Source organism: Kitasatospora sp. NPDC028055, assembly GCF_040637885.1.
Taxonomy (GTDB): Bacteria; Actinomycetota; Actinomycetes; order Streptomycetales; family Streptomycetaceae; genus Kitasatospora.
In genome coordinates this window covers 1-54318 of sequence record NZ_JBEZXE010000032.1, presented here as the reverse complement: position 1 = coordinate 54318, position 54318 = coordinate 1, and the positions used below count along the sequence as shown (strand labels likewise).

56 protein-coding genes and 1 tRNA gene (1 of these 57 only partly in view) are annotated in these 54318 nt (G+C 71.8%); 38 read left to right on the top strand and 19 right to left on the bottom strand.

Annotation, left to right across the window (positions count from 1 at the left end):
- The 3 genes from AB0F71_RS27000 to mycP (AB0F71_RS26990) form a co-directional block, all read left to right on the top strand.
- Positions 1 to 1123: the 3' portion of a hypothetical protein gene (locus tag AB0F71_RS27000; RefSeq protein WP_360239007.1), read on the top strand. It extends 272 nt beyond the left edge of the window; 1123 of the gene's 1395 nt are visible here — the last part of the coding sequence; the start codon falls outside the window, past its left edge; its stop codon occupies positions 1121 to 1123.
- Between the two features lie 86 nt (positions 1124 to 1209).
- Positions 1210 to 2463 (top strand): type VII secretion-associated serine protease mycosin, encoded by a 1254-nt coding sequence (gene mycP, locus AB0F71_RS26995; protein ID WP_360239004.1) that lies wholly within the window; start codon positions 1210 to 1212, stop codon positions 2461 to 2463.
- Positions 2464 to 2582: 119 nt separating this feature from the next.
- Positions 2583 to 3755 (top strand): type VII secretion-associated serine protease mycosin, encoded by a 1173-nt coding sequence (gene mycP / locus AB0F71_RS26990; protein WP_360239001.1) that lies wholly within the window; start codon positions 2583 to 2585, stop codon positions 3753 to 3755.
- Here mycP (AB0F71_RS26990) and AB0F71_RS26985 read toward each other — a convergent pair.
- Together AB0F71_RS26985 and AB0F71_RS26980 are read right to left on the bottom strand one after the other, a co-directional pair.
- Positions 3749 to 4312 (bottom strand): GNAT family protein, encoded by a 564-nt coding sequence (locus AB0F71_RS26985; RefSeq protein ID WP_360238998.1) that lies wholly within the window; start codon positions 4310 to 4312, stop codon positions 3749 to 3751. The two genes, mycP (AB0F71_RS26990) and AB0F71_RS26985, sit on opposite strands and share 7 nt — an antisense overlap.
- Positions 4313 to 4366: 54 nt before the next feature.
- Positions 4367 to 5032 (bottom strand): NAD(P)H-binding protein, encoded by a 666-nt coding sequence (locus AB0F71_RS26980; RefSeq protein WP_360238995.1) that lies wholly within the window; start codon positions 5030 to 5032, stop codon positions 4367 to 4369.
- A gap of 147 nt (positions 5033 to 5179) precedes the next feature.
- On the opposite strand from AB0F71_RS26980, the gene AB0F71_RS26975 reads away from it, so the two are divergent.
- Positions 5180 to 5563 (top strand): helix-turn-helix domain-containing protein, encoded by a 384-nt coding sequence (locus AB0F71_RS26975; protein ID WP_360238992.1) that lies wholly within the window; start codon positions 5180 to 5182, stop codon positions 5561 to 5563.
- Between the two features lie 109 nt (positions 5564 to 5672).
- Positions 5673 to 6287 (top strand): DinB family protein, encoded by a 615-nt coding sequence (locus AB0F71_RS26970; protein WP_360238989.1) that lies wholly within the window; start codon positions 5673 to 5675, stop codon positions 6285 to 6287.
- A gap of 15 nt (positions 6288 to 6302) precedes the next feature.
- On the opposite strand, the gene AB0F71_RS26965 is transcribed toward AB0F71_RS26970, so the two are convergent.
- On the bottom strand, positions 6303 to 6743 hold the full coding sequence (locus AB0F71_RS26965) for a hypothetical protein (protein ID WP_360238986.1): 441 nt from the start codon (positions 6741 to 6743) through the stop codon (positions 6303 to 6305).
- A gap of 527 nt (positions 6744 to 7270) precedes the next feature.
- Positions 7271 to 8074, bottom strand: a complete 804-nt coding sequence (locus AB0F71_RS26960; protein ID WP_360238983.1) for a hypothetical protein — start codon at positions 8072 to 8074, stop codon at positions 7271 to 7273.
- 294 nt (positions 8075 to 8368) lie between these two features.
- Between AB0F71_RS26960 and AB0F71_RS26955 the strand changes: the two genes are divergently transcribed.
- Complete coding sequence (locus tag AB0F71_RS26955) at positions 8369 to 9382, top strand: hypothetical protein (protein WP_360238981.1); 1014 nt, start codon at positions 8369 to 8371, stop codon at positions 9380 to 9382.
- A gap of 159 nt (positions 9383 to 9541) precedes the next feature.
- Here the strand turns inward: AB0F71_RS26955 and AB0F71_RS26950 are convergent, their stop codons facing one another.
- Positions 9542 to 10135 (bottom strand): isochorismatase family protein, encoded by a 594-nt coding sequence (locus tag AB0F71_RS26950; protein ID WP_360238978.1) that lies wholly within the window; start codon positions 10133 to 10135, stop codon positions 9542 to 9544.
- Positions 10136 to 10367: 232 nt separating this feature from the next.
- Complete coding sequence (locus AB0F71_RS26945; protein WP_360238975.1) at positions 10368 to 11684, bottom strand: nicotinate phosphoribosyltransferase; 1317 nt, start codon at positions 11682 to 11684, stop codon at positions 10368 to 10370.
- A 140-nt stretch (positions 11685 to 11824) separates the two neighbouring features.
- Between AB0F71_RS26945 and clpS the strand changes: the two genes are divergently transcribed.
- From clpS to AB0F71_RS26910, 7 genes are all read left to right on the top strand, one after another.
- Positions 11825 to 12118, top strand: a complete 294-nt coding sequence (gene clpS, locus AB0F71_RS26940) for an ATP-dependent Clp protease adapter ClpS (RefSeq protein ID WP_030284071.1) — start codon at positions 11825 to 11827, stop codon at positions 12116 to 12118.
- Between the two features lie 96 nt (positions 12119 to 12214).
- On the top strand, positions 12215 to 12787 hold the full coding sequence (locus AB0F71_RS26935) for a DUF2017 domain-containing protein (RefSeq protein WP_360238972.1): 573 nt from the start codon (positions 12215 to 12217) through the stop codon (positions 12785 to 12787).
- A gap of 220 nt (positions 12788 to 13007) precedes the next feature.
- The gene (locus AB0F71_RS26930) at positions 13008 to 14450 is read left to right on the top strand and encodes an amino acid permease (RefSeq protein ID WP_360238969.1); all 1443 of its coding nucleotides are present in this window, start codon (positions 13008 to 13010) and stop codon (positions 14448 to 14450) included.
- 112 nt (positions 14451 to 14562) lie between these two features.
- Positions 14563 to 14994 (top strand): M67 family metallopeptidase, encoded by a 432-nt coding sequence (locus tag AB0F71_RS26925; RefSeq protein ID WP_360238966.1) that lies wholly within the window; start codon positions 14563 to 14565, stop codon positions 14992 to 14994.
- A gap of 150 nt (positions 14995 to 15144) precedes the next feature.
- Positions 15145 to 15264 (top strand): putative leader peptide, encoded by a 120-nt coding sequence (locus AB0F71_RS26920; protein WP_317621128.1) that lies wholly within the window; start codon positions 15145 to 15147, stop codon positions 15262 to 15264.
- 122 nt (positions 15265 to 15386) lie between these two features.
- Positions 15387 to 15665, top strand: a complete 279-nt coding sequence (locus AB0F71_RS26915; RefSeq protein WP_097237732.1) for a MoaD/ThiS family protein — start codon at positions 15387 to 15389, stop codon at positions 15663 to 15665.
- Positions 15666 to 15771: 106 nt separating this feature from the next.
- Positions 15772 to 16740, top strand: coding sequence for a cysteine synthase (locus AB0F71_RS26910; protein ID WP_360238963.1), 969 nt, complete (start codon positions 15772 to 15774; stop codon positions 16738 to 16740).
- 20 nt (positions 16741 to 16760) lie between these two features.
- On the opposite strand, the gene AB0F71_RS26905 is transcribed toward AB0F71_RS26910, so the two are convergent.
- Positions 16761 to 17216 carry a type II toxin-antitoxin system PemK/MazF family toxin gene (locus AB0F71_RS26905; RefSeq protein WP_360238960.1) on the bottom strand — a complete coding sequence of 152 codons (456 nt, stop codon included), beginning with the start codon at positions 17214 to 17216 and terminating at the stop codon, positions 16761 to 16763.
- A gap of 189 nt (positions 17217 to 17405) precedes the next feature.
- Between AB0F71_RS26905 and AB0F71_RS26900 the strand changes: the two genes are divergently transcribed.
- Together AB0F71_RS26900 and AB0F71_RS26895 are read left to right on the top strand one after the other, a co-directional pair.
- Positions 17406 to 17594: a MerR family transcriptional regulator gene (locus AB0F71_RS26900; protein ID WP_360238957.1), complete on the top strand. Its 189-nt coding sequence runs from the start codon at positions 17406 to 17408 to the stop codon at positions 17592 to 17594.
- 209 nt (positions 17595 to 17803) lie between these two features.
- The gene (locus tag AB0F71_RS26895) at positions 17804 to 18550 is read left to right on the top strand and encodes an MBL fold metallo-hydrolase (protein ID WP_360238954.1); all 747 of its coding nucleotides are present in this window, start codon (positions 17804 to 17806) and stop codon (positions 18548 to 18550) included.
- A gap of 26 nt (positions 18551 to 18576) precedes the next feature.
- Here the strand turns inward: AB0F71_RS26895 and AB0F71_RS26890 are convergent, their stop codons facing one another.
- The 4 genes from AB0F71_RS26890 to AB0F71_RS26875 all read right to left on the bottom strand — a co-directional run bounded on the left by AB0F71_RS26890 (position 18577) and on the right by AB0F71_RS26875 (position 24494).
- Positions 18577 to 19863: an LLM class flavin-dependent oxidoreductase gene (locus tag AB0F71_RS26890; protein WP_360238951.1), complete on the bottom strand. Its 1287-nt coding sequence runs from the start codon at positions 19861 to 19863 to the stop codon at positions 18577 to 18579.
- Positions 19860 to 20936, bottom strand: coding sequence for an LLM class flavin-dependent oxidoreductase (locus AB0F71_RS26885; protein WP_360238948.1), 1077 nt, complete (start codon positions 20934 to 20936; stop codon positions 19860 to 19862). Before AB0F71_RS26885 ends, AB0F71_RS26890 begins: the two co-directional genes overlap by 4 nt.
- A 436-nt stretch (positions 20937 to 21372) precedes the next feature.
- A complete protein-coding gene (locus tag AB0F71_RS26880; RefSeq protein ID WP_360238945.1) occupies positions 21373 to 22632 on the bottom strand; it encodes a PTS transporter subunit EIIC in 1260 nt (419 codons plus the stop codon).
- Positions 22633 to 23192: 560 nt separating this feature from the next.
- Positions 23193 to 24494, bottom strand: a complete 1302-nt coding sequence (locus AB0F71_RS26875) for a PTS transporter subunit EIIC (RefSeq protein ID WP_360238942.1) — start codon at positions 24492 to 24494, stop codon at positions 23193 to 23195.
- Positions 24495 to 24898: 404 nt separating this feature from the next.
- Between AB0F71_RS26875 and AB0F71_RS26870 the strand changes: the two genes are divergently transcribed.
- The 4 genes from AB0F71_RS26870 (at position 24899) to rdgB (ending at position 27183) form a co-directional block, all read left to right on the top strand.
- On the top strand, positions 24899 to 25132 hold the full coding sequence (locus tag AB0F71_RS26870; RefSeq protein ID WP_037619188.1) for a PTS glucose/sucrose transporter subunit IIB: 234 nt from the start codon (positions 24899 to 24901) through the stop codon (positions 25130 to 25132).
- A 135-nt stretch (positions 25133 to 25267) separates the two neighbouring features.
- Positions 25268 to 25993 (top strand): ribonuclease PH, encoded by a 726-nt coding sequence (gene rph, locus AB0F71_RS26865; protein WP_360238939.1) that lies wholly within the window; start codon positions 25268 to 25270, stop codon positions 25991 to 25993.
- A 160-nt stretch (positions 25994 to 26153) separates the two neighbouring features.
- On the top strand, positions 26154 to 26546 hold the full coding sequence (locus AB0F71_RS26860) for a hypothetical protein (protein ID WP_360238936.1): 393 nt from the start codon (positions 26154 to 26156) through the stop codon (positions 26544 to 26546).
- Positions 26547 to 26577: 31 nt separating this feature from the next.
- Entirely contained in the window at positions 26578 to 27183 is a 606-nt protein-coding gene (rdgB, locus tag AB0F71_RS26855; protein ID WP_360238933.1) for an RdgB/HAM1 family non-canonical purine NTP pyrophosphatase, read from the top strand.
- Positions 27184 to 27257: 74 nt separating this feature from the next.
- Here rdgB and AB0F71_RS26850 read toward each other — a convergent pair.
- Together AB0F71_RS26850 and AB0F71_RS26845 are read right to left on the bottom strand one after the other, a co-directional pair.
- Positions 27258 to 27345: transfer RNA gene (locus tag AB0F71_RS26850), tRNA-Leu, on the bottom strand.
- Between the two features lie 12 nt (positions 27346 to 27357).
- Positions 27358 to 28239, bottom strand: a complete 882-nt coding sequence (locus AB0F71_RS26845) for an HNH endonuclease (protein ID WP_360238930.1) — start codon at positions 28237 to 28239, stop codon at positions 27358 to 27360.
- A gap of 326 nt (positions 28240 to 28565) precedes the next feature.
- On the opposite strand from AB0F71_RS26845, the gene AB0F71_RS26840 reads away from it, so the two are divergent.
- The gene (locus AB0F71_RS26840; protein ID WP_360239116.1) at positions 28566 to 30929 is read left to right on the top strand and encodes a glycosyl hydrolase family 18 protein; all 2364 of its coding nucleotides are present in this window, start codon (positions 28566 to 28568) and stop codon (positions 30927 to 30929) included.
- A gap of 119 nt (positions 30930 to 31048) precedes the next feature.
- Here the strand turns inward: AB0F71_RS26840 and bcp are convergent, their stop codons facing one another.
- A complete protein-coding gene (bcp, locus tag AB0F71_RS26835; protein ID WP_360238927.1) occupies positions 31049 to 31522 on the bottom strand; it encodes a thioredoxin-dependent thiol peroxidase in 474 nt (157 codons plus the stop codon).
- A 156-nt stretch (positions 31523 to 31678) separates the two neighbouring features.
- Here bcp and AB0F71_RS26830 point away from each other — a divergent pair, with 156 nt between their 5' ends.
- Both AB0F71_RS26830 and AB0F71_RS26825 read left to right on the top strand, forming a co-directional pair.
- Positions 31679 to 32020: a DUF3618 domain-containing protein gene (locus AB0F71_RS26830; protein ID WP_360238924.1), complete on the top strand. Its 342-nt coding sequence runs from the start codon at positions 31679 to 31681 to the stop codon at positions 32018 to 32020.
- Between the two features lie 199 nt (positions 32021 to 32219).
- A complete protein-coding gene (locus tag AB0F71_RS26825) occupies positions 32220 to 32522 on the top strand; it encodes a co-chaperone GroES (protein ID WP_232543252.1) in 303 nt (100 codons plus the stop codon).
- Between the two features lie 60 nt (positions 32523 to 32582).
- Here the strand turns inward: AB0F71_RS26825 and AB0F71_RS26820 are convergent, their stop codons facing one another.
- Positions 32583 to 33302 carry an SDR family oxidoreductase gene (locus tag AB0F71_RS26820; RefSeq protein WP_360238921.1) on the bottom strand — a complete coding sequence of 240 codons (720 nt, stop codon included), beginning with the start codon at positions 33300 to 33302 and terminating at the stop codon, positions 32583 to 32585.
- 144 nt (positions 33303 to 33446) lie between these two features.
- Between AB0F71_RS26820 and AB0F71_RS26815 the strand changes: the two genes are divergently transcribed.
- Positions 33447 to 34382, top strand: a complete 936-nt coding sequence (locus AB0F71_RS26815) for a LysR substrate-binding domain-containing protein (RefSeq protein WP_360238919.1) — start codon at positions 33447 to 33449, stop codon at positions 34380 to 34382.
- A gap of 9 nt (positions 34383 to 34391) precedes the next feature.
- A complete protein-coding gene (locus AB0F71_RS26810; protein ID WP_360238917.1) occupies positions 34392 to 35561 on the top strand; it encodes a winged helix DNA-binding domain-containing protein in 1170 nt (389 codons plus the stop codon).
- Positions 35562 to 35623: 62 nt separating this feature from the next.
- Here the strand turns inward: AB0F71_RS26810 and AB0F71_RS26805 are convergent, their stop codons facing one another.
- Positions 35624 to 37951, bottom strand: a complete 2328-nt coding sequence (locus AB0F71_RS26805; RefSeq protein WP_360238915.1) for a transglycosylase domain-containing protein — start codon at positions 37949 to 37951, stop codon at positions 35624 to 35626.
- Positions 37952 to 38232: 281 nt separating this feature from the next.
- Here AB0F71_RS26805 and AB0F71_RS26800 point away from each other — a divergent pair, with 281 nt between their 5' ends.
- The 12 genes from AB0F71_RS26800 to AB0F71_RS26745 all read left to right on the top strand — a co-directional run bounded on the left by AB0F71_RS26800 (position 38233) and on the right by AB0F71_RS26745 (position 50488).
- A complete protein-coding gene (locus AB0F71_RS26800) occupies positions 38233 to 39117 on the top strand; it encodes an ABC-2 family transporter protein (protein ID WP_360238913.1) in 885 nt (294 codons plus the stop codon).
- Positions 39110 to 39937, top strand: a complete 828-nt coding sequence (locus AB0F71_RS26795; RefSeq protein WP_360238911.1) for an ABC-2 family transporter protein — start codon at positions 39110 to 39112, stop codon at positions 39935 to 39937. The genes AB0F71_RS26800 and AB0F71_RS26795 overlap by 8 nt, the downstream gene beginning before the upstream one ends.
- Before the next feature lie 26 nt (positions 39938 to 39963).
- Complete coding sequence (locus tag AB0F71_RS26790; RefSeq protein WP_360238909.1) at positions 39964 to 40923, top strand: ATP-binding cassette domain-containing protein; 960 nt, start codon at positions 39964 to 39966, stop codon at positions 40921 to 40923.
- A gap of 206 nt (positions 40924 to 41129) precedes the next feature.
- The gene (locus AB0F71_RS26785) at positions 41130 to 42356 is read left to right on the top strand and encodes a glycosyltransferase family 2 protein (protein WP_360238907.1); all 1227 of its coding nucleotides are present in this window, start codon (positions 41130 to 41132) and stop codon (positions 42354 to 42356) included.
- Positions 42357 to 42445: 89 nt separating this feature from the next.
- Positions 42446 to 43741 (top strand): nucleotide sugar dehydrogenase, encoded by a 1296-nt coding sequence (locus tag AB0F71_RS26780; RefSeq protein ID WP_360239113.1) that lies wholly within the window; start codon positions 42446 to 42448, stop codon positions 43739 to 43741.
- 115 nt (positions 43742 to 43856) lie between these two features.
- Complete coding sequence (locus AB0F71_RS26775; RefSeq protein ID WP_360238905.1) at positions 43857 to 45152, top strand: DUF445 domain-containing protein; 1296 nt, start codon at positions 43857 to 43859, stop codon at positions 45150 to 45152.
- 66 nt (positions 45153 to 45218) lie between these two features.
- A complete protein-coding gene (locus AB0F71_RS26770; RefSeq protein WP_360238903.1) occupies positions 45219 to 46289 on the top strand; it encodes an adenosine deaminase in 1071 nt (356 codons plus the stop codon).
- 152 nt (positions 46290 to 46441) lie between these two features.
- The gene (locus AB0F71_RS26765; protein ID WP_360238901.1) at positions 46442 to 47053 is read left to right on the top strand and encodes a toxin-antitoxin system HicB family antitoxin; all 612 of its coding nucleotides are present in this window, start codon (positions 46442 to 46444) and stop codon (positions 47051 to 47053) included.
- Between the two features lie 94 nt (positions 47054 to 47147).
- Positions 47148 to 47987 (top strand): DUF4097 family beta strand repeat-containing protein, encoded by an 840-nt coding sequence (locus AB0F71_RS26760; protein WP_360238899.1) that lies wholly within the window; start codon positions 47148 to 47150, stop codon positions 47985 to 47987.
- A complete protein-coding gene (locus AB0F71_RS26755) occupies positions 47987 to 48955 on the top strand; it encodes an ATP-binding cassette domain-containing protein (protein WP_360238897.1) in 969 nt (322 codons plus the stop codon). Before AB0F71_RS26760 ends, AB0F71_RS26755 begins: the two co-directional genes overlap by 1 nt.
- A complete protein-coding gene (locus AB0F71_RS26750) occupies positions 48952 to 49725 on the top strand; it encodes an ABC transporter permease (protein ID WP_360238895.1) in 774 nt (257 codons plus the stop codon). Before AB0F71_RS26755 ends, AB0F71_RS26750 begins: the two co-directional genes overlap by 4 nt.
- A 181-nt stretch (positions 49726 to 49906) precedes the next feature.
- The gene (locus tag AB0F71_RS26745; RefSeq protein ID WP_360238893.1) at positions 49907 to 50488 is read left to right on the top strand and encodes a hypothetical protein; all 582 of its coding nucleotides are present in this window, start codon (positions 49907 to 49909) and stop codon (positions 50486 to 50488) included.
- A 215-nt stretch (positions 50489 to 50703) separates the two neighbouring features.
- On the opposite strand, the gene AB0F71_RS26740 is transcribed toward AB0F71_RS26745, so the two are convergent.
- Entirely contained in the window at positions 50704 to 51102 is a 399-nt protein-coding gene (locus tag AB0F71_RS26740; RefSeq protein ID WP_360238891.1) for a hypothetical protein, read from the bottom strand.
- Between the two features lie 188 nt (positions 51103 to 51290).
- Here AB0F71_RS26740 and AB0F71_RS26735 point away from each other — a divergent pair, with 188 nt between their 5' ends.
- A complete protein-coding gene (locus AB0F71_RS26735) occupies positions 51291 to 52046 on the top strand; it encodes a DUF6193 family natural product biosynthesis protein (protein ID WP_360238889.1) in 756 nt (251 codons plus the stop codon).
- A 483-nt stretch (positions 52047 to 52529) separates the two neighbouring features.
- Here the strand turns inward: AB0F71_RS26735 and AB0F71_RS26730 are convergent, their stop codons facing one another.
- Positions 52530 to 52715, bottom strand: coding sequence for a DUF397 domain-containing protein (locus AB0F71_RS26730; RefSeq protein ID WP_360238887.1), 186 nt, complete (start codon positions 52713 to 52715; stop codon positions 52530 to 52532).
- 11 nt (positions 52716 to 52726) lie between these two features.
- Positions 52727 to 53572, bottom strand: a complete 846-nt coding sequence (locus AB0F71_RS26725) for a helix-turn-helix transcriptional regulator (protein WP_360238885.1) — start codon at positions 53570 to 53572, stop codon at positions 52727 to 52729.
- Between the two features lie 229 nt (positions 53573 to 53801).
- Between AB0F71_RS26725 and AB0F71_RS26720 the strand changes: the two genes are divergently transcribed.
- On the top strand, positions 53802 to 54263 hold the full coding sequence (locus AB0F71_RS26720) for an ATP-binding protein (RefSeq protein WP_360238883.1): 462 nt from the start codon (positions 53802 to 53804) through the stop codon (positions 54261 to 54263).
- Positions 54264 to 54318: the final 55 nt, after the last annotated feature.

The following is a 54318-nucleotide window of genomic DNA, read 5'->3' as shown; positions in this document are numbered from 1 at the left end:
GCACAACATGTCCGAGGCGATGGCGACGGCCAAGCGCACCATGCCCGAGGAACCGGGCACCTGGGACCAGTTCAAGGACAAGGTCGGGGACTTCTTCAGCAGCGAGGACGACCACATCCAGCTCACGGACCAGAAGAAGGCCGAAGCGGCGGCCGTCATGCAGACCCTCGCCATGCACTACCGCATCGCGACCCCGGCCTTGAAGGCCCCGTCACTGCCGGGCTCCAAGTCTCCGGCGAAGCCGGGAACGATCGATGACGTACGCGATGTCGGCTCACAGGACCAGAGCGGAGCCGCAATGGCGGCGGCAGCGATGATCTCAGGAACCTCGTTCGGGACTGCGGGAACATCACAGCGAGTGACGAGTGGGCCGGCGCCGCGGCGATCGACAGTTTCAGCGCCTTCGACGGTGGATCGCTACGCGTCGAGGAGCACGCCCGCCCTGACCGATTCGGGGATCAAGGGCGGTACAGCGCAGGCATCGACTGTCAGGAGCCGTAACCCCGACGCGGGTATCTCGGGTACCCCGGTGTCTCGCCCGAGCGGCAGCATTCCGAGTCCGGTCACCTCCGGGACCCAGACGTCTGGTCTGAGCACTGCGCCACCCGTGGGCCCTACGAGCGGACCGATCACGGCTGGAGGAGGGCAGGCGGTGATCAATCCGCCAGGCGTGGCTGGGCCGAGCGGGTTGGGCATGGGTGCCAGGGAGTTCCTCGGCGGTGCGACGCCGGCGGAGGGAGCGGGCCCCGGTACGGGCCGAGCTACCAGTGGCAAGGTCTACCCGGGCACCGGTGTTGGGGGTCGAGCCATGCCCGGAGCCGAGCAGGCGGGCGGCTCAGCTGCCCGGCCCGGCGGTGCTGTCCGTGAGCCGCTGCCTCCTGGCGCCGGAGCGCGAGGCAGGCAGGCCTTCACGGAAGGCGGATCCGGGCTGGGAGCGCGTAACCGGGTCGGTGTCGAACTCGGAACCGGTGGTTCTGGCGCAATGGCGCCCGGCATGCCGATGAGTGCAGCACAGCATCGAAAGAAGGAGAGAGGGAAGAACGGCGAGCGGCCGGACTACCTTGTCGAGGATGAGGAAACCTGGGCGTCGGACAAGCCGGCCAATCCGAACGTGGTGAAATGAGGCCGGTCCGCAAGCGGACGGGTGATCTGATCGCATCCCGCAGGTCGGTGATCTGCGGGATGCCTCGTTGAGTGGGGTGACCGGGTTTGGCGAGCCGCCTGTTGGCACGAGGTACAGCGGTCCTTGCCGCTGGGACGCTGATCTGGAGTGTCACTGCACCATCGGCATCGGCTGACCAGATCAGGGACCATCAATGGGCTCTGAAGACCTTTGGGGCCGAGGCCAAGGTCTGGCCGGTCAGTCAAGGCGACGGGGTCGTCGTCGGGGTGATCGACACAGGGGTGAATCAAGATCACCAGGACCTGACCGGGCAGGTGCTGCCGGGGGCCGACTTCTCTGGCGGCAAGACGGACGGCCGAGCCGACAGTGACGGCCACGGTACCGGGATGGCGAGCCTGATCGCGGGGCACGGCCACGGATCACAGGCCGGGGTCATGGGGTTGGCTCCGAAGGCGAAGATCCTACCGGTGAAGGTGGGGACGGAAGGTGATGATTCCACTCCTCAGCAGTCCGGGTTCGCGGATGCGATCCGTTTCGCAGTGGATCACGGCGCGAGGGTCGTCAACGTGTCCCTGGGAGGGTCCTTGCGCCTCGATTCAGAGCTGAGGAAGGCCGTCGACTACGCGGTCTCGAAGGATGTCGTGTTGGTCGCGGGTGTAGGCAACTCTGGTGATGACCCGGACGGCGTTCGGTACCCCGCTGCCTTCCCTGGGGTCGTGGCCGTGGGAGCGGTGGATTCCAATGGGGGCGTGTGGGACCGTTCCACGCCCGGGCCGGAAACCACGCTCGTCGCGCCCGGCGCTGATATCTACCGCGCCACCGCCAAATCCTCGACGAGCTATGGAGCCGGAAACGGCACTTCTGATTCCACTGCCTATGTTTCGGCCACTGCTGCGCTCATCCGGTCCAAGTATCCGGACCTGTCCGCCGGGCAGGTGATCAACCGGTTGATCAAGTCGGCCACGCCTCCCGCCAACGGGACGGTCGTACCCAACAACCACTACGGCTACGGGCTTCTCGACCCCGCGAAGGCGCTGGAGCCGAACCCCGCGGTGGACAACGGGCCGAAGGCGAACCCGCTGGTCAACCGGCCGGAGTCGAAGGGCGCGCCGCCGACCAACGACGACAGCGATGCGTCGGATGCGCCGTCCGTGGCGCCCGTGGTGCCCGAGGCCGGTGGCGGCAGCGGCGGCAGTGGCCCGGTGCTGGTCGCCGGTGCGGCCGGGGTCGTGGTGGTGGGGGCCGCGGTGGTGGCGGGGCTGGTGGTGCGGCGGCGGAGGCGGCGGGTGGCTGGGGGGCCGTATGCGCCGCATCCGCCGTACGGCGGGGCCGGCCATTGAGGGGTGACCCAGTAGTGGTGGGCAGTGGGGAACTTCCGGCGAAGCGGCCGTGGTGAAGTGAGATTTGTTCTGCTCGCATCGCGCAGGTCGGAAAACGGGGTTGGGGGAGCGGGTTGTTGGTGCGTGGTGCGGCGGTCCTGGCGGTGGGGGCATTGGTCTGGGGCGTTGCCACACCGGCGGTCTCGGCCGATGAGGTCAGGGACCAGCAGTGGGCTCTCAAGACATTCGGGGCTGAGACGGCGGTCTGGCCGGTGAGCCAGGGCGAGGGTGTCACTGTCGCGGTGATCGACAGCGGGGTGAATCCGGACCACCAGGACCTGACTGGGCAGGTGCTTCCGGGGGCTGACTTTTCCGGGACCAAGTCGGACGGTCGTACTGACACGGACGGTCACGGCACCGGCATGGCGAGCCTGATCGCGGGGCACGGGCACGGTGCGCAGGCCGGAGTGATGGGGTTGGCGCCCAAGGCGAAGATTCTGCCGGTGAAGGTGAGAACGGGCGATGGCGGTCCGATGCCGGAGCAGAACGATCTGGCGGCGGCGATTCGTTTCGCGGTGGACCACGGTGCGACGGTCATCAATATGTCCATCGGGGGACCGTTCCACTTCGACTCGCAGGCTCGGAAAGCGGTGGAATACGCGGTGTCGAAGGACGCTGTACTGGTCGGGGGAGCCGGCAACAGCGTCGCGGACCTGAGCGTCAACTATCCGGCCGCCTTTCCCGGAGTGGTGGCTGTCGGGGCTGCGGACTCCAAGGGGGTGGTGTGGGGCAGCTCCAAGCCCGGTCCCGAACTCACGCTCCTCGCACCTGGTGTGGAGATCTACCGTGCTTCGGCCAAATCCTCGACGAGCTATGCGATCGGGAACGGTACGTCCGACTCCACTGCCTACGTTTCCGCTACTGCGGCTCTCATCCGGTCCAAGTATCCGAATCTGTCCGCAGGGCAGGTGATCAACAGAATGATCAAGTCGGCGACTCCCCCGCCGGATGGCACAGTGGTGCCCAATGTCCACTACGGCTATGGGGTCGTCGCCCCGGAGAAGGCGCTGGAGCCGAATCCGGCGGTGGACAACGGGCCGAAGGAGAATCCGCTCGCGAACCGGCCCGAGTCGTTGGGCGCACCACCGAGCGATGACGAGACCGACGCGACAGGCCAACCCTCGGCAGTGCCCGAGGCCACGTCAGGTGGCAGCGACGTCACCGGCCCGGTGGTCGTCGCCGGGGTCGTGGTGGTGGGGGCCGCGGTGGCCGCCGTGGTGCTGCGGCGGCGGAGGCGGCGGGTGGGTCAGTGAGTGCTGAGCCAGTCGTCGCGTAGGGCGGCCATGTGGAGGACGTCCCAGTAGCGGCCGTCCCAGTGGTGGGCCTGGCGGGCGCGGCCTTCGAGGACGAAGCCGGCCTTGGTGTAGGCGCGGGCGGCGCGTTCGTTGTACTCGAAGACGTCGAGGTGGACGCGGTGGAGGCCGACGGTGGCGAAGGCGTGGCGGAGGACCAGGATGGTGGTCTCGGTGCCGATGCCGCGGCCGACGCTGTCGGGGGTGAGGGCGATCCGGTAGTCGGCGGAGTTGTTGTCCGGGTCGACGTTGGTGAGGGCGGTGTCGCCGAGGAAGCGGCCGGTGGTCGGGTCCTCGACGGCGAGGTCGAGCCGGTCGGGCCGGTCGGCGCGGGTGGCGCACCACTGGGCGATCTGGTCGCGGGTGAAGGCGGTGCGGGTGCCGGTGAGGCGGTTGGTCCCCTGGTCGGTGCAGTGCGCCCACAGTGGGTCGGTGTGCCGGGCCGCCAGGGGAACGAGGCGGATGGTGGGGCCGTGCAGGGTGGGTTTCACCGCGAGGGCTGAGAGGTCCGTGGCCATGGTGCCCAGGATGCCCGGTGGGGCCGGTTCGTGCCGGGATTTTCGGTGCGGGGCTTATTCGGCGACGGCGATCTGCTGCCGGTGGTGGGTGGGGGTGGTGAGTTCGTCGACGAGGGCGAGGGCCAGGTCGGCCTGGGCGATCCGGGGGCCGAGGACGTGGGGGCCGCCGACCCGGTAGCGGCCGGTGCCGGGGGCGGTGCGGTCGAGGTCCATGGGCGGGGTGACGACGACCCAGTCGAGGGTGGCGGGGGAGGCGTGGAGCAGGTCGAGGGCGGCGGAGTGGCCGAGGGAGAAGGTGCGGTGGGCCTCGGGGAACGCGGGGTCGTCGTGGACGGCGACGCCGGGGGCGGTCTGCAGGGTGGTGGCGACGCCGACACTGAGCAGCCGCGGGACGCCGGCGCGGCCGAGGCCGTCGACGAGGGCGCTGGTGGCGGCGCGGTAGAACTCGGTGGACGGGGTGTCTGGGGTGTAGACGGAGCTGACGGCGGCGGGGTGCCCGGGGGCGGTGGCGGCGACGGCGGCCGGGTCGGTGACGTCGCAGCGCACCAGGGTGACGCCCTCGCGGGCGAGGTCGGCGTGGCGCTCGGGGTCGCGGACGGCGGCGGTGACGGTGAGGCCGCGGCGGCGGGCCTCGGTGATCAGGGCGCGGCCGACCTGCCCGCCCGCGCCGTAGACGATGACGTCCGCGCGGTGCTGCTGCCGGGGCGTGGTGGTGGTCATGGGGGCCTCCGTCGGGTCGGTGGCGGGCCGTTGGGGCCCGCCGGTGCAGTGACGGTAGACCGGGGGGTGCCGGTTACTTCAACGGAACCGGCGCCGACGGCCGGGGACGGGCTGCCGCGGAGCCGGCCCGGCGGGTACGGTCGGGGCATGACGCAGACGGGGCCGGCGCCGTTGCCGGCGGACTTCTTCCCGGCCGACTGCACGGTGCAGTCGGTGCCGGTGCTGGGCAGCCGCAAGTGGGCCTGGCGGATCATCCGTTGTCTGGAGGGCGGGCCGCGCCGGTTCTCGGAGCTGCGGGTGCCGTTGGCGGGCATCACGGCGAAGGTGCTGACGGAGTCGCTGCGGTCGATGGAGCAGGACGGCGCGGTGGTCCGGACCGAGTACGCGGAGAATCCGCCGCGGGTCGAGTACGCGCTGACGCCGTTGGGGCGGACGCTGCTGGGGCCGATGGACGCGGTGTGCGCGTGGAGCCGGGAGAACCTGGGCAGCCTGCTGGCAGCCCGGCTGGAGTACGAGCGCGCCGGGGGCTGATCCGGCTCGCCAGGGGCTGATCCGAGCGCGCCGGGGCTGGCAGCATTTCGGCGGTCGCTGGCGGCCTTGCCGCTGGTGGGGCGGGGTGCGGGGCGGCCATGCTGGGCCCATGAGCACTTCTGACCAGCACCTCGCGAACCCCGCCGACGCGAACCCCGCCGACGCGAACCCCGCCGGCACCCTCGTCCCCGACGCCCTCGTCCCCGACACCAAGGACTGGACCTGGGTGCTCGAACGCGCCTGCCCCGACTGCGGGTTGGACACTCCGGCGGTGGCCCCGACGGAGGTCGCCGCGATGGTCCGGGCGAACGCCGCGGCCTGGCTGGCGGTGCTGGCGGGGGACGAGGACGGGCTGCGCCGTCGGCCGGCCCCGGGGGTGTGGTCGGACCTCGAGTACGCCTGCCACGTCCGGGACGTCTTCCGGCTGTTCCTGGTCCGGCTGGACCTGATGCTCGACCAGGACGGCCCGCTCTTCGCGAACTGGGACCAGGACGAGACGGCGGTCGCCGAGCGCTACCGGGAGCAGCGGCCGCAGGTGGTGTCCGGGGAGCTGGCGGAGGCCGCGGAGGCGTTGGCGGCGGCGTTCGGGGCGGTGTCGGGGGAGCAGTGGGGGCGGACCGGGAGCCGTAGCGACGGGGCGCGCTTCACCGTCGAGTCCTTCGCCCGCTACCTGATCCACGACCCGGTGCACCACCTGTTCGACGTGACGGGCGAGCGGGTCTGACCCGGTCGCCGCGGTTCACCAGCCGGAGGCCTCGCGGAGCATGGTGCGCCGGAGCCGGCCGGCGACGCTGGCGGTGTCGGTGCCGATGACGTCGGCGATCTCGGGGGCGGCGAGGCCGACGACGTAGTGCAGGATCGCCAGGTCGTCGTCGGCGGGGTGGCGGTCGGGGACGGGGGTCTCCTGCGGGGTGTGTTCGGCGACGGTGCCGCGCAGGATCTGCCAGGCGAGCGCGGTCGGGTTGGGGCTGGTGAGCAACTCCCGCCACTGAACGGCGATTTCGGCGAACGCCTGTTGGACGGCGGTGGCCGCGTCAGCGTGCTCGGTCAGCCACACCCGGGCGTAGCTGAGGTACCGGGGGCGGTGGAGTTCGCAGAAGGCCGCGAACTCCAGCGGTACGTCCTCCGGTTCGCCGGACCCCGGGGGTGGTTCGGCGGCGCTCGTGTGACGGTTGGTCATCTCGTCTTCTCGGAAGGGGAGATGGGTTTCTGATGGTCGATCATCTGTGCTCACTCTACGGTAGGCCCTCGGTGCGCTGGGTGACCAATCCGATGGAATGCCTGGAACCCGCTGCGGCGCGTCCGGATCCGGTGACGGGCGGTGCGGCGCGGCGGCGGTACTGCCGGTGGAGGCCGGTGGCGGGCCGATCGAGGGCCGATCGAGGGCCGGTGGTGGGTCGACCGGGCCGCCGGGGCTCGGTCGGGAGGGAGTGCTGCACAGTGCTGCGGGGGACGTGGGTGCGAGCGTGTCGTAGCTGGTCAGGTGGTACGGGACGGCAGGGGTCGCACGGCAGTTGAGGTGCCACCGTAGGGCCTGCCGGGTCCGGCGTCCACGCCCAGGGCGCGAAGCCGGGACCGCACAACCGTCTGCGCAACCGCGCTCACGACGGGGGGTTGCGCCGGGCCGGGTGGCGGTGGGTGCGTCGAAAGCGCCCCGGCGGCCTGCGGCGACCGGGGCGCGGATCGGGGCGGGGAGGTGCCGCCCGGTCAGGGGTTCGGCCGGGCCTCCGTGGGTGCGGTCAGGTCGTCGGCGGTGTTGCCGCGCTCGACCTGGGCGGGGAAGGACTCGACGGCCCGGCGCCGGGCCAGCTGGGCGGCCGTCGCGGCCGCTGCCGCGGCAGCAGCGGCGGCGCCGGCGGCGGCCGCCTCGCGCTCGCACCGGTGGGTGCCGGGCGCGGAGGTGGCGTGCGCGGCCGAGGGGTGACCGGCTGCGGCGTGTGCGCCCGCCGGATGCCCGCCGACCTGATGCCCGTTGGCCGGGTGGCTGCCCGCCGAATGCCCATTGGCCGGGTGGCTGCCCGCCGGATGCCCGCTGACCTGGTGTCCGCTGGCCTGATGTCCGTTCGCCGGGTGGCCGCCTGCCGGATGCCCGTTCGCCGCGTGGCCGACGGCGTGCTGCCCGGCGGCGTGCGCCCCTCCGGCGTGCGTCGCGCCCGTGCGCGCCCCCGCCGCCCGTCGTCGGCGCCCGAGCTCGACCCGCTCGGCGTGTTCCTCGGCCGCCTGTCTAGCGGCCAGGTAGGCCTGGACGGCGGCCATGCCGTAGACCGGCTGGATGAGCTGGTGGCCCTTGAAGAAGGGTCTGGCCGGGGCGAACCCGGCGGCGACCACGAGGTCGCGGATCTCTGCTATCTCGGCCTCGCTCCGGGCGGTGAAGCGGACCTCCCAGCCCTTCTTGTACGTATGGCCCTTCTCGCCGCTGCGGCGGGCCGGATCCGGGCGGCGGACGTACCCGGGCAGACGGCCGAGGCGGAGCTGGGCCGCGCGGAGGCCGGCGGTCTCGTCACGTGACATGACGTAAGCCTAGGCAATCCCGGAAGCGCGTTTGACGCCCCGGGGGTCCCTCGCCGTATGCCCTTGATCACTCTGGGTCAGACGGCCAGGTGGGCGATCCTTTTCGATCAAACCTGATAGCCATATGAACGTCATTTACTCCAAATGAGTGAGGGTATGAGGACTTTAGTGCAGGCTGGTCCCGGTTTCGCGACGGTTGAGTAACAGTGCGTCAGGCAGTGGCACGGGGGGCGTGGCGGTTGGGGATGGTGGGCGCATGAGCGAACGTAGTGAGCGATTCGTCGAGGGGCGCGCATGAACTACCGGATCCCCTCGCCGCCGCCGTCCCTGGAGGAGCTGGCGAAGCGTCAGCAGAACGTCGTCACCGCGAGCCAGCTGCGCGCCCGGGGCGTGCCGGCCCGGGTCATCACCGAGCACTGCCGCCACGGCGGCCCCTGGCAGCGGCTGCTGCCCAGGGTCTACCTGCTCCAGTCCGGCGAGCCCACCCCGGAGCAGCGGATGTGGGCCGCGCTGCTGTACGCGGCGCAGAACGGCCGGGAGGAGGGCCGCCGGGAGGGCGCGGTGATCACCGGGGCGGCCGCGCTGGCGCTGTACGGCTTCGCCGCCGTGCCCCGGCTGCCCGCGGTGACCGGGGTGGACGTCCTGGTGCCCCGCCAGCGTCGGCTCAAGGACGCCGGCGAGGTGCGGATCCGGCGCACCGAACGGGAGTTGGTGGCCCGCTCGGTGCACGGCCTGGCCTGCGCGCCGGTGGCCCGGGCGGTCTCCGACGCGCTGGTCGAGTGGACGGCGGACGGGCTCCCGGTGGACGCCCCGGTGCCGGTGCGCGAGGTGCTCCGGGAGGCCGTCGCCCGCCCGGAGAACCGCTGCACGGTACGGGAGTTGGCCGCCGAGCTGATCGAGTCGGGGCTGACCGGGGAGCCCCGGGTGCGCGCCGCGCTGGACGAACTCCTCGCCGCCGAACGGGACTTCGTGCTGGAGAAGGTCGACCGGCTGGTGGACGAGTGGCTGCTGCCCGCCCCGCTGGTCGCCCCGGAGCTGCGGATGCGCGGCGGCACCTACATCGGTGTCCCGGACCTCTACTGGCCGGAGCAGGGCGTCGCGGTGGAGGTGGACTCGGACCTGCGCTGTGTCAGCGAGGGCGAGGCCGCCTGGGTGCGCGGCGGCCAGCACCGGATGGAGTACCTGGGGATCCGGGTGGTGTACGTCTCCGGCGCCCGGCTGGCCGCGGAACCGGAGGCGGTCGGCGGTGAGCTGCGCGAGGCCTACCGGGCGGGCGGGACGGACGTGGTGGAGCTGATGGTGGTCTGAGCACCGGCCGCGCACCCGGCCCCCGGGCCCCGATCGGGCCCGGGCCGGGCCCAGCGGCCGGGCCCAGTACGTCGGGCCGAGCGACCGGGCTCAGTGCGCCGGGCCCAGTACGCCGGGCCGAGCGGCCGGGCTCAGTACGCCCCGTTCAGTACGCCCGCCTCACGCCGGCCGGACCACCGGCACGCCGACCAGCTCGACCCCGGCCGCCTCCAGCTCCGCCAGCGCCGCGGCGGTGGTCTCCGGCGCCACCCCGGCGGTGAGGTCGAGCAGCACCCGGGTGGTGAAGCCGGCCCGGGCGGCGTCCAGGGCGGTGGCCCGGACGCAGTGGTCGGTGGCGATGCCGACCACGTCGATCTCGTCGACCTGCCGTTCGCGCAGCCACTCCACCGGGCCGCGGTTGTTCTCGTCCAGCCCCTCGAAGCCGCTGTAGGCCGCCGAGTAGGCGCCCTTGTCGAAGACCGCCTCGACCGCGCCAGAGATCACCGCGGGGGCGAAGTTGGGGTGGAAGCCCACGCCTTCGGTCCCGGCCACGCAGTGCACCGGCCAGCTGGAGACGTAGTCCGGCTCGGCGGAGAAGTGCGCGCCCGGGTCGATGTGGTGGTCGCGGGTGGCGAGGATGTGCTGGTAGCCGGCGGAGGACTCGGCGATCAGGTCGGTGATGGCGGCGGCCACCTCGGCGCCGCCCGCGACGGCCAGGCTGCCGCCCTCGCAGAAGTCGTTCTGCACGTCGACGACGATCAGTGCCCGGTGCATGGCTCGCATCCTCGGATGTGGGGGCGGGTGCGCCCCGGTGGCGGGTTCCTCGCGAACGCCGGACGGCCGGGGAGGAACTCCAGGGGAACTCTACGGCTGACTCTAGGGAGTGGCGCGCGGCGGCGGAAGGCTTGGGGCCCGTCTTCGGGCTCCGGCCCACGGGCCGGAGCCCGGGAGTCGGGCAGTCGATCAGGTCGGTCGGTCGATCAGCTCGGGCAGTCGGTCAGATCGGTCAGTCGATCAGCTCGGTGGGGATGACCGGGTCGCCCTTGGACAGCTGGGTGGCTGACAGGGGCAGCGCGGCCCGGGCCCGGACGTGCCGGTCGCGGGCGGCGGTCAGCGGCTCGCGGCCGACGGTCTCGCCGGCCAGCACCAGCGGCACCTGGACGAGGTGGGGCCGCAGTTCCTCGGGGACCGGTCCGGTGCCGACCACCTCGGCCTCGGCGACGCCCTCGGCGTCGGGTCGGCGGGCGGCCCACTTGCGGCCGCCGATGCTGGTCTTGCCGCCGGCCGCGCGCTTGGCGACCGGGACGAGCGGGCCGTCCGGGGTCTGGGCGCGGGCGACCAGCTTGTAGACCATGGCGCAGGTCGGGTGGCCGCTGCCGGTGACCAGGCTGGTGCCGACCCCGTAGCCGTCCACCGGGGCGGCGGCGAGGGCGGCGATGGCGTACTCGTCGAGGTCCGAGGTGACGATGATCCGGGTCTTCTCGGCGCCGAGCTCGTCGAGCTGACGGCGGACCCGGTGGGCGGCCAGGATGAGGTCGCCGGAGTCGATCCGGACCGCGCCGAGTTCGGGCCCGGCCACCTCGACGGCGGTGCGGACGGCCTCGTGCAGGTCGAAGGTGTCGATCAGCAGGGTGGTGCCCCGGCCCATCGACTCGATCTGGGCCCGGAAGGCGTCGCGTTCGCTGTCGTGCACCAGGGTGAAGGCGTGTGCGGAGGTGCCGGTGGTGGGGATGCCGTGCAGGTAGCCCGCCTCCAGGTCGGAGGTGGCGGCGAAGCCGGCCACGTAGGCGGCCCGGGCGGCGGCGACGGCGGCCTGCTCGTGGGCCCGGCGGGCGCCCAGTTCGATCACCGGCCGGCCGCCGGCCGCGGCGGTCATCCGGGAGGCGGCGGCCGCGACGGCGGAGTCGAAGTTGAGGATGGAGAGGATGACCGTCTCCAGGATCACCGTCTCGGCGAAGCTGCCCTCGACGGTGAGCAGCGGCGAGCCGGGGAAGTAGACCTCGCCCTCGGGGTAGCCGTGGATGTCGCCGCGGAAGCGGTAGTCGGCCAGGAACCGCAGGGTGTCCTCGTCCACGACGCCCTGCTCGGACAGCCAGTCCAGCTGGGCGGTGTCGAAGCGGAAGTTCTCGACGGCGTCCAGCACCCGGCCGGTGCCGGCCATCACGCCGTAGCGGCGGCCGCTGGGGAGGCGTCGGGTGAACACCTCGAAGACGGAGCGGCGGTGCGCGGCCCCGCTGCGCAGGGCGGCCTGCAGCATGGTGAGCTCGTAGCGGTCGGTGAGCAGCGCGGTCGAGCCGGCCGCGCGCACTGATGTGGCGTCCATGAGGATGATGCTACTACCACTTAGCGTCAGAGTGACGATTTCTCTCGACGTGACCCGGGGCGGAATCGCCCGGGTGTCCCCCGGATGGCAGCATGGGGCGTGAGGAGTCACGGACGAGTGTGCAACGAGGAGGCCTGCCGGTGAGTGTCGCGCCCGTGGAGATCGAGCGCCCGGAGGTCGAAGGACAGCCGGTGACGGAGCCGGACACGCCCTGGGTGACCATCGTGCACAACGACCCGGTCAACCTCATGAGCTACGTCCAGTACGTCTTCCAGGCCTACTTCGGCTACCCGAAGGACAAGGCCCGGAAGCTGATGATGGACGTGCACACCAAGGGTCGGGCAGTGGTCTCCAGCGGCTCCCGCGAGGAGATGGAGCGGGACGTCCAGGCGATGCACGGCTACGGCCTGTGGGCGACGCTGCAGCACGACTGACCTCCCCTCCGGCGCCCGACCGACCGGGCGACCGACTGACCGCCCGCCTCCCCGGCGGTGCGGCCGAAGACGACGAAGACGGGCTGACCGATACAGATGGCTGGGTTGTTCGAGAGCACCGGCGATGGTGGCGCGGCGATCGCGCTGGACGAGGTGGAGGCCTCCATCCTGCGCTCGCTGGAAGTGCAGATGCTGGAGCTGATCGGCCCCGGCCCGGGCGGGGAGAGCGACGATCCGCTGGCGGCGCTGTTCGCCGAGGGGCCGAGCGAGGCGCCCGCCGACCCGGCGCTGGCCCGGCTGTTCCCGGACGCCTACGGCGACCCGGCCGCGCCGGCCGACGCCGAGGCGCAGGCGGCCTCCGCCGAGTTCCGCCGCTACACCGAGCTCGACCTGCGGGCCCGCAAGCGGGACGACGCGCTGCAGGTGGTCCGGTCGCTGGACGGCCTCGGCGGTGGCGGGGTGCTCAAGCTGGCGGCCCCCGACTGCCTGCACTGGCTGGGCGCGCTCAACGACCTGCGGCTGACCCTCGGGGCGCGGCTGGAGATCACCGAGGAGGACGAACAGGGCCTCTACGGACTGCCGGACGGCGACGAGCGCAAGCCGCTGGTGATGGCGTACCTCTGGCTCGGGGCGCTCCAGGAGTCGCTGCTGGAGGCGATCACCGACTGACCACGGAGCGATTTCCTCCGCTCCGCCCGGCGATCCTGCCCGCTTTCGGGCAAGCCCCGGCCGTTCCGTCCAGTATGTGGACGATCGGCCGGGGCATTTTCGCATAAATCGGGCAAAACCTAGCAGGGCATGCTCAAATATCGCTCAGATGAACACCGGTATCCGGATCGGGCGTGGTACGACTTCTCCCCACAAACGAGACCCACCAGGACGGGTGACCATGGCCGAGCAGATCTACGACCAGGTGGTCGACGGGAAACCGGACGAAGAGGGCTACGAGCGGGGGCTCGGCAGCCGCCAGATCCAGATGATCGCGATCGGCGGCGCGATCGGCACCGGCCTCTTCCTCGGCGCCGGCACCGCGATCTCCAAGTCCGGGCCGAGCCTGATCCTCTCCTACGCGGTGGCCGGCCTGGTGATCTTCGTGATCATGCGCGCCCTCGGCGAACTGCTCACCTACCGCCCGGTCTCCGGCAGTTTCGCCGAGTACGCCCGGGAGTTCCTCGGCCCCTTCGCCGGCTACGTCACCGGCTGGACGTACTGGCTGTTCTGGGTCGTCACCGGCATGGCCGAGACCACCGCCGCCGCCGTGTACGTCAAGTTCTGGGCGCCCGACATCCCGCAGTGGGTCAGCGCGTTGACCTTCCTGGTCATCCTCTACGCGGCCAACCTGATCTCGGTGAAGCTGTTCGGCGAGATCGAGTTCTGGTTCTCCATGGTCAAGGTCACCGCCATCATCGGCATGATCCTGATCGGCATCGGCGTGCTCACCCTGGGGTTCAGCAAGGCCGGTGACACCGCGTCGATCACCCACCTGTGGCAGGACGGCGGCTTCTTCCCCAAGGGCATCGGCGCCACCGTGATGACCCTGCAGATCGTCATGTTCGCCTACCTGGGCGTCGAACTCGTCGGCGTCACCGCGGGCGAGAGCGAGAACCCCGAGAAGACCTTGCCGCGCGCCATCAACACCCTGCCCTGGCGCATCGCGCTGTTCTACATCGGCGCCCTGGTGGTCATCCTCTCGCTGGTGCCGTGGCGGGAGTTCCAGCCCGGCGTCAGCCCGTTCGTCGCCGCCTTCGGCAAGATCGGCATCCCCGCCGCGGCCGGCATCATCAACTTCGTGGTGCTCACCGCGGCGCTGTCCTCCTGCAACTCCGGGATGTACTCCACCGGCCGGATGCTGCGCGACCTCGCCCTGCGCGGCCAGGCCCCCGGTCAGCTCACCAAGCTCAACAGCCGCCGCACCCCGGCCTTCGCGATCACCGTCTCCTGCCTGCTGATGGGCGCCGGCGTGGTGCTCAACTACCTCGTCCCGGCCCGGGCGTTCGAGTACATCACCTCGGTCGCCACGGTCTGCGGGCTGTGGACCTGGGCGATGATCCTGATCTCGCAGATCCGCTACCGCAAGGCCTGGCAGGCCGGCCACCTGCCGCCGCCCACCTTCAAGGCCCCCGGCGGCGCCTGGGCCAGCTGGGCCGCCCTCGCCTTCCTCGCCATGGTCGTGGTGCTGATCGCCCTGGACGCCGACAACCGGATCTCGCTGTACGTCTTCCCCGGCTGGGCGCTGGTGCTGGTGATCGGCTACCAGGTGCTCAAGCGCCGCAACCCGGAGTCCGTCCACGGCGTCGCCCACGACCACCTGCACGCCCGCAACGGCGGCTGACACCCCCGGCACGGCCGGGCGTCCGCGGGCCCGCGACCGGGTGGCGGACACCCGGCGACCGGGCCTCGGACGCCCCGGCGGGCATCGGCCGGGGCGTGGCATCCTGACCGACATGCTGACCATCACCCGAGAAATCCGCGACCGGATCGTGGCCCACGCCCGCGCCGACCACCCGGACGAGGCCTGCGGCGTGGTCGCCGGACCGGCCGGCAGCGGCCGGCCCGAGCGGTTCATCCCGATGCTCAACGCGGCCCGCTCGCCCACCTTCTACGAGTTCGACTCGGGCGACCTGCTCAAGCTCTACCGCGAGATGGACGACCTGGACGAGGAGCCGGTGATCGTCTACCACTCGCACACCGCCACCGAGGCCTACCCCTCCCGCACCGACGTGAGCTACGCCTCCGAGCCGTTCGCCCACTACGTCCTCGTCTCCACCGCCGAGGGAACCGCCGAGGACGACCCCTACCAGTTCCGCTCGTTCCGCATCGTGGACGGCGAGATCACAGAGGAAGACGTCCAGGTCGTCGAGGCCTACCCGGCCTGACCGGCACCCACCTGGACCCGGCCCGCCGACCCGCCCCGAGCGGTCGGCGGGCCCCTGTCGTCCCCGAGGAATCTCAGCATCGGAAACGAAAGCATCCGGATCGCGGGACGGGCATGTCGGAGCGGGCCCGGGAATCTATACGATGAGCCCATGCGTTCCGTCGATGTGAGCAACCAGGCCCCGGGCACCCGCCTCGTGGCGCGCCTGCACATCGACCTGTGCCGGCACGCCGGTGCGATCTGTCCCGGCACGCCCGCGCGCTCGCGCTGAGAGCCGCCCCGCCCCACCCGGGCCCCGCCGCCTCCCCGGCGGCGCCGAGCCCCGGGCACCCTCCGCCCCGCCGCGCCCGCTGCGGCCCACCCACCTCACACGACTCGCACAGGAGCGCACCCATGGCCATCGAGGTCCGCATCCCGACCATCCTCCGCACCTACACCGACGGCGCCAAGGCCGTCGAGGGCAACGGCAGCAACCTCGCGGAACTCTTCACCGACCTCGACGCCCGCCACCCGGGCATCGCCGCCCGCCTGGTCGACGGCGGCGAACTGCGCCGCTTCGTCAACGTCTACCTGAACGACGAGGACGTCCGCTTCCTGGAGGGCATCTCCACCGCCCTCGCCGACGGCGACAGCGTCACCATCCTGCCCGCCGTGGCCGGCGGCGCCCGCTGACCTCCCGGTTCCCCCGGCGCCGACCCGCCCTGCCCGTGACGGGGGCGGGGCCGGGGCCGGGGGAACCGCCCCTCTTCACCCTCACCGCCGTGGCCGGAGGCCTCCCTTGCGATACGACAGTCCGCTCGAAGCCGTCGGCAACACCCCGCTGGTCCGCCTGCCGCGGCTGTCCGCCGCCGTCCCCGGCAACGACGGCGGCCTGGTGACCCTCTGGGCCAAGCTGGAGGACCGCAACCCCACCGGCTCCATCAAGGACCGCCCGGCGCTGCACATGATCGAGCGCGCCGAGGCCGCCGGCCGGCTCACCCCCGGCTGCACCATCCTGGAGCCCACCAGCGGCAACACCGGCATCTCGCTCGCCATGGCCGCCAAGCTCAAGGGCTACCGGATGGTCTGCGTGATGCCCGAGAACACCAGCGAGGAACGGCGCGAACTGCTCCGGATGTGGGGCGCCGAGATCATCGCCTCCCCGGCCGCCGGCGGCTCCAACACCGCCGTGCGGATCGCCAAGGAGATCGCCGCCGAGCACCCCGACTGGGTGATGCTCTACCAGTACGGCAACCCCGACAACGCGAGCGCCCACTACGCCACCACCGGCCCCGAGATCCTCACCGACCTCCCCACCGTCACCCACTTCGTGGCCGGCCTCGGCACCACCGGCACCCTGATGGGCGTCGGCCGCTACCTGCGCGAGAAGGTCCCCGGCGTGCGGATCGTCGCCGCCGAACCGCGCTACGACGACCTGGTGTACGGGCTGCGCAACCTCGACGAGGGCTTCGTCCCCGAGCTGTACGACGCCGAGGTGCTCACCACCCGCTTCTCGGTCGGCTCCGCCGACGCCGTCCGCCGCACCCGCGAACTCCTCCAGCAGGAGGGCATCTTCGCGGGCGTGTCCACCGGCGCCATCCTGCACGCCGCGATCGGCGTCGGCCGCAAGGCGGCGGCCGCCGGGGAGCGCGCGGACATCGTCTTCGTGGTCGCGGACGGCGGCTGGAAGTACCTCTCCACCGGCATCTACACCGCCGAATCCACCGAGGCGGCCGTCGAGGCGCTGCAGGGCCAGCTCTGGGCCTAGTGGCCTAGTGTCCTGGCGCCTCAGTGACCTGAGAGCGCCCGCTGGGCCCGGGACCAGACCTGGCGGTCCACGGTGCCGGCCCGGCGGCGGAAGGCCGAGAGCGGCACCTCGCGCAGCTCGTCGGTCTCCAGCCAGCTGGTCCGGCCCTGCCGGTCGCCCACCGAACCGGGCGGCAGCGGCAGCACGCCCGGGCGCTCGGCGTGGTGCTTGCTGGTGATCTTCGCGACGGTGGCGGTCCGGCCGTGCACCCGCAGCACCAGGCAGGGGCGGTCCTTGGCGCCCGGGCCGTCCTCGAACGGCACCTCGGCCCACCAGATCTCCTGCGGCTCCGGCCCGGCCCCGGTGCGCGGGCGCGGCCGCGGGCGGGTCGGGGCGGTCGGGCGGGACGCCGGGCGGGTGCGCCTGACCAGCGCCGCCGCGACGGCGGCCAGCACGGCGACGCCCGCCAGCAGGAGAACGATCCAGATGCCAGTCATGCCGCGAACCGTACCGGGCCGCCGGTGAACGCCACCACCGTGTCGGCCGTGACAGTTGAGCATTTGTCCGTACGTTGCTCCCGGTTCGTCACGGATCCGCCACGACGCCCGTTCCGCGGCCTGCGTCCCGGTGCCGCCCGGAAAGGCTGCCCCACGAACGTCCGCCCCCGTCCCCCCGGAGGTGCCTTCGTGAACAGCGACGCACTGTGGTCGTACGCCGAGATCGCCCGGCACATCAACGTCCAGCCCGAGACCGTCCGCAACTACCGGCGGCACGGCCTGCTGCCCGAGCCGGACGTGATCGACGGCAGCGGACACCCCCGCTGGTACCCCGAGACCATCCGCACCTGGGCCCGCAACCGCCCCCGGCACCGCTGATTCCGCGCCGCGGCCCCCGCCCCGGCGGTCTGGGTGATTCCAGCCACAGCCCGGCACGGGGACGGGGGCAAAGTGCTGCTCCGCCCTTACCCTCGACACACCAACGCAGTGCTACCGGCCGGTCCACCGGCCCGGCCTGCCGTTTTCCATGCTGTTTCCATGTCGTACGCCAACAGCAGCCAGGACCGTGTCGGGGCGGAGGGGCTCGGATGAAACTGACCGTGGTGGGGTGCTCGGGGAGCTTCCCGTCCGCCGACTCGCCGTGCTCCAGCTACCTGGTCGAGGCCGACGGCTACCGCGTGGTGCTGGACCTCGGCAACGGCGCGCTCGGCGCGCTGCAGAAGTACACCGGCCTCTACGAGGTCGACGCCGTCCTGCTCAGCCACCTGCACGCGGACCACTGCGTCGACCTGTGCGCCTACTGGGTCGCCCGTAACTACCGCGCCGAGGGCTGCCCCGACCTGCTCCCGGTGTACGGCCCGGCCGGCACCGCCGAGCGGCTCGCCCGGGCGTACGACATGCCGGAGAACCCCGGGATGAAGGAGGTGTTCGAGTTTCGCACGCTCACTCCGGGCAGCTTCGAGCTCGGCCCGTTCCGGGTCTCCGTCGCGCAGGTCAACCACCCGGTGGACGCCTTCGCCTTCCGGCTGGAGCACGGCGGCCGCTCGCTGGTCTACTCCGGTGACACCGGTGAGTGCCCCGAGCTGGTCGAACTCGCCCGGGACGCCGACCTGTTCCTCTGCGAGGCCGCCTACCTGGACGGCCGCGACACCTACCAGGCCGTCCACCTCAACGGCCGGGAGGCCGGTGAGCACGCGGCCGCCGCCGGGGCGCACCGGCTCGTGCTCACCCACATCCCGCCGTGGACCGACGCCGAGCGCAACCGCCGCGACGCCGCCGCCGCGTACCCCGGCCCGGTGGAGCTGGCCCGGGCCGGCGCGGTGTACGAGATCTGACCGTCCGGGGCCACCCGGGCCGCGCCTCAGCGCCGGCCGGGCACCGGCAGGCCGAGGTGGTCGCGCAGGGTCGGGCCGGTGTAGTCGGTGCGGAACACCCCGCGTTCCTGGAGCAGCGGGACGACCCGGTCGACGAACTCGTCCAGGCCGCCCGGGGTGAGGTGGGGGACGAGGATGTAGCCGTCGGCCGCGTCGTTCTGCACGAAGTGGTCGATCTGCCCGGCGACGGTGGCGGGGGAGCCGATGAAGGACTGCCGGCCGGTCACCTCGATGACCAGTTCACGGCTGGTCAGGTTCTTCTCCGCGGCCAGCGCCCGCCAGCGTGCGGCGGTGCCCACCGGGTCCGGGATCCGGACCCGGCCCTGGACCAGCGCGCTGTCCGGGTCGGGGTCGACGCTCGGCAGCGGCCCGTCCGGGTCGTGGCCGGACAGGTCGACGCCCCAGACCTGCTCCAGGTAGTTGATCGTGGTCTGCGGCCCGACCTGGGCCCGGCGGACCTCGGCGGCGCGCTCGGCGGCGTCGGCGTCGGTGTCGCCGAGGACGAAGGTGGCCGCGGGCAGGATCTTCAACTCGTCCGGCTTGCGGCCGTAGGCGGCCAGTCGCCGTTTGACGTCGCGGTGGAAGGCCTGGCCGTCGGCGAGGGTGGAGTGGCGGCTGAAGATGACGTCGGCGGCGGACGCGGCGAACTCGCGCCCCTCGTCGGAGTCCCCGGCCTGGATGACCACCGGGTGGCCCTGCGGCGGGCGGGGCAGGGAGAGCCGGCCCTCGACCTCGAACTGCGGCCCGGAGTGCCGCACCCCGGCGGCCCCGGCATCCCAGAACTCCCTTGCCAGTTCGACGAATTCGGCGGCCCGAGTGTAGCGGTCGGCACGGTCCAGGTAGCCGCCGCGGCGGAAGTTCTCCCCGGTGAAGGCGTCCGAGGAGGTGACCACGTTCCAGGCCGCCCGGCCGCCGGAGAGGTGGTCCAGGGAGGCGAAGCGGCGGGCGAGTTCGTACGGCTCGTTGAAGGTGGCGTTCACCGTGGCCGCCAGGCCGATCCGTTCGGTGACGGCGGCCAGGGCGTTCAGCACGGTGATCGACTCGGGGCGGCCGACCACGTCCAGGTCGTGGATGCGGCCGTTGGTCTCGCGCAGCCGCAGGCCCTCGGCAAGGAAGAAGAAGTCGAACTTCCCGCGTTCGGCGGTCTGCGCGAGGTGGCGGAAGGAGTCGAACTCGATGTGGCTGCCGGAGGCCGGGTCGCTCCACACCGTGGTGTTGTTGACGCCGGGGAAGTGGGCGGCGAGGTGGATCTGCTTGAGCGGACGGTCCGTCATCGGGTCACCTCGGCGAGGGCGGGGGAGTCGGTGGTGGGGGAGGCGGCGGCGGGGGAGCCGGTGGGGGCGCTCGCCGCGGGGACGGCGTAGCGGCTGGCCGGACGGGGCAGGCCGAGGTGGTCGCGCAGGGTGCGGCCGGAGTGGCCGGCGCGCAGCAGTCCGGCGGCGCGCAGGGCCGGGGCGGTCCGCTCGGCGAGCGCGGCCAGGTCGCGCGCGGGCTCGGCGGGGACGAGGTGGAAGCCGTCCACGCCGGTGCCGGTGGCGCTGAGTTCGGCGAGCAGCCGCTGCTCGGCGGCCCGGTCGGGCAGGGCGGCGTCGAGCCGGGCGAGGATGCGCAGCTGTTCGCCGGAGCGCAGCCGCAGTTCGGTGGCGGCGGTCAGCCGGGCGGCCCGGTCGGGGGCGTCCAGGAGGACGACGTCGGCGTACCGGATCGCGGTGGCGACCCGGGCCCGCCCGCCGGGGGAGGCGTCCCGGGCGAGGTCGGCGGCGGCCACCGGCACCACGACCACCGGGCGGCCCTGCGGCGGGCGCGGGGTGATGGAGGGGCCGCGGACCGAGAAGTGCCGGCCCTCGAAGTCGATGTAGTGCAGCTTGTCGCGGTCGACGAACCGGCCGGTGGCGGTGTCGCGGATCTCCGCGTCGTCCTCCCAGCTGTCCCAGAGCCGGGCGGCGACCTCGGCGGCGTCGGCCGCCTCGGCCCACAGCTCGTCCTCGGGGGCGACCGGGCGGCGGCCGAAGGCCCTGGTCTCGGCCTCGGTGCCGGAGACGCCGACCAGCCAGCCGGCCCGGCCCGCGCTCACCCAGTCCAGGGTGTTGAGCGAGATGGAGGTGTGGAAGGGCTCGGTGTGGGTGGTGGTGACGGTGGGGACCAGGCCGATCCGCGAGGTCAGCGGAGCGATCCGGGCGAGGGTGGCGAGTGCGTCGGGGCGGCGCGGCTCGGGGGTGAAGGAGTCGTCGAGGGTGACGAAGTCCAGGCCGGCGCGCTCGGCGAGCAGGGCGAGGCCGGCGTAGTGGGCGGCGTCGAGGTGGTCGGGACTGTCGATGGCGGCGGAGAGGTGCAACTGGCGGGGCATGGCGGGCCTGGCTTTCCTCGTGCGGGGTGCGCGGAGGGGCGCGGACGCGTGCGGACGGCGGCCCGTACGGGTACGGGCTGCGGTCGCGCGCGGCGCGGGTGCGCGGTGGCGGCCCGTGGGCAGGCGGAGGCCCGCGACGGGCGGGGGAGGAGGACGGCCGGCGCCGGGCGGGGACTCAGCCGGGCGGCGGCGGGGCGAAGGGTCGGCTCAGCCGCGACACGCCGCCGACCACACGCGACCGAAGTCGATGTGGCTGCGGGTCACCAGCGGGCACGAGGCGTTCACCGGTTCAGTTGACCAGGGCCTCCGGCGGTTCGTCAACCGTCGTTTCCGTACGGTGGAACCTCCCCCACGGACATCCGGACACGCCGAAGGCCCCGCCCGGCCGCCGGGGGAGCGGCGGTGGGCGGGGCCTTCGGGGCGGGCGGGACCGGCGTCAGGCCTTGGTCACGTCCTCGATCTCGCTGTCGTCCTCGCGACCGGGGGTCTTGAGGTTGAACTTGGTGATCGCGAAGCGGAACGTGAAGTAGTAGATCGCCGCGAAGACCAGGCCGATCGGGATGATCAGCAGCGGGTTCTTGGCCAGGCTGAAGTTGATCGTGTAGTCGATCAGACCGGCCGAGAAGCTGAATCCGTGGTGGATGCCGAGGCCCCAGGTGACGGCCATCGAGACGGCGGTCAGCACCGCGTGGATCGCGTACAGGACCGGGGCGATGAAGAGGAAGGTGAACTCGATCGGCTCGGTCACACCGGTGACGAAGCTGGTCAGCGCGATCGAGATCATCATGCCCATGACGGCCTTGCGGCGCTCGGGGCGGGCGCAGTGGGCGATCGCGAGGGCGGCGGCCGGCAGTGCGAACATCATGATCGGGAAGAAGCCCGCCTGGAACTGGCCGGCCGTCGGGTCGCCCGCCAGGAAGCGGTTGATGTCGCCGTGCACGACGGTGCCGTCCGGCTTGGTGAAGTCACCGGTCTGGAACCAGGCGTAGGTGTTGACGAACTGGTGCATGCCGATCGGGATCAGCGCGCGGTTGACCAGGCCGAAGATGCCCGCGCCGACCGCGCCCGCGCCCACCAGGCTGTTGTTGACGTGCGAGATCGCGTCGCCGACGGGCTGCCAGCCGAGGCCGAACAGGACGCCCAGGCCGGTGCCGACGAAGGCCATGATGATCGGGACGAGTCGACGGCCGTTGAAGAAGCCCAGCCAGTCGACCAGCTTGGTGCGGTGGAACCGCTGCCACAGGATGGCCGCGAGCAGACCGACCACGATGCCGCCGAGGACACCCGGGTCCTGCGGCTTGCCCGCGGGGAGGGCGGCCGTGACGGTGCCGTCCGCCGGGAAGGCGGTCAGCACGTTCTTGAACACGAGGTAACCGACCAGTGCCGCCAGCGCGGTGGAACCGTCCGCCTTCTTGGCGTAGCCGATCGCGATACCGACGCAGAACAGCAGCGGCAGCGCGCCGGTGATGGCGGTACCCGCGGCGCCGAAGACCTCGACGAGCTTCGCGGGGAAGTGCCACTTCTCATGGACGTCGGGCTGGCCCAGACGCGCCAGCAGACCGGCCGCCGGCAGCACGGCGATCGGCAGCTGGAGGCTGCGACCGACCTTCTGGAGACCGGGGAGGACGGCATTGCCGAACTTCTTGATCGGCGCCGGAGCCTTGGCGGGCGCCGGTGCCTGCGCAGACTGACTCATGGGGGTGGGTTCCTAACGGCATGGCGGTCGGTCGGGGGGAAGGCACGGGGGCCGAACCGCGAACTGGTCTACACCACACGTGGTGTAGACCAGTTTTGTAGCACGGGTGGAGAAGTCGGGGAAGCCCGGATAGCAGGGTTGTCGACAAGCGCTATGAAATCGAAACCTGGATCCGGAGCGGTGATCATGATTTCAGTCGCGATTGTGATTTTGGCTATTTGCGCAACAAAAAGCGCCGAGCCCGTGCGGCGCCCGGGTCGCGGCGGGTCCGGCGGTCGCCGGCGGGGTCGCTCCCGGACGATCCGGCCGCTCCCGGGCGTGCGCCGCGGCTGCTGAGAGTGACCGGAGGGTCGCGGACGTGCCCGGCGGGGCGCCCCCGCCCGTGCTCGGCACCCGTCCCGACCGCCGTCCGGCCGGCCGGATCGCGACCGAATTACCATTTCGGTGACCCGCTGGTAGGGAATTCCGTCCTTCGGTGAAATGCCGAAGGCCCCCGGACCGGCGGGTCCGAGGGCCTTTGTGGGGCGGTGCTCCGGGATTTGTTCCGTACGGTCGGGGAATCAGGCCTTGGTGACGTCCTCGACCTCGGTCTCGTCCTCGCGCCCCGGTGTTTTCAGATCGAATTTGACGATGATGAACCGGAACAGCGCGTAGTACACCGCGGCGAAGCAGAGCCCGATGACGATGATCAGCCACGGTTTGGTGGCGAGCCCCCAGTTGATCACGTAGTCGATCAGACCGGCCGAGAAGCTGAAGCCGTCGTGCACCCCCAGCCCCCAGGTGACCGCCATCGAGGCGCCGGTCAGCAGCGCGTGCACGGCGTACAGGGCCGGGGCGATGTAGGCGAAGGAGTACTCGATCGGCTCGGTGACGCCGGTGACGAAAGAGGTCAGGCCGACCGAGAGCATCAGGCCGTAGATCTCCTTGCGGCGGTGCGGCTTGGCCGAGTGCGCGATCGCGAGTGCCGCGGCGGGCAGCGCGAACATCATGATCGGGAAGAATCCGGACTGGAACTGCCCCGCCGTCGGGTCGCCCGCGAGGAAACGCGGGATGTCGCCGTGCACGATGCTGCCGTCGGCCTTCGTGAACTCGCCGAACTGGAACCAGACGAAGGTGTTCAGCAGCTGGTGCATACCGATCAGCAGCAGCGCGCGGTTGAACAGGCCGAAGATGCCCGCGCCGCCCGCCCCGAGATCGGCGAGGTTCTGCGAGAAGTCGTTCAGGCCGCGGCCGATCGGCGGCCAGACCCACAGGGCGATGCAGGCGGTGGCCAGGCCCACCACGGCGGTGATCATCGGGACGAGGCGGCGGCCGTTGAAGAAGCCCAGCCAGTCGACCAGTCTGACGCGGTGGAACCGGACCCACAGCCAGGCCGACATCAGGCCGATCAGGATGCCGCCCAGCACCCCCGGGTTCTGGTACGCCGCGGCCGCGGCCTTGGCCGAGCTGTAGTCCACGCACTGGGCGGTCCACGCGTCGGGGATCTGGACAGTACCGGCCTTGCAGTGCTCCGGGAACGCGTGCAGCACCTTGTAGTAGACGAGGAAGCCGACCACGGCCGCGAGCGCCGTCGAACCGTCCGCCTTCTTCGCCATGCCGATCGCCACGCCGATGCAGAACAGCAGCGGCAGGCCGAGCGAGGAGTCGAGCAGTGCGCCGCCGGCCGCCGCGAAGACCTTGGCGACGTTGTTCCAGCCCAGGCCGTCCTTGCCGAACACGTCCGGCTGGCCGAGCCGGTTGAGGATGCCCGCCGCGGGCAGCACCGCGACCGGGAGCTGGAGGGAGCGGCCCATCTTCTGGAGGCCGCCGTAGAAGGTGTGCCACCACAGGTTCTGCGGGGCCGTGGCGCCTGCCGAACTCATCCTTCGCCCTCCGAGCGCAGTTGCCGACTGGTGGGCCCCTGCGGGACCCTCGGGCGGGGGTCAGGAACACCCGGGGTCCTTCCTGCGTTCATCGGAGTACACATATATTGGTGTAGACCACTTTGGGACGCAGGCCGGACGCCGGGACGCGAGCCCCGCTGATCGTCATCCTCGGGTGGCGACCCGGAGCCTGCGCGCCGGAATGGGCCAAAAGTGGACTAACGTGGCAGACCGGACCTGCTCGGGTCATGCTGGTCGCGCTGCCCGGCAGCGCGACCCCAGCTGAACCCGCGTCAGCCACCGGCACGGACCTCGCCACCCGACGGCCGAGGACCGAACCCCAGCACAGCGCAGGACGGCACCCGGCAGAGCCGCCGAAGAGCCGAGACAGAGGGAGAAACCACATGGCCAGCAAGGCTGAGAAGATCGTCGCCGGTCTGGGCGGCATCGACAACATCGAAGAGGTCGAAGGCTGCATCACCCGCCTGCGCACCGAGGTCAGGGACGCCTCCCTCGTCGACGAGGCCGCCCTCAAGGCGGCCGGCGCCCACGGCGTCGTCAAGATGGGCACCGCGATCCAGGTCGTCATCGGCACCGACGCCGACCCGATCGCCGCCGACATCGAGGACATGATGTGAGCTGAGCCACCCAGGCTCGATCACCCAGGCTTTACCAGCCAGGCTCCACCACCCACGGCCCGCCGACCCGCCCACGCGGACGGCGGGCCGAGGCGCATCCGGAACCGGCGTTCGCAACAGCTACGCTCAGTGGCTATGTCACGTATCGACGGCCGCACCCCCGACCAGCTCCGCCCCATCACCATCGAACGGGGCTGGAGCAAGCACGCCGAAGGCTCCGTCCTCGTCTCCTACGGCGACACCAAGGTGCTGTGCACCGCCAGCGTCACCGAAGGCGTCCCGCGCTGGCGCAAGGGCAGCGGCGAAGGCTGGGTCACCGCCGAATACTCCATGCTCCCGCGCGCCACCAACACCCGCGGCGACCGCGAATCCGTCAAGGGCCGCATCGGCGGCCGCACCCACGAGATCAGCCGACTCATCGGCCGCTCGCTGCGCGCCGTCATCGACCACCGCGCCCTCGCCGAGAACACCATCGTCCTCGACTGCGACGTCCTCCAGGCCGACGGCGGCACCCGCACCGCCGCCATCACCGGCGCCTACGTCGCCCTCGTCGACGCCGTCTCCTGGGCCCGCGACCGCAAGCTCCTGCGCGCCAAGGGCCAGCCCATCACCGGCGGCGTCAGCGCCGTCAGCGTCGGCATCATCGACGGCGTCCCCATGCTCGACCTCCAGTACGAGGAGGACGTCCGCGCCGAGACCGACATGAACATCGTCTACACCTCCGACGGCCGCTTCGTCGAGGTCCAGGGCACCGCCGAAGGCGCCCCCTTCGACCGCGCCCTGCTCGACCAGCTGCTCGACCTCGGCACCCTCGGCTGCGCCGAACTCGACCAGATCCAGCGCAAGGCACTCGAAGGCTGAACCTCCCCCCGGAGTGAACCTCCCCCCGGAGTGAACCGGGCCCGGCCCGCTGTACACGCGCGGCCCGCAGCCCGTACGGTTCCCGCAGCACCCCGCTGCGGGAACCGCGCCCCGTCCGCGCGCGTCCTCCCCCACGGAACCCGCGCCCCAGGAGGACCGGATGGCCTCGTCGAGCATCGCCCGCCCCGCCGCCCTCGCCGTGGCCGCACTGATCGCGATCCTCCCGCTCAGCATGGTGAGTTGCTCCGCCGCCCAGAAGGCCATCGACTGCGGCAACACCGCCGTCAAGGTCACCGGCGACCTCGCCGACCTCACCAAGGCCTACGACAACTCCAGCAACGACTCGGCCGCCGCCGGCAAGGCGCTCCAGAAGCTCAAGGGCGACCTCGACCAGATCGGCAGGAACTCGAAGAACACCGACGTCGCCAAGGCCGTCACCGACCTCCAGAAGCAGGCCGACAAGGTCCAGCAGGCCGTCGACAGGAAGCAGGCCCCCGACCTCAAACCGCTCGGCGACGCGGCCGGCAACCTCACCTCGGTCTGCACCGGCTGACCGTCCGCCGGATCTCGATAGGGTGGGCGATATGTCCACCCGCCTGATCCTCGCCACCCGCAACCAGCACAAGGTCGCCGAGCTGCGCGCCATCCTCACCGACGCCGGCCTGGACGTCGAACTCGTCGGCGCCGACGCCTACCCCGAGATCCCGGACGTCCCCGAGACCGGCGTCACCTTCGCCGAGAACGCCCTCCTCAAGGCCCACGCCCTCGCCCGCGCCACCGGACTGCCCGCCGTCGCCGACGACTCCGGCCTCTGCGTCGACGTCCTCAACGGCGCCCCCGGCATCTTCTCCGCCCGCTGGGCCGGCAAGCACGGCGACGACCTCGCCAACCTCAACCTGCTGCTCGCCCAGCTCTCCGACATCGCCGAACCCCACCGCGGCGCCCACTTCTTCTGCGCCGCCGCCCTCGCCCTGCCCGACGGCACCGAACGCGTCGTCGAGGGCCGCCTCCTCGGCACCCTGCGCACCGCCCCGGCGGGCGACGGCGGCTTCGGCTACGACCCGATCCTCCAGCCCCTCGGCGAGACCCGCACCTGCGCGGAGCTCACGGCGGAGGAGAAGAACGCCATCAGCCACCGCGGCAAGGCCTTCCGCGGCCTGGTCCCGGTGGTCAAGGACCTCCTCGGCTGACGGGAAGTCTGAAACGACGAAGGCCCGCCCCGAGATCACTCTCGGGGCGGGCCTTTGAATCTTAGGTGTAAGGCTGGTGCGGCCTGAGGGATTCGAACCCTCACGGGGTTTCCCCCACCGGATCCTAAGTCCGGCGCGTCTCGCCAGCTCCGCCAAGGCCGCCTGGCCTCTAGTCTAGGGCCTCGCTTCCGATGGGAACACCGCGATTTCCCGTGGCGCCTTGCGCTTGTTCTTGTTTCGCCCGCAATAGGTGTCGGTGACGGCGTGGCAGTTCGGGCAGAGCAGGCGGAGGTTCTCCCGCCGGTTGTCGAGCCAATCGCCGTTGATGTGGTCCACCTCCAGCGTCATCGGTCGTCCGCGCCACGTCGGGGGTGTGCCGCACAGATCGCAGACATCGGGATGCCCGATGTGCACGAGCATGGTTCGAAGTCGCTCGCCCGGGACCCGCCGGCTTCCCGCCGGGCGCCGGACCAGCAACTCCTCGGCCGTGCGCCGCGGGCCGGTTCGTTGCCCCTTGTTGTGCGCCCGCCCGGTGAAGTGGCTGGTGTCGAGTTGGTGGAAGTCGATGGCCTCCCGCAGCAGGGTTCGCGAGTTGCCGCAGTCGGTCATGCCGAGTGCGAGGATCACGCCGCGGACACTGCGGTGCGCGGCCACGGCCTGCGCCAGCGCCTCCTTCGGGATGGCTTCGGCCCTGCTGCGGCCGTCGCCCCGGAACTTGAAGTGCGAGGTGTCGATGCCGAAATCGGCCAGGCGCTTCTTCAGGTACCCGTAGAGGCTGTCGTACGGCGTGACGCCCAGGTGGGCCATCATCGCGTTGATGCTGTCGCTGTTCGCCGCCGCCTCGGCCAACACCTCCCGCGGGTAGCGGCGGCGCCCGTAGTCGGGGCGGCCGTGGTTGAAGTGCGAGGTGTCGATCCCGAAGTGCCTGAGTCGCTTGCTCAGGTAGCTGTGCGTGCCGCCCGCCATCGGCACGCCGAGCTTGCGCATCATCTCGTTGACGCTGGTGGACTCGGCCGCGAGCTCGGCGAGCAGTTCGCGGGTGTACTTGACCGGCATGGCGGTCCCCCTTGGGCAGTTGTCGTGCCCCTTCCCCGGTATGCGAACGACCGGGGGGTGGTTTGGTTACGGGTCATCGGGGGTTTGCCGAGTGATGACCAATTGGTACAGACCTATTGACCTATGTGGTTCAGACCACATAGCTTCGGCGCCAATTGAATCCCCCACGTGCGTGCTCCCCCACAGGTACGCGCCGACACTCTCTCCTGGAGGACCGAGTGTTGATCCGTAGTACGGCGGAGCGGCGTCCCACCGCTGCGATCCGCCGCAAGAGTGCCCGGGCGGGCGTGGCGTCGTTGGCGGCGGTGTCGCTGGCGGGGCTGTTGATGGCGACGCTGGGTGCGGCGCCCTCGCAGGCGTCGGCGGCCGTCGACAACGCGGCCTGTCGCCCGGACGGGCTGTACCAGACGCCCGGGGTGGACGTCCCGTACTGCTCGGTCTACGACACCAGCGGGCGCGAGAAGATGGGCGCGGACCACCAGCGCCGCATCATCGGGTACTTCACCGGCTGGCGCACCGGCAAGAACGGCGACCAGCCCTACCTGGTGAGCGACATCCCCTGGGACAAGGTCACCCACCTCAACTACGCCTTCGGGCACGTCGGCGGCGACAACAAGCTGTCGGTCGGCACGGACGGGCCGACCAACGAGGCCACCGGGATCTCCTTCCCGGGCGTGCCGGGTGCGGAACTGGACCCGACGCTGCCGTACAAGGGCCACTTCAATCTGCTGACGAAGTTCAAGAAGCAGTACCCGAACGTCAAGACCCTGATCTCGGTGGGCGGTTGGACCGAGACCGGCGGCTACTTCGGGGACGACGGCAAGCGGGTCGGCTCCGGCGGCTTCTACTCGATGACGGTCAACCCGGACGGCAGCGTCAACCAGGCCGGCATCGACACCTTCGCCGCCTCCTCCGTCGACTTCATCCGCAAGTACGGCTTCAACGGCGTCGACATCGACTACGAGTACCCGACCTCGATGAAGGACGCCGGCAACCCGCTGGACTGGCAGCTCGCCAACGCCAAGCGCGGTTCGCTGGCCAAGGGCTACGCGGCGCTGATGAAGACCCTGCGGGAGAACCTGGACCGGGCGGGTGCCGCCGACGGCAGGCACTACCTGCTGTCGGTCGCGGCGCCGTCCTCCGGGTACCTGCTGCGCGGCATGGAGACCTTCCAGGTCGCCCAGTACCTGGACTACGTCAACATCATGTCGTACGACCTGCACGGCGCCTGGAACAAGTACGTCGGCCCGAACGCCTCGCTCTACGACGACGGCAAGGACGGCGAGTTGGCCGCCGCCAACGTGTACGGCACCGGCCAGTACGGCGGCATCGGCTACCTGAACGCCGACTGGTCGTACCACTACTTCCGCGGTGCGCTGCCGGCCGGCCGGATCAACGTCGGCCTGCCGTACTACACCCGCGGCTTCAAGAACGTCCAGGGCGGCACCAACGGCCTCTGGGGCACCGCTTCCGCGACCAGCTGCCCAGCAGGGTCCGGACTGACCTCCTGCGGTGACGGCGCGGTCGGGATCGACAACATCTGGAACGACAAGGACGACGCGGGCAAGGAGTCCCCGGCCGGGTCGAACCCGATGTGGCACGCGAAGAACCTGGAGAAGGGCGTCCTGCCCGACTACCTGGCCAAGTACGGGGTGACGGACACCGCCCTCCAGGGCAGCTACACCCGCAACTACAGCTCCTCGTTGGTGGCGCCGTGGCTGTGGAACGACACCAAGAAGGTGTTCCTGTCCACCGAGGACGAGCAGTCGGTGGGCGCCAAGGCGGACTACATCGTCAACCAGGGCGCCGGCGGCGCGATGATCTGGGAGCTCGCGGGCGACTACCGCTGGGACGCCACCGCCAACGGCGGCAAGGGCGAGTACGTGCCCGGTTCGACGCTGACCTCGCTGATGTACGACAAGTTCAAGGCGGCGAGCCCGTACGGTGCGGTCCGCTCGACGGTGGCGCTGCCGCAGCAGACCCTGCCGGTCGACGTGTCGTTCACCAACTTCGCGCTGGGCGACTCCAACTACCCGATCAACCCGAAGCTGCACATCGTCAACAACTCGACGCTGACCCTGCCGGGCGGCACCGAGTTCCAGTTCGACTACAGCAACTCGGCGCCGGGCAACGCCAAGGACCAGTCCGGCTTCGGGCTCCAGGTGATCCGGCAGGACAACCCGGGCCCGGGCAACGTCGGCGGGTTGAAGGGCACCTACAACCGGGTGTCGGTCAAGCTGCCGGGCTGGCAGTCGCTGGCGCCGGGCGCCTCGGTCGACATCGACTTCGTCTACTACCTGCCGGTGTCCACGCCGTCGAACTGGACGGTCAACGTGGGCGGCACGCTGTACGGGCTCAAGGGCGACCTGACCCGGGGTGCGGTGGACGGCGGCACGCCGACTCCGACTCCGACGCCTACCCCGACTCCGACCGGGACTCCGACGGGCACGCCGACCGCGACCCCGACCGGGACCCCGACGGGCACGCCCACCGGTACGCCGACCCCGACCGCGACCCCGACCTCCGGCGCCTGCACGGCCGCCCCGGGCTGGGACGCGGGTACCACCTACGCGACGCCGACCAAGGTGTCCTGGAAGGGGCACTACTACCAGAACAAGTGGTGGACCAAGGGCGACGACCCCTCCGCCAGTGGCGCCTGGGGCGTCTGGAACGACCTCGGGGCCTGCTGACGGCTGACGGCAGTCACCCGAGGTGAGGAACGGCGGTGGCGGCGCACCCGGTCGGGGGGTGGGCCGCCACCGCTTCGTTCAGTCCGTTCAGTTCAGTTCGTTCAGTGCGTTCCGGAGGCTCAGGCCCCGACCTTGAGGTCCCGCAGCAGCTTGGCGACGTGCCCGGTGGCCTTGACGTTGTAGAGGGCGCGCTCGACCTTGCCCTGCTCGTCCACGATGATCGTGGAGCGGATCACGCCCTGGTAGGTGCGGCCGTAGTTCTGCTTCTCGCCGTAAGCGGCGTAGGCCTCCAGCACCTGGTGGTCCGGGTCGGAGAGCAGGGTGACCTTGAGGTCCTCCTTCTCGCGGAACTTGCCGAGCTTCTCCGGCTGGTCCGGGGAGATGCCGATGACGTCGTAGCCGGCGCCCTCGAAGACCGCCAGGTTGTCGGTGAAGTCGCAGGCCTGCTTGGTGCAGCCGGGGGTGAGGGCGGACGGGTAGAAGTAGACGATGACCTTGCGGCCCAGGTGGTCGGCGAGCGAGACCTGGTTGCCGTCGGCGTCGGACAGGCTGAATGCGGGCGCGGTGTCGCCGGGCTGGAGACGCTCAGTCACGGTCGTACTCTCCTGGAGGCTGGGACGGACGGTCGTACCACGGCAAACTTACCTCCGTTGGTGGGTGGGGCCGCGCGCCCGTGCGTGGCAGCTGACAAACTGGGTTGGTCGCAGAGGACGACAGGACTACATCGGCAAGTGAATGGGGTGGCCCGAGTGGGCGACGCGAGCACGCAGGACAAGCCGGCGCGTACGGCTGCGCAGATCGAGGCGGACATCGAGCGCACCCGTGACCGGCTGGCGTCGAACCTGGACGAGCTGGCCGTGCGGATCCACCCGAGCACCATCTCCGCGCAGGTCAAGGCGAAGGCGATGGCCACCGTCGAGGAGAAGACGGCCCGGGCGTACGTGGCCGCGAGCGGCCTGGTGGAGAAGGTCAAGGCGCAGTTCCTGGACGAGAAGGGGCAGCCGCGCAAGGAGCGGATCGTCCCGGTCGCACTGGTCGGCCTCGGCCTGGTGGTGCTGCTGTCCTCCTCGCGCAAGCGCCGCGAGGACTGATCGGCGGATCGAGCGGGACCTCCGGAGGGCCGGGCCGCCGTCGGGCGGCCCGGCCCTTCCGCATGCCGGGCCAGCGTCACGCGCCGCGCCCGGGGGCGGTACCTTCGGGACCGTGAGTACGAACGACGAACCGACCCATTCCGATCACGAGCACGACGCGGTGCGGCACGACCGGCTGGGCGAGAAGCTGCCGATCCGGATGCTGCACGACCGCGTGCTGGTGCGCATCGAGGGCAGCGAGGGCGAGCGCCGCTCGACCGGCGGCATCCTGATCCCGGCGACGGCGGAGCTCTCGAAGCGCTGCACCTGGGCGGAGGCCGTGGCGGTGGGGCAGAGCGTGCGCTCGGTGGAGCCCGGTGACCGCGTGCTGTACGACCCGGAGGACAAGCTGGAGGTGGAGGTCCGCGGCGCCACCTACGTGCTGCTGCGCGAGCGGGACCTGCACGCGGTGGCGGCGAGCCGCTTCGGTGACACGGAGGGTTCGACCGGGCTGTACCTGTGACCGGCCCGTACCGCTGACCGGCGCGTACCGCTGACCGGCCCGGGCCCGTGACCGGGCGTCCTACGCGAGCAGCCCGCCGCCGTCGACGGTGAGGACGGTACCGGTGGCGAAGCGCTGTTCCATCAGGTAGGCGTAGGCCTCGGCGGTGTCCTCGGGGTCGCCGATCCGGCCGAGGGGCAGGGCGGCGGCGGTCTGCGCGTACAGCTGCTCGCGGTCGGCCTCGGGCAGGCCGGACCAGAGCGGGGTGCGGATCATCCCGGCCCGGACGGCGTTGACCCGGATCGGGGCGAGTTCCACGGCCAGCGCCCGGACGAGGGCTTCGACCGCGCCGCAGACGCTCGCGGCGACGCTCCAGCCCGGTACCGGGCGCAGGCCGGCGGTGCCGGAGGTGAGGGTGATCGAGCCGCCGGGGCGCAGCTGCGGGGTGGCGGCGCGGACAGCGTCGAGGGCGCCGAAGTAGCGCAGGGTGAAGAGGGCGCGGGCGGCGTCGAGGTCCATGGTGTCGACGGTCATCAGGGCGAGCGGGTCGCCGGCGGTGTAGACCAGGTGGTCGAGCGGGCCGAGGCGGTCGAAGAGGGCGCTGACCTGGTGGTTGTCGGTGAGGTCGGCGGTTTCGGCGGTGGTGCCGGCGGGCAGGGTGGCGAGGGCGCGTCGGGCGCTGTCCGGTCGGCTGGAGACGACGGTGACGCGGGCGCCGCGTTCGGCGGCGAGGGCGGCGGTGGCGAGGCCGATGCCGGAGGTGCCGCCGAGGACGACGACGTGCTGTTCCTTGAGGGGCATGGTGGCGCCTTTCGTGGTGTGGCCGGGGGGTTGTGTCGATCGTGCTCCGGGTGGGGTGGTGGCGTCCAAGACCTGTTCGGTCGGCTGTCATACCCTCGGGGTATCAGCGGTGAGCGGGCGCGGTGAGCGGGGGTGGCGGTGGCGGTGGACGTCGATCTGCGGAAGCTGCGGTACTTCGTGGCGGTGGCGCGGGAGTTGCACTTCGGTCGGGCGGCGGCGGAGCTGCACATCGCGCAGCCCGTGCTGTCGCGGCAGATCCGGGCGTTGGAGGCGGAGTTCGGTGCGCAGTTGTTCCGGCGTGACCGGCGTTCGACCGAACTGACGGACGCGGGGCGGCAGTTGTTGGAGGACGCGCCGCCGTTGCTGGCGGCGGCGGAGGCCTTGCGTCGTCGGGTGGGGCGGTCGGGGGAGGGGCCGGCGCGGTTCGTGGTGGGGTTCATGCCGGGGGTGGCGGTGACGGCGGCGGTGCGGGGGCTGCGCGAGCGGCATCCGGGGCTGGCGGTGGAGGTGGTGCGGACCTCCTGGGCCGATCAGGCGCGGATGGTGCTGGACGGCCGGGTGGATGTCTCCTGTGTCCGGTTGCCGGTGGACCGGCAGGGTCTGGTGCTGCGTCCGCTGTTCGCCGAGCCGCGGGTGGCGGTGTTGCCGGCCGGGCACCGGCTGGCGGGTGAGGCGTCGGTCGTGATGGCCGAGTTGGGTGGTGAGCTGTTGCTGCAGGATCCGGACTTCGTGCCGGAGTGGCGGGATCTGCCGGGGGTGTCGGGGCGGCGGCCGGAGCGGTCGCGGCCGCGGGTGGACACGGTGGAGGAGAAGCTGGAGTACGTGGCGGCGGGGGAGGGGATGGTGGTGCTGCCGTTGTCGATGGCGGCCTTCTACACCCGCGCGGACGTCGTGCATGTGCCGGTGTCGGACCTCGCGCCGCACCGGGTGTGCCTGGCCTGGGCGGCGGGGCGGACGTCGCCGCTGCTGGCGGAGTTCGCGGAGTTCGCGGAGTTGGCCGAGTCGGCCGAGTTGGCCGAGTCGGCCGGGTCGGCCGGGTCCGCGGCGGAGCAGCTCGGTTCTGTCGGTGGTAGCCGCTAGGGTCCGGGCATGAGCGTCCCGGTGATCGATGAGGTGGAGCGGCGGGCCCGGTTGGGGCGTCGGCAGTTGTTGGCGCCCTCGGTGCGGGCGGCGCGGGTGGAGGACGTGGCGGATGCGGTGGTCGGGCTGCACGCCACGGACGCGGCGACGGTGTACCTGTCCGCGTGCGCGCGGCTGGCGGAGCCCTCGGCGGCGGAGGTGGACCGGGCGCTGTACGAGGACGTCTCGCTGGTGAAGCTGCTGTCGATGCGGCGGACGATCTTCGCGGTGACGGAGGGCCTGGCCCCGTACGTGAGTTCGGGGGCGGCGCGGGCGATCGCGGCGAAGGAGCGGGCGACGCTGCTCAAGCACCTGCGCGACCACGCCGAGGGCTGGGACGAGGCCCGGCTGGCGGAGGCGGAGCGTGCGGTGCTGGCCGCGCTGGCCGTGCGCGGCGAGGCGACGACCAAGGAACTCGGCGAAGACGTACCGCAGTTGCGGGAGACGATGCTGATGTCGGCGGGCAAGGCGTACGCGGCGAAGCAGAGCGTGGGCAGCCGGCTGCTGCGGCTGCTGGCCTCGGACGGGCACGTGCGCCGGTGCCGTCCGCGCGGGTCCTGGTTGAGCAGCAGTTATCCGTGGGCGCTGGTGCCGCAGTGGCCGGACGTGCCGGTGCGGGAGGCGAAGGCAGAGGTGGTGCGGCGCTGGCTGGCGGCGTACGGGCCGGGCACGGTCGAGGACGTGAAGTGGTGGACGGGCTGGACGCTGGGGGACGTCCGGCGGGCGCTGGCGGACGTGGACGCGCGGGCGGTGGCGCTGGCGGGCGGCGCGGCGGCCGTGGTGCTGCCGGGGGACGAGGGACCGGTGGCGGCCCCGGAACCGTGGGCGGCGCTGTTGCCTGCGCTGGACCCGGCGGTGATGGGTTGGCGCGGACGGGACTGGTACCTGCGGCCGGAGGACGTGCCGGCGCTGTTCGACCGGGCGGGGAACGCGGGGCCGACGGTGTGGTGGTGCGGCGAGGTGGTCGGCGGCTGGGCGCAGCGGGCGGACGGTGAGCTGGTGTGGCGGCTGTTCCGGGACGTGGGGGCGGAGGCGGAGCGGGCGGTCGCGGCGGAGGCGGGGCGGTTGGCGGGGTGGCTGGGGGAGGTGCGGGTGACGCCGCGCTTCCGTACGCCGCTGGAGCGGGAGTTGGTGGCGTAGCGGGTGTTGGTGGCGTAGCGGGGGGCGGGCCCCGGCGTGGGTCTCCGCGCCGGGGCCCAGGCTCACTGGGCCGCGGGGGTGGCCGTCCCGGTGGGCCCGGTGGTGGCGGTGGGCGGGTTGCTGGGGCGGGCGGGCCGGGTCGGGGTGGGCCGGGTGCTGGGGGTGGGCTGTTCCTGGCTGGGGGTGGGCCGGGGGTTCTGCGGGCTGGGGGCGTCGGGGCCGGGCTGTTCGGTGGCGGCGGGGGCGCTGGGGGCGCCGGGGGCGTGGCCGGGCGCGGTGGGTGCGGGGGCACCGGTGGTGGCGGCGGGGGCGCTGGGGGCGCCGGTGGGGGAGGTGCTGGTGCTGGGGGTGCCGGTGGGGGTCCAGGTGTCGGGGCCCTGGTCGCCGCGGCCGGTCTGGAGGTCGAACTGCTGGGTGGGGGTGCCGTTCAGGGCGGCGGTCATGTAGTCGGTCCAGATCCGGGTGGGGAAGGCGCCGCCGTTGACCCGGCTGAGGCCTGCGGTGCCGGCCAGTGGCTCCTTGGCGTGGGTCTTCGGGTTCTCGCGGAACAGGCCGACGGTGGTGGTGAGTTCGGGGGTGTAGCCGGCGAACCAGGCGGAGAGGTTGGCGTCGGTGGTGCCGGTCTTTCCGGCGGCGGGGCGGCCCAGGTCGAGGGCGGCGGCGCCGGTGCCGCGGGGGCTGACGACGTCGCGCAGGACGTCGGTGACGGAGTCGGCGACGGTGCGGCCGACGGCGTCGGTGGCCTTGTGGTCGGGCATCTTGGGGACGTCGATCGCGCCGCCGGGGTTGACCCGTTCGAGTTTCTGGACGGACCAGGGGGTGTGTGCCTGGCCGTGGTTGGCGAGGGTGGCGTAGGCGCCGGCCAGGTCGAGAGCGCTGGGGGTGGCGGTGCCGAGGGTCATCGAGGTGTTGGCCGGGTCCATGCCGCGGACGCTGTCGGGGATGCCGAGTTTGACGGCGGTCTCGCGGACGCGGCCGAGTCCGGCGTCGACGCCTTCCTGGGCGTAGACGGAGTTGACGGACTTGACCATGGCGTAGCGCAGGGTGATGTTGCCGTAGTCGACGTCGTCCTCGTTGGGCGGGGCGTACGGGGTGGGGCCGCCGGTGACGGGGCGTTCGCTGGTGCCGTCGTAGCGGGTCTCGGTGGTGATCGGGCGGCCGTCGACGGTGTGCTGGGCGATCAGGCCGGCGGCGAGGTCGACCGGTTTGAAGGTGGAGCCGATCTGGTTGTCCTGGCGCAGGGCGTCGTTGAAGGGCTGCTTGGCGTAGTCGGGGCCGCCGTAGACGGCGACGACCCGGCCGGTGGCGGGTTCGACGGAGGCGCCGGCGACCCGGACGTCGGTGTCGGTGGTGGGGCGGGCCTTGGGGTCGAGTTCGCTGGTGAGTTCGGACTGGACGGCCTTGACGAAGGCGTCCTGCCGGGGCTTGTCGAAGGTGGTGGTGATCCGCCAGCCGCCGGCCTTGAGGGTGGCGGCGTCGATGGTGCCGGAGGAGATGAGGTAGTCGTCGGCGACGCCGACCAGGTAGCCGGCCTGGCCGGCGAGTCCGGTGGCGGGCTGGGGGTCGATGGGTTCGGGGAAGGTGGTGGCGGTGCGGTCGGTGCTGGTGAGGAAGCCGAGTTGGACCATGCCGTCGAGGGCGTAGTTCCAGCGGGCGAGGGCCTTCTCGCGGTTGGCGGGGGTGGCGGTCCTGACGTCGTAGAGGCTGGGGGCCTGGAGCAGGGAGGCGAGGTAGGCGCCCTGGCCGAGGGTGAGTTGGGAGACGTCGACGCCGTAGTAGGCGTGGGCGGCGCTCTGGATGCCGTAGGCGCCGCGGCCGAAGTAGCTGCTGTTGAGGTAGCCGGCGAGGATCTCGTTCTTGCTGCGCTGCTGGTCGACCTTGAGGGCGATGAAGAGTTCGCGGCCCTTGCGTTCGAAGGTCTGGTCCTGGGTCAGGTAGTAGTTCTTGACGTACTGCTGGGTGATGGTGGAGCCGCCCTGCATGCCCTTGCCGAGCAGGGTGTTCCAGCCGGCCCGGGCCATGCCTTTCAGGTCGATGCCGCGGTTCTGGTAGAAGGTGCGGTCCTCGGCGGAGACGACGGCCTGCTGGGTCTGCAGGGGGATCTGCTCGATCGTGACGTCGGTGCGGTTGACGGCTCCGGTACGGGCGATCTCGGTGGTGCCGTCGGCGTAGAGGTAGATGTTGTTCTGGGCGGTGGCGTGGGCGTTGGGGTCGGGCACCGGGACGATGACGTAGAGCACGGCGAAGGCGCCGACGGTGAGCAGTAGCAGTGCGGTGAGGGCGCCGAGGGTGATCCGCCAGGTGGGCAGGAGCCGGCGCCAGAGGGGGAGGGCGCGGCGGGCTTCGCGGCGGGCGGCCCGTTTGGCCTGGCGGCGGGTGCTCAACGTCATGGCGGGATTATCTGCTATTTGACGTGGGTTCAGCGGCGGCGGGGGCCTGAACTGCGTGGTTGCGCGTGCCGGTCCGTGCGCCCCGGGGTGCGCCGGAAATCCGGGTGCGGGCCGTGGGGGCCGGCGGTACGGTGAAAGGTGCAAATCGCATAGCGCGTCCACTTCGGCAGCTCCGCACGTCCGGCCCGGTACCCCCGGGGGCGGTCGGTCGGGGCCGTTGGAGCGTGCGCCGACGTCTCGCGGCGCCCGTCTGCGCCAGTAAATGTCGATAAGGAGACAATATGCACGGAGCTTCCACCGCGGAGGCGAGGCCTCCCGATACCGGCACCGCCCTCGGGCTGTCCGCCGCCGGGCTGTACGCCTCCCTCGGGCTGTACGCCGCCGTCGCCCGCGGCGCCTTCCGCCGCTACTCCACCTACCGGGCCGCCACCCTGGCCGGGACCTTCACCAACACCGTCTTCGGGGTCATCCTGGCCTCCTCCTTCCTCGCCCTCTGGCAGGCCCGCCCCAACCTCGGCGGCTACGACCAGGGCCAGGCCGTCACCTACATCTGGGTCAGCCAGGGCCTGCTGGTCACCATCGCGGTCTGGGGCGGGGGCTTCCAGGACGAGGTCCAGGACCGCTTCCGCAGCGGGGACATCGCCGTCGACCTCTACCGTCCGGTCGACTTCCAGGGCTGGTGGCTGGCCACCGACCTCGGCCGGGCCGGCTTCCAGGCGCTGGTCCGCGGCACCGTGCCGATGCTGTTCGGCGCCCTGGTGTTCCGCACCCGGATGCCCGAGAGGCCGCTGACCTGGGTGTTCTTCCTGCTCTCGGTGCTGCTCGCGCTGCTGGTCAGCTTCGGCGTGCGGTTCCTGGTCTCGATCACCGGCTTCTGGCTGCACGACTCGGAGGGGGTGCGCGCGGTGACCCTGGTGGTCTCGATGTTCTTCTCCGGGATGCTGCTGCCGATCGCGCTCTTCCCCGGCTGGCTCGGCGACCTCGCCCGGGTGCTGCCCTGGGCGGCCCTGGTCAAGGTGCCGACCGACGTCTTCCTGGAGCGGGCGGGCGGCACCGGGCTGCTGCGGGCGCTCGGCTTCCAGCTCGGCTGGGCGGCCGCGCTGCTGGCCGCGGGCCGGGGCGCGCAGTGGCTGGCGACCCGCCGGGTGGTGGTGCAGGGTGGCTGAGCCGTTCCTCGCCCGGACCTCGTGGGCGGTCCGCTCCTGGTGGCTCTGCGCCCGGATGTGGATGCGCTCGATGATGGCCTACCGGGCCTCCTTCCTGCTCAACCTGCTGGCCAGCCTGGTCACCCACTCGCTCGACTTCGTCGTGCTGGTGATCATGTTCCGGCACACCGACCAGCTCGGCGGCTGGCGCCTGCCGGAGATCGCCTTCCTCTACGCCACCGCGACCTTCTCGCTCGGCGTCGCCAACCTGCTGGTCGGCTCGGCCGACGGCCTCGGCGTACGGATCATGAACGGTTCGCTGGACACCATGCTGGTCCGCCCCGCGCCCGCGCTCTCCCAGCTGTGCGCCGAGCGGTTCAGCCTACGCCGGCTCGGCCGCCCGCTCCAGGCGGTGATCGTGCTCGCCTGGTCGCTGGCCGCCCTGGACGTGCACTGGACCTGGGACCGGGTGCTGCTGGTGCCCGTCCTGCTGGTGTGCGGCAGCGTGATCTTCGGCGCGATCTACGTCGGCGGCGCCACCGTCCAGTTCTGGTGGGGCGAGTCCAAGGAGATCCAGAACTCCTTCACCTACGGCGGCGCGACCCTGCTGCACTACCCGCCGACGGTCTTCGCCAAGGAACTGGTCGCCGGGGTGGTCTTCGGCGTCCCGCTGGCCTTCGTCAACTGGCTGCCCACCCTGCGCATCCTCGACCGGCCCGACCCGCTCGGGCTGCCCACCGCCTTCCAGTACGCCTCCCCGGTCGCCGCCGCGCTCTGCGTCGCCGCCGCCGGGCTGGCCTGGCGGGCCGGACTGCGCGCCTACCGCGGCACCGGCAGCTGACCCTCCCCGCAACGCAAGGAGCACCCATGGCACTGATCGAACTCCAGGACGTCCACCGCACCTTCACCGTGCGGGCCCGCACCGGCCGGTTCAGCCGGGTCAAGCGCGAGGTGCGCGCGGTGGACGGCCTCGGCTTCACCGTCGAGGCCGGCGAGTGCGTCGGCTACATCGGGCCCAACGGGGCCGGGAAGTCGACCACCATCAAGATGCTCACCGGCATCCTCGTCCCCAGCTCCGGCCGGCTGCGCGTCGCCGGGGTCGACCCGGCCCGCGAACGGGTCGCGCTGGCCCGCCGGATCGGCGTCGTCTTCGGGCAGCGCACCACCCTGTGGTGGGACCTCCCGCTGCGCGACTCCTTCGAACTCGCCCGCCGGATCTACCGGATCCCCGACCGGCGGTACCGCGAGAACCTCGGCCGCTGCGTCGAACTGCTCGACCTGGGCGGCCTGTTGGACACCCCCGTACGGCAGCTCTCGCTCGGCCAGCGGATGCGCGGCGACCTCGCGGCGGCCCTGCTGCACGACCCCCAGGTGCTCTACCTGGACGAGCCGACCATCGGCCTGGACGTGGTCAGCAAGGGCCGGGTGCGCGAGTTCCTGCGCGAGGTCAACCGGGACCGCGGCACCACCGTGCTGCTCACCACCCACGACCTCACCGACATCGAGCAGCTCTGCGGCCGGGTGATGGTGATCGACCACGGCCGGGTCGTCCACGACGGCGGGCTGGACGGGCTGCACGCCGCCGGGCGCAGCGAGCGGACCCTGGTGGTCGACCTGGCCGAGGCCCGGCCGCCGATCGAGGTGGCCGGGGCGCGGGTGGTGAAGGTCGAGGGGCCGCGCCAGTGGCTGGCCTTCCCGGCGCAGGAGAGCGCGGCGCCGATCGTGGCGGCGGTCGCGGCGCGGTACCCGCTGGTGGACCTCTCGGTGCGCGAGCCGGCCATCGAGGACGTGATCGCGCGGATGTACGCGGAGGTGGCGATCGGCTGAGGCGGGGCGGGGCGCGCGGGGCGGGGGCGCGCGGGGCTGAGCCGGGGCGTGCGGGGCGGCCGGTTGACGGTTCGGGCGGGCGTTCGGTTCCGGTCACCCGTCCGGGGAGGGCACGTGACTCCCCGGCGGGTGGCCGAGTTGGACGGTGCATCTCCGCCGGTCAGCGCGCCGGTGAACCAACGACTGCCCCGGAGGCCCGCCGCCCGATGACCGTACCCGACGTGACCGTGGTGGTCGCGGTCTACAACACCATGCCGTACCTCACCGCCTGTCTGGACTCGCTGGTCGGGCAGTCCCTGGGGCCGGGGCGGCTGGAAGTGGTGGTCGTCGACGACGGCTCCACGGACGGCGGCGAGGTGCTGCTGGACGAGTACGCGGCCCGGCACCCCGGGCTGTTCCGGGTGGTCCACCAGCCCAACTCGGGCGGCCCGGCGGCCCCCACCAACCGCGGCACGGACTTGGCCTGCGGGCGGTACGTGCTGTTCCTCGGCGCCGACGACTGGCTCGGTGAGGAGGCACTGGAGCGGCTGGTCGCGGCCGCCGACGCCTGGGGCTCGGACGTGGTGGTGCCCAAGCAGATCGGGGTGAACGGGCGGCTGGTGCCGCAGGGCATCTTCCACGCCGACGCCGAGTCGGTCGGCTTCGCCGACTCGGCGCTGGCCTGGGCGCTGTCCGACACCAAGCTGTTCCGGACGGACCTCGTCCGGCGCCACGGGCTGCGCCGCAACGAGGAGTTGAAGGTCTTCTCGGACCAGCCGTTCACCCTGGAGGCCTGCCTGCGGGCCGCCCGGGTGTCCGTCCTCGCCGACTACGACTACTACTTCCTGGTGCTGCGCGAGGACCGGGGCAACGTCACCGAGCGGGCCTCGGTGCTCGACCGGCTGCGCGGGATCACCGCCCTCCAGCAGGTGGCCGCCGAACTGGCCGGGCCCGGCGAGGAGTTGGACGCCATCCGGGTGCGCAGCTTCGCCTGGGACGTGCCCCGGCTGCTCCAGGACGGCTTCCTGCTGCTGGACGACGCCCTGCAACGGCGGGTGTGCGCCGAGGTCGGCCGGATGATCGAGCGCTTCGGCGCCCGCTCGGTGTACGACCGGCTGCCGGTCACCGCCCGGCTGCGGCTCGAACTCGCCGCCGCCGTACGGCCGGAGGCGCTGCGCGACCAGATCCGCTACGAGGCCGCGCACGGCGACCCGCCGGTGGTGGTGGCCGGCCGGCGGCGCTACGCGGGCTACCCGGCGTTCCGGGACGCCCGGCTCGGCCTGCCCGACGGGCTGTTCCTGCTGGGCGAGGAGCCGCTGCCGGTCGCCGCGCCGCCGCTCAACCTCGCCCAGCAGCTGTGGCGCGGCGTCGTGCCGGAGCAGGTGCGGCGCGGGCTGCGGCGCCGTCCGGCGTGGCGCAGGCTCGCCAACTCGGTGAACGGGGGCCGCGGATGAGCCCTGACGTCGACCCGGAGGTGAGCCCCGACGTCGGCCCGGAGGTGAGCCGCGACACCGGCCCGGAGGTGAGCCCGGACGAGCGCGGACTGGACGTCTGCGTGGTCGGCCTCGGCAAGCTGGGCCTGCCGCTGGCCGTGCAGTTCGCGTCGAAGGGCCACCGGGTCCTCGGCGCGGACATCGCGCCCCGGGTGGTGGAGAGCGTCAACCTGGGCGTGCCGCCGTTCCCCCGGGAGGAGGGGCTGGCCGAGGCGCTCAAGCGGGTGGTCGCCGAGGGCCGGCTGCGCGCCACCACCGACACCACGGCCGCGGTGGCCGCCTCGCAGGCCGTCGTCCTGGTCGTCCCGCTGGTCACCGCCGCCGACGGCACCCCGGACTTCGCCCTGCTCGACGCGGCCACCGACGCCGTCGCGGCCGGGCTGCGCCGCGGTGCGCTGGTCAGCTACGAGACCACGCTGCCGGTCGGCACCACCCGGGAGCGCTGGGCGCCCCGGTTGGCGGCCGGCTCCGGGCTGGCGCCCGGGGCGGACTTCGCGCTGGTGTTCAGCCCGGAGCGGGTGCGCACCGGGCGGGTCTTCGCCGACCTGCGGCGTTACCCCAAGCTGGTCGGCGGGCTGGACGCCGCCTCGCTGCGGCGCGGCGCCGAGTTCTACCGGGCGGTGCTGGACTTCGACCCGCGCCCGGACCTGCCCCGGCCCAACGGGGTGTGGGAGCTGGCCTCGGTGGAGGCGGCCGAGTTCGCCAAGCTCGCCGAGACCACGTACCGGGACGTCAACATCGCGCTGGCCAACCAGTTCGCCCGGTACGCGGACCGGGTCGGGGTGGACTTCGCCGAGGTCGCCGACGCCTGCAACTCGCAGCCGTACAGCCATCTGCACCGGCCGGGCATCGCCGTCGGCGGGCACTGCATCCCGGTGTACCCGCGGCTGTACCTGTGGAACGACCCGGCGGCGACGGTGGTCCGGGCGGCCCGGGAGGCCAATCTGGAGGTGCCCGGGTACGCGGTCGGGGTGTTGGCGGGTGCGGTGCCGGGGGGCATCGCCGGGCGGGGGGTGCTGGTGCTGGGGGCCTCGTACCGGGGCGGGGTCAAGGAGACGGCGTACTCGGGGGTGTTCCCGCTGGTGGCGGCGCTGGAGGCGGCCGGGGCCCGGCCGTACGTCGCCGATCCGCTGTACCGGGCGGAGGAGCTGGTGGCGCTCGGGCTGCCCCCGTACGGCGGGGAGCCGGTGGTGGCGGCGGTGTTGCAGGCGGACCACCCGGAGTACCGGGAGCTGGGGCCGGCGGAGCTGCCGGGGGTGCGGGTGCTGCTGGACGGGCGGCGGTGCACGGATCCGGCGCGGTGGACGGGGGCGGGGGTGCGGCGGATCGTGCTGGGCGGGGCGTGAGGGGGGCGAGGCGTGAGGGGGCGGAGGCGTGTCGGCGCGGGCGTGTCCGGGCTCCGGGGGCGTGTGATCGTGGGGCACGCCCCCGTCCGCGCCGGTCAGCGGGCAGACTGGCGGGGTGAGTGACGAAGCCTTCAGCGGGACCGGCCCCGGGGTCCGGTTCACCGCGGCCGACGAGCAGAAGAGACACGGCGTCCGCCGGATGAAGACCATCGCGACCGGCCTGCTGGCCTTCGCGACCCTGGTCTTCGCCCTCGCCACCTGGGCCAAGGCGGCCGGCGCCGGCCCCTGGGCCGGGTACGTGGCGGCCGCCGCCGAGGCGGGCATGGTCGGCGCGCTGGCCGACTGGTTCGCCGTGACGGCGCTGTTCCGCCGCCCCTTCGGCCTGCCGATCCCGCACACCGCGATCATCCCGACCAAGAAGGACGCCTTCGGGCGCTCGCTCGGCGACTTCGTCGGCGACAACTTCCTGGCCGGCCACGTGGTGCGCGGCCGGCTGGCCGCGCTCGGCGTCGGCCGCCGGCTGGGGGAGTGGCTGGCCGCACCGGGGAGCGCCGAGCGGGTCACCAAGGAGGCCTCGGCGGCGCTGCGCGGACTGCTCGCGGTGCTGCGCGACGACGACGTGCGGGCGGTGGTCGCCGAGGCGGTGACCAGGCGGGCCGCTGCGACCTCGGTGGCCGAGCCGATGGGCCGGATGCTGGGCAAGGTGGTCGCGGACGGCGGGCACCACGGCGTGGTGGACCTGGTCGCCGTCCGGGCGCACGGCTGGCTGACCGACAACCACGAGGACGTGGTCCGCAAGGTCACCCAGAAGACCCCGGGCTGGACCCCGAAGTTCCTCGACCACCAGGTCGGCGAGCGGGTCTACAAGGAACTGCTGCGCTTCGTCACCGACATCCGGGACGACCCCGACCACCCGGCCCGCGGCGCGATCGACAACTTCCTCGCCGACTTCGCCACCGAGCTGCAGAACGACCCCGAGACCATCGCCCGGGTCGAGCGCGCCAAGGGCGAGCTGCTGGCTCGCCCCGAGGTGCAGGACCTGATCAACTCCACCTGGGCGGCCGTGCGCACCCTGGTGATGGGCGCGGCCGAGGACGAGGACAGCGAACTGCGCCGGCGCATCCGCGACGGCGTGCGCCGCTTCGGCGAGCGCCTGGCCACCGACCCCAAGCTCCAGGCCAAGGTCGACGGCTGGCTGCAGGACGCCGCCCAGTACTTGGTCGACACCTACCGGACCGAGATCACCTCGCTGATCTCCGAGACGGTGGCGGGCTGGGACGCCGACGAGGCCTCGCGCAAGATCGAGGCCAACGTCGGGCGGGACCTCCAGTTCATCCGGATCAACGGCACCGTGGTCGGCGCCCTGGCCGGGCTGCTGATCCACACCGTGGCGGTGGCCCTCGGCGGGTGACCCGGGCCTCGGCCTATCCTTGCCAGCACCACTCGGTACGCGCGTAGAAGAGAAGAGGGAACGACCGTGGTCCAGCCGGACGGAAGTCGGATCGGGAACCTGGGTGACCGGAGCATCGAGGCGTTCATCGCCGGGATGCCCAAGGCGGAACTGCACGTCCACCACGTCGGCTCGGCCTCGCCGCGGATCGTCGCCGACCTGGCCTCCCGGTACGCCGGGCAGTCCAAGGTGCCGACGGACCCGGCGGCGCTCGCCGAGTACTTCACCTTCACCGACTTCGCGCACTTCATCGAGGTCTACCTGAGCGTGGTGGACCTCGTCCGCGACGCCGAGGACGTCCGGGCGCTCACCTACGGCGTGGCCGAGGACATGGCCCGGCAGAACATCCGCTACGCCGAGCTGACCCTCACCCCGTACTCCTCGGTCAGGCGCGGCATCCCCGACGTGGCCTTCATGGAGGCGATCGAGGACGCCCGGCTGCGCGCCGAGAAGGACCTCGGCGTGGTGCTGCGCTGGTGCTTCGACATCCCCGGCGAGGCCGGCCTGGAGGCCGCCGAGATCACCGCCCGGCTGGCCACCGACCTGGCCCCCGAGGGCCTGGTCAGCTTCGGTCTGGGCGGCCCGGAGATCGGTGTGCCGCGGCCCCAGTTCAAGCCGTACTTCGACCGGGCCCGGGCGGCCGGCCTGCGCTCCGTCCCGCACGCCGGTGAGACCACCGGGCCGGAGACGGTCTGGGACGCCATCCGCGAGCTCGGCGCCGAGCGCATCGGGCACGGCACCCAGGCGGTGCAGGACCCGGCGCTGGTCGACCACCTGGGCGAGCACCGCATCCCGCTGGAGGTCTGCCCGACCTCCAACATCGCCACCCGGGCGGTCGAGCGGATCGAGGACCACCCGATCAAGCGGATGGTGGACGCCGGGCTGCTGGTCACCGTCAACAGCGACGACCCGCCGATGTTCGGCACCGACCTCAACACCGAGTACGCGGTGGCGGCGCGGCTGCTGGGGCTGGACGAGACCGGGGTGGCGGCGCTGGCCCGCAACGCGGTCGAGGCCTCGTTCCTGGAGCAGGCGGGCAAGGCGCGGCTGGTCGGTGAGATCGACTCCTACCTGGCGGGCTGGCAGCAGCAGCGCTGACGTTCCCGCAGGTCAACCGCCCCGTCGACCCCTGGTCGGCGGGGCGGCGCCGTTCCTGCTGCCGTTCCTGGTGCCGGACCGCCCCGAGCGCGGTGCCAAAGTGGTGCCACTAATGGCTCGACATGGCGCCAGTGCTGTGCCATGCTCTAGCCATGGACCTCACGCCGTACGTCGAAAACCTCCGGAACGAGCTCGCGGTGGCCGCCGCCACCGGCGGGGACGAAGCGCGGGCGCTGGCCGACCGGCTGACGCTCCCGCTGGAGTCGGCCGTGCGGCTCACCCTGCTCAACGCCCTCTCCGCCGCCATGGGTGAAGTCACCCGCGACCTCGCCCCGGGCTCGGTGGACGTGCGACTGCGCGGCCTCGATCCGGAGTTCGTGGTGACGGCGCCACCGGGCTCCGGCGGCTTCCACGGTGACGAGTCGCCCGCGGTGCCGGATGCGCCGCCGTCCGTGGTGCCACCGGTGGTGCCGCCGGTGGTGCCGCCCGTGGTGCCACCGATAACGCCGTCGGTGCCCTCGGCCGGAACGCCGGAGTCGGACGAGAGCGGCACCGCCCGGATCAACCTGCGCCTGCCCGCGCACCTCAAGGCCAGGGCGGAGGAGGCCGCCGGGCAGGAGGGCCTCTCGCTCAACGCCTGGCTGGTCCGGGCCGTCGCCGGTGCGGTCGACGGCGGCGCCCGGGCCGCCCGCCCGGCTGCCGAGCTCGGTTCCCGCACCGTTCGCGGCGTCGGCGGCCAGGGCTTCACCGGCTGGGTCCAGTAGCGCCTCGCAGTACCGCCAGACCGATCGCCCCTGCAACGTCACCCCCGCTCCGACCAGCGGGGACACTCACACGAGTCAAGAGGACGGCACAGCCATGCCCACGTACGAGACCGACGGACAGATCTCCGTCTCCCTGGAATTCGAAATCGGCTCGGTGTGGATCCGGGCGACCAAGCGCACCGACACGGTCGTCGAGGTCCGGCCCACCAGCGCCGCCAAGGACGCGGACGTCAAGGCCGCCGAGCTGACCCAGGTCGACTTCTCCGGCGGCCGGCTCACCGTCAAGGGTCCCAAGCAGCGGACGGTGTTCTCCAGCAAGAAGGGCTCGATCGACCTCACGGTCGAGCTGCCGGCCGGCTCCGAGGTGCACGCCGACTCCCCGATGGCGGACTTCGTCACCGAGGGCCCGCTCGGCGACTGCCGGATCAAGACCTCCATGGGGCGGATCCAGGTCGACCGGGCCGTGGGCGCCCGGCTCAAGACCGACATGGGCGACATCCGGCTCGGCACCGTCTCCGGGGACGCCGAGGTGACGGGTTCCGGCCGGATCGAGGTCGGCGCCGTCGGCGGCCGGCTGACGGTCAAGAACAGCAACGGCGACACCGAGATCGACGAGGTGCACGGCGTGCTGACGGCCAACGCCTCCAACGGCCGGATCCACATCGGCCTCGCCGAGGGGGACGTCGAGGCCAAGACGGCGAACGGCCACATCCGGGTCGGCCAGGTCGTCCGCGGCAAGGTCGGCCTCCAGTCCGGCGTCGGGGACATCGAGGTCGGCATCGCGGAGGGCACGGCGGCCTGGCTCGACGTGCACAGCAAGTTCGGCGCCGTCCGCAACGCCCTCGACACGGCGGCCGGTCCGGGCGAGGCCCGGGAGACGGTCGAGGTCCGCGGCGCCACCCAGGTCGGCAGCATCCTCATCCGGAGGGCCTGATGGCGACGACGACGAACCCGGCAACGGCCCCGCTCGCGAGCACCGCGGCGATCTCGGTGGTCGGGCTGACCAAGAGCTACGGGGACAAGGCGGTGCTCAGGGGCGTCGACCTGTCCATCCCGGCGGGCAGCGTGTTCGCCCTGCTCGGCCCGAACGGCGCGGGCAAGACCACCACGGTGGAGATCCTCTCCACCCTCATCCCCGCCGACGGCGGCTCGGCCCGGGTGGCCGGGCACGACGTGGTCCGCCAGGCCGACGGCGTGCGGAGGGCGATCGGGGTCACCGGCCAGTTCTCGGCGGTGGACAACCTCCTCACCGCCGAGGAGAACCTGATGCTGATGGCCGACCTCAACCACGTCCCCCGTCGGGAGGGGCGGAGGCGGGCCGAGGGACTGCTGCGACGCTTCGAGCTCACCGAGGCCGCGCGCAAGCCCGTCGTCACCTTCTCCGGGGGCATGCGGCGCAAGCTCGACCTGGCGATGACCCTGGTCGGCAACCCCGAGGTGATCTTCCTGGACGAGCCCACCACCGGGCTGGACCCGCGCAGTCGGCGCACCATGTGGGAGATCATCCGGGGGCTGGTCGCCGACCACGGGGTGACGATCTTCCTCACCACCCAGTACCTGGAGGAGGCCGACCAACTCGCCGACCGCATCGCCGTCCTGGACGGTGGCCGGATCGTCGCCGAGGGCACGGCCGAGGAGTTGAAGCGGATCGTCCCCGGCGGGCGGATCCGGCTCCAGTTCTCGGACGGCGACCGACTCGCCGCCGCAGCAGCGCTGTTCGACTACGCCACCGCCGACGCGGAGGCCCTGCGGCTGGACATCCCGGGGGACAACTCGGTGCTCACCGTGAAGGCCGTACTGGACACGCTCGACAACGCCTCGGTACGGGCCGAGTCACTGGTCGTGGAGACGGCCGACCTGGACGACGTCTTCCTGCAACTCACCGGAGAGGGTGCACGATGAGCACGGCGACGGCGACGTACGTGGTCAGCGACTCGCTGACCATGCTGCGGCGGAACCTCAAGCGCGCGCAGCGGTACCCGGCGATGACCTTCTCGGTCGTGGTGATGCCGGTGATGATGCTGCTGCTCTTCAACTACGCCTTCGGGGGCGCGTTGGGAGCCGGCATCGGGGGCGGGAGCTACATCGACTACGTGACGCCGGGGATCGTCCTGATGACGGCGACGGCGGGTTCGGTCGCCACGGCGGTCGGCGTCTGCGTCGACATGACCGAGGGGATCGTCAACCGGTTCCGCACGATGCCGATCTCGCGGTCGGCGTTCCTGACCGGGCACGTGGTCGGAAGCGTGATCCAGACGATCGTCGCGCTGGTGATGGTGATCGGCGCGGCCTTCGCCATGGGGTTCCGGTCCAGCGCCGGGCCGCTGGAGTGGCTGGCGGCGGCAGGCCTGCTGCTGTTCGTGACCCTCACGCTGACCTGGATTTCGGCGGGGATCGGGCTGGTCTCCAAGACGCCGGAGAGCGCGAGCAACACGCCGCTGCCGCTGACCTTCCTGCCCTTCATCGGCAGCGCGATCGTGCCGCCGGACTCGATGCCGACCGTGCTGCGCTGGTTCGCCGAGTACCAGCCCTTCACCCCGATCATCGAGACCCTGCGCGGCCTGCTGATGGGCACCGCCATCGGCAACAGCGGCTGGATCGCCCTCGCCTGGTGCACCGGGCTGACGCTGCTCGGCTACTTCTGGTCGCGGAGCGTCTTCTACCGGCGGTGACAGGGGTACGGCCGGTAGCCGTCGGACGGCCCGGGCCGCGGGGACACCCGCAGCCCGGGCCGCCGTGGCGTTTCCGGCCCCGATCCGCTGCCGGGCCCCTGTAGTAAAGTCCGCGCAAAGCTCGGCAAAGGACCGCGCGGGGGGACGGATGGCGGCGAGGCGTCGCAAGCAGATCGCGTGGGTGCTCAGAGGTCTGGCCCTCGCCGCGTTGCTGGTGTACCTGCCGGGCCTGCACGCCTCCCGTTCGGGCGGGTTGGTGGTGGTCGAGCACTGGTGCAACCGGCCGGTGCTGCTGATCGGGTCGGCGGTGGTGCTGGTCGTGGTCTCGCTGGTGGTCCAGCTGGACTTCCGCACCTGGTTCTCGCAGATCGGCTGCGCGGCCCTGCTCGCTCCGCTCGTCGTCGCCGGGGTGCCGGTGCTGTTCCTGTCCTTCGTGTTCAGCGGTGACGGAGGCCGGGAGGAGCGTTTCGTCAGCCCGAACCGCCCGGACCGGATCCTGAGCGTCACCAACGTCTCCGGCTTCTCCATCGACCCGGTCTACCAGGTGGAGTTGGAGGCCGGCACCGGCTGGTCCACCCGCCACTGGAGCATGGGCACTTGGGACACCCGGGACGGCGACTTCGTCCGCGTCGACTGGACCGGGCCGGACCGGATCACCGTCACCGGCCGCACCTCCCTCACCGTCTTCGACGTCCTCCCCGACGGCAGCCCGGGCGAGCCCCGGGTGCTCCCCAAGCCGGAGCCCGCCGGAGCCGGGTCCTAGGCCCGAGGGTCGTCAACTGTCCCCCGAGGGCCATCAACCGACCCCCAGGCTGTTCGTGTTCGTCACCGCGGCCCCGCTGCGCCGGGCCCTTCCTCCGCACAGACCGGTACCGGTGCGTCGACGCGGCTCCACGCCCTAAGCGCGCGGACCGCTCGTCAGCCCGGTCCGGCCGGGGCGTTGCCGGATGGCGCCGGGGGCAGCGGGGCCGCCGGGGGTCACCAGACGGTGATGCCCATGGTGGCCGCCGCGCTGTGGATGGCGTTGTAGTGCGGGATCGACATGTCGGACTTCTTCTGGCCGGCCGGAAGATTCTTGTCGGCGGCGCGGAACTCGTCGCGGGCGGCGGCGAGCAGGCTGGTGCCGTAGGAGACCGGGACGTCCTTGGTGCCGTGGGCCGGGTGGGACTTGGCGGCCGTCTGGCTGCCCGCCTGGGCGAGGGTGCTGCGGGCCTGGTTGTAGGCGGCGGCCTTGACCGTCTTCGGGTTGGCGAGCCGGGCCTGGGCGACGGTGGTCGTCCGGGTCTGGTCGGCGGCCATGGCGACGGGTGCGACGGCGGCGGTGAGAGCGCCGGCGGCGACGACGGTGACGAGGGCGTTGCGGACGAGCCTGTTCATGTGAATTCCTTCCGGGAGAATTCCGAGGATTCGCCTCCGCTTCGGTCCCGGGGATCGTCGGAGTGCGAACGTCTCCGCACTACCCTGGCCTTCGAGAGCGGAAAACCCGCTTCCGTACGGTTTGTTCGGAAGTGATCGGATCAGGCCGTTTTCTGGATTCGGGGAATTCGTATCGTCAGACTGAGAGGGTGAATCCTGATCTCAACCCTGACGTCGCCGCCGCGGGGAGCCTCGCCGCCGCACTGGAGTCGGCCGCCGCCGAACTGGCCGTGGACATCACCCTGGTGCCGGGAAGGTGGGGCGACGCGGCCTCGGCGGGCATCGCCGCCCCGGCGGGCACGGTGCCCTCGGGCCCCGCGAGCGGGGGCCGGCGGGGGCCGTTGCACGTCAGCCTCTCCACCGGGGAGCAGTGCTTCGGTGTCTCCGGCTGGAGCCTGGGCACCGAGATGATCACGGGGTGGACGGCCGACCTCCGGGACGTCGTCCGGGCCGCCGTGGCCTGGGGGAGCGGTCTGAGCCTCGCGGAGCTGCGCGAACGGTTCCCGTTCCTCACGTCCTCGGAGCTCGCCGAGGCCCATGAGCACGGGGTTGCCGCCGTGGTCGGGCTGCAGTGGAGCTGGATCCGGGAACGTGCCCTGCAGGAACCGGAGTTCACCGGCTTCGGCCTGCTGGTCGCGGCAGCCGACGCGGAGCCGAGGCTCCGGCAGCTGTCCCCGGTCGTCAGCCACCGGACGCTCGTCCTCCGGGACCGGACCGGCTTCCCGTCCGATCCGGTGATCGCGATCGCTCCCGCGCAGGACGGCTGCCCGTACCGGGTGCAGCGGTTCCCGCACAGCGGGGTGATCGCCGAGGTCGGGACGGCGGAGGAGGCCGTCGCACTGGCCGTCGCCCACCTGCCCGCCGGCCTCGGTCCGGCGGTGCTCGACAGCACGGAGGACGGCTGACGGCCGGTGCCCGTCCCAGTACGGGTTGTGCGCGGGAACGCGCTTGCCGCCGGGGAATGCGAACGGCCCGGCACCTGTGGTAGGTGCCGGGCCGTCCGACTGTGGAGCGCCAGGCCCGGGTTGCACGGACTCTTCCTACTGAAAGTAGGACGTACTCTGGTAGTACCGCTGACGCCTGACGAGGATTCATGTCCCTCGCGACGAGAAGAACATTAGCAGCTCAGCGCCCATGATCCGAATCGGAGAGCGGGCGGCGGTTGTTGTCGGGAAACGCGAACGGCCCGGCACCTGTGGTAGGTGCCGGGCCGTTCGACTGTGGAGCGCCAGGCCCGGGTTGCACGGACTCTTCCTACTGAAAGTAGGACGTACTCTGGTAGTACCGCTGACGCCTGACGAGGAACTGTGTTCCTTGCGACGAGAAGAACGTTAGCAGCTCAGAGTGCATGATCCAAAACCGGTCCGGCCGGGCGGTGCGGTCGGAGGTCAGACGTCGAACTCCCCGTTGCGGATGGCGGCGACGAGGTCGCGCCACTCGGTGGGAGTGAGTTGGGCGACGGCCTCGGGCAGGAGGCTGCTGCGGACGTGGACGGCGTCGGGGGTGACGGCTACCTCCGGGCAGTTGTTGCCGTCTCCACAAGCGGTGGGCCTTTGCCAGGCGAGTTCATCCATGATGGTTCCTCTCACAGGGTCTTCACTATGCGGGAGACGAGGTCGCGCGAATCCTCAGGGCTGAGTGCCCGATCTCTCATCGCGGCAATGACGTCCTGATAGTTCTTGAGTTGGTTAACATCGGTCAGGAACGCGGGTGTTCCGATCGAGTCGAGTTGCACGGTGTCCAAGCGAGCGACTGGGCCTCGTGCATACATGACTGCCTGGCCCGCGCCCTTGAATCCACCAGCTCGGAACTCCAGTACGCGCAGTGTCACATTGGGGAGTTCGGACAGGCTGAGTAGGTGCTTGAGCTGGGCGCGAGCAACAGTCGCCCCGCCAAACATCATTCGCAAGGCCGCCTCGTGGACGATTGCCTCATAGGGCATGGGAGCGTCTCGCGTGAGGAGCAGCGCGCGGCGCATGCGGTTCTCTACTCGCGCCTCGATGTTCAGGGGCCTCAGGGGTGGGTAGACCTCGCGAAATATCTCTCGGGCGGTGTCCTCGGTCTGCATCAAGCCGGGCACGTGGCAGATCTGATAGGTCGAGATGCCGTGCGCATGGTGTTCGACCTCTGAGATATCCAGCAGACCGGTCGAAACGAGTCCGCGATGGGACTCCCACCATCCCTTCGACTTGTCCTCTGCCATCTCTGCCAGGGCGTCGACGTACGCGGCGTCGCCTTCCTCGTACTCGGATGCGAGGGCGATCACTCGCTCGGCGGTGACCGCGTACATCCCCTGTTCGATGAGCGTGATCTTTGTGCGGTTCAACCCTAGAACTGCGGCTGCCTCGGCAGTGGTCTTGCCGGCGGCATCGCGCATCTTCCGCAGCTCGATACCGATCCGCTGCTTGCGTGCGCTCGAGGTGTGGGGCATGGGGCCAAGCATCTAACGCGGCGCTGGTGAGAGTCCAGCCACTCGTTCTGGGGACATGTTCCCAACTGTATGGCACAAGTCCCAAGACTTGCCCTACAGTCTGTGATGCACCGATCACCGAACGGATCGTCAGTAACGCCGCTCGGGCTCCGAAGAACACCCATGTCCAGTGGGCTCGTTCACGGCGACGCATCCTCCGATCTCACCCGTTCCCCTCTGGGAGATCCCTGTGCGCAACCTCCTCAACTCCCCCTTCCCCTCCCTCGCGGTCTCCCGCGAGGCCCTCCACGAGGCCCTGACCAGCCTCGACTGGCCCCCGTCGCTCATCGCCGACGCCCAGCTCGCCCTGGTCGAGCTCATCGTCAACTCCTGGCGCCACGCCGACACCCCCGCCCCGGTCGTCGTCATCCTCTTCCGTGGCAACACCCTCCGGGTCGGGGTCTCCGACCGTTCCTCCGCCCTCCCCGAGCAGCGTCCCTTCGACCCCTGCTCCGAGTCCGGCCGGGGCCTCCGGCTGGTTGAAGGCCTCACCCACCGTTGGGGTGTCGAGCCCCGGAAGCTCGGCAAGACGACCTGGTTCGAGTGCGCCCTGAAAGCGCCTGGTTGTATCCCCGGCATAGCCGGGAGGAATTCGGAGGTTATTCCTGGGTCCAATGGCTTACCTGGCGTCGAAAGACTAAGGGGACCGTAGCATGCCAGTGAAGCGGTGACCGGGTCCAGATATCAGGGACGGTGCGCCGCGAGAC

Bases quoted from the DNA above. Each gene is read 5' to 3' on its own strand.
- AB0F71_RS26955 (WP_360238981.1), top strand. From the start codon at position 8,369: ATGAACTACCGGATCCCCTCGCCGCCGCCGTCCCTGGAGGAGCTGGCG.
- AB0F71_RS26930 (WP_360238969.1), top strand. From the start codon at position 13,008: ATGGCCGAGCAGATCTACGACCAGGTGGTCGACGGGAAACCGGACGAA.
- AB0F71_RS26820 (WP_360238921.1), bottom strand. From the start codon at position 33,302: ATGCCCCTCAAGGAACAGCACGTCGTCGTCCTCGGCGGCACCTCCGGC.
- AB0F71_RS26760 (WP_360238899.1), top strand. From the start codon at position 47,148: ATGCCCACGTACGAGACCGACGGACAGATCTCCGTCTCCCTGGAATTC.
- AB0F71_RS26945 (WP_360238975.1), bottom strand. From the start codon at position 11,684: ATGGACGCCACATCAGTGCGCGCGGCCGGCTCGACCGCGCTGCTCACC.
- AB0F71_RS26845 (WP_360238930.1), bottom strand. From the start codon at position 28,239: ATGCCGGTCAAGTACACCCGCGAACTGCTCGCCGAGCTCGCGGCCGAG.
- AB0F71_RS26825 (WP_232543252.1), top strand. From the start codon at position 32,220: ATGCTGCACGACCGCGTGCTGGTGCGCATCGAGGGCAGCGAGGGCGAG.
- AB0F71_RS26860 (WP_360238936.1), top strand. From the start codon at position 26,154: ATGGCCTCGTCGAGCATCGCCCGCCCCGCCGCCCTCGCCGTGGCCGCA.
- AB0F71_RS26975 (WP_360238992.1), top strand. From the start codon at position 5,180: ATGACGCAGACGGGGCCGGCGCCGTTGCCGGCGGACTTCTTCCCGGCC.
- AB0F71_RS26800 (WP_360238913.1), top strand. From the start codon at position 38,233: ATGCACGGAGCTTCCACCGCGGAGGCGAGGCCTCCCGATACCGGCACC.
- AB0F71_RS26980 (WP_360238995.1), bottom strand. From the start codon at position 5,032: ATGACCACCACCACGCCCCGGCAGCAGCACCGCGCGGACGTCATCGTC.
- AB0F71_RS26840 (WP_360239116.1), top strand. From the start codon at position 28,566: ATGGCGACGCTGGGTGCGGCGCCCTCGCAGGCGTCGGCGGCCGTCGAC.
- AB0F71_RS26810 (WP_360238917.1), top strand. From the start codon at position 34,392: ATGAGCGTCCCGGTGATCGATGAGGTGGAGCGGCGGGCCCGGTTGGGG.
- AB0F71_RS26725 (WP_360238885.1), bottom strand. From the start codon at position 53,572: ATGCCCCACACCTCGAGCGCACGCAAGCAGCGGATCGGTATCGAGCTG.
- AB0F71_RS26880 (WP_360238945.1), bottom strand. From the start codon at position 22,632: ATGAGTCAGTCTGCGCAGGCACCGGCGCCCGCCAAGGCTCCGGCGCCG.
- rdgB (WP_360238933.1), top strand. From the start codon at position 26,578: ATGTCCACCCGCCTGATCCTCGCCACCCGCAACCAGCACAAGGTCGCC.
- AB0F71_RS26915 (WP_097237732.1), top strand. From the start codon at position 15,387: ATGGCCATCGAGGTCCGCATCCCGACCATCCTCCGCACCTACACCGAC.
- AB0F71_RS26750 (WP_360238895.1), top strand. From the start codon at position 48,952: ATGAGCACGGCGACGGCGACGTACGTGGTCAGCGACTCGCTGACCATG.
- AB0F71_RS26985 (WP_360238998.1), bottom strand. From the start codon at position 4,312: ATGGCCACGGACCTCTCAGCCCTCGCGGTGAAACCCACCCTGCACGGC.
- AB0F71_RS26950 (WP_360238978.1), bottom strand. From the start codon at position 10,135: ATGCACCGGGCACTGATCGTCGTCGACGTGCAGAACGACTTCTGCGAG.
- AB0F71_RS26740 (WP_360238891.1), bottom strand. From the start codon at position 51,102: ATGAACAGGCTCGTCCGCAACGCCCTCGTCACCGTCGTCGCCGCCGGC.
- AB0F71_RS26960 (WP_360238983.1), bottom strand. From the start codon at position 8,074: ATGTCACGTGACGAGACCGCCGGCCTCCGCGCGGCCCAGCTCCGCCTC.
- rph (WP_360238939.1), top strand. From the start codon at position 25,268: ATGTCACGTATCGACGGCCGCACCCCCGACCAGCTCCGCCCCATCACC.
- AB0F71_RS26935 (WP_360238972.1), top strand. From the start codon at position 12,215: ATGGCTGGGTTGTTCGAGAGCACCGGCGATGGTGGCGCGGCGATCGCG.
- AB0F71_RS26920 (WP_317621128.1), top strand. From the start codon at position 15,145: ATGCGTTCCGTCGATGTGAGCAACCAGGCCCCGGGCACCCGCCTCGTG.
- AB0F71_RS26970 (WP_360238989.1), top strand. From the start codon at position 5,673: ATGAGCACTTCTGACCAGCACCTCGCGAACCCCGCCGACGCGAACCCC.
- AB0F71_RS26790 (WP_360238909.1), top strand. From the start codon at position 39,964: ATGGCACTGATCGAACTCCAGGACGTCCACCGCACCTTCACCGTGCGG.
- AB0F71_RS26925 (WP_360238966.1), top strand. From the start codon at position 14,563: ATGCTGACCATCACCCGAGAAATCCGCGACCGGATCGTGGCCCACGCC.
- AB0F71_RS26785 (WP_360238907.1), top strand. From the start codon at position 41,130: ATGACCGTACCCGACGTGACCGTGGTGGTCGCGGTCTACAACACCATG.
- AB0F71_RS26765 (WP_360238901.1), top strand. From the start codon at position 46,442: ATGGACCTCACGCCGTACGTCGAAAACCTCCGGAACGAGCTCGCGGTG.
- AB0F71_RS26895 (WP_360238954.1), top strand. From the start codon at position 17,804: ATGAAACTGACCGTGGTGGGGTGCTCGGGGAGCTTCCCGTCCGCCGAC.
- AB0F71_RS26870 (WP_037619188.1), top strand. From the start codon at position 24,899: ATGGCCAGCAAGGCTGAGAAGATCGTCGCCGGTCTGGGCGGCATCGAC.
- AB0F71_RS26890 (WP_360238951.1), bottom strand. From the start codon at position 19,863: ATGACGGACCGTCCGCTCAAGCAGATCCACCTCGCCGCCCACTTCCCC.
- AB0F71_RS26805 (WP_360238915.1), bottom strand. From the start codon at position 37,951: ATGACGTTGAGCACCCGCCGCCAGGCCAAACGGGCCGCCCGCCGCGAA.
- AB0F71_RS26875 (WP_360238942.1), bottom strand. From the start codon at position 24,494: ATGAGTTCGGCAGGCGCCACGGCCCCGCAGAACCTGTGGTGGCACACC.
- AB0F71_RS26730 (WP_360238887.1), bottom strand. From the start codon at position 52,715: ATGGATGAACTCGCCTGGCAAAGGCCCACCGCTTGTGGAGACGGCAAC.
- AB0F71_RS26755 (WP_360238897.1), top strand. From the start codon at position 47,987: ATGGCGACGACGACGAACCCGGCAACGGCCCCGCTCGCGAGCACCGCG.
- AB0F71_RS26965 (WP_360238986.1), bottom strand. From the start codon at position 6,743: ATGACCAACCGTCACACGAGCGCCGCCGAACCACCCCCGGGGTCCGGC.
- AB0F71_RS26905 (WP_360238960.1), bottom strand. From the start codon at position 17,216: ATGACTGGCATCTGGATCGTTCTCCTGCTGGCGGGCGTCGCCGTGCTG.
- AB0F71_RS26885 (WP_360238948.1), bottom strand. From the start codon at position 20,936: ATGCCCCGCCAGTTGCACCTCTCCGCCGCCATCGACAGTCCCGACCAC.